The following is a 57,671-nucleotide window of genomic DNA, read 5'->3' on the forward strand; positions in this document are numbered from 1 at the left end:
ACATAGCATTGATTAACGTCACCGCCTTGAATTGCTTCTCGTTCATTTATTTTGAACTGTCGACCAAGTACTTCCGACAACTGGTGAGAAATAGCCTGCCACATAGCATCCTCCACGCCTTAAATTGGACTAGATAAAACTTGTCTATCAACATCTTAGTTCATTTCATATGGATATATCTGTGAAGTCGATACTATTTTAAGTAATCCACTACCGGATTTTGATTCAACCTATTGAAAATAAGCAATATACTTATTTTTATGTTGAAGTTGGAATATTATTTATCTTAGTTAAATCTTTATTTTTGTTTGTGATTGTCCGTTTACTTTTAAATATTTGCAGTTACTCTAAGCCGAAAATTTATTTGGTAATAAAAGGCACCATCATGAGCACTACAATAATTCCTACAGAAATGACGTTTTTTGCACGCTTTGAAAGTGACATCTTGTCAGGAAAAAAGACCATTACTATTCGTGATGAAGCTGAAAGTTATTATGTACCCGGTACCACTGTTGATGTGTCAACGTATGAAGATGGACGCTGGTTTTGTCGTTTAAACATCTTAACTGTTGAGCCGATAGCATTTAATGATTTGAATGATTTTCATGCACAACAAGAAAATATGACATTAGCTGAGCTTAAAGCCGTTATTCACGATATTTATCCTGGTATTGAGCAGCTGTACGTCGTGAATTACGCCTTAGTGAAGTAGTACTATAAAAAGTTAGGGTGATTCTTTGCAATATATTGTTACCGTTTGTATAGTGTCACCCTGTTTTTGCCTTAGCATGTTGCTCTGTATTGCGGCATCAAGGTAAAAATGTTTTTTCCATAAAAGCTTCTCTAAAAGCTTTATTAACTCAACATGTGCTACTTGGTGTGTGGCACCACTGTTTAAGGATATTTAAATGCCTGTTATTACTCTTCCTGACGGTAGTCAACGTCAATTCGACGACGCTGTATCAACGATGGATGTTGCACTTTCAATCGGTCCTGGTCTTGCGAAAGCAACCATTGCAGGGCGTGTTGATGGTGTTCGTGTTGATGCTTGTGATCTGATCGAAAATGATGCAAGCCTAGAAATCATCACAGCAAAAGATGATGTTGATGGTCTTGAAATCGTTCGCCACTCATGTGCACACTTGCTAGGTCATGCAATTAAGCAATTGTACCCTGAAGCAAAAATGGCGATCGGTCCTACGATTGACAATGGTTTTTACTACGATATCGATCTAGAGCAATCTTTAACTCAAGAAGACCTTGATGTTATTGAGAAGCGCATGCTTGAACTAGCAAAAACTAAGTATCAAGTTGTGAAGAAAAACGTAAGCTGGCAAGAAGCGCGTGATGCGTTTGATGCGCGTGGCGAAACGTACAAGATTGAAATCCTAGATGAAAACGTTGCTCGTGACGATCGTCCAGGCTTATACCATCATGAAGAATACATTGACATGTGTCGTGGTCCACACGTACCACACATGGGTTTCTGTCAAAACTTCAAACTATTAAGCGTTGCTGGTGCATACTGGCGCGGTAATAGTGATAACAAGATGCTACAACGTATCTACGGTACGGCATTCCACGATAAGAAAGCATTAAAAGCGCATCTAACACGTTTAGAAGAAGCTGCAAAGCGTGACCACCGTAAGATTGGTAAGCAACTTGATTTGTTCCACATGCAGCAAGAAGCACCAGGCATGGTATTCTGGCACCATAACGGTTGGACTATCTTCCGTGAGCTAGAAGTGTTTGTTCGTGAAAAACTGAACGAATACGATTACCAAGAAGTAAAAGGCCCATTAATGATGGACCGTGTACTTTGGGAACGTTCTGGTCACTGGGATAAGTACGCTGATGCAATGTTCACAACAAGTTCAGAGAACCGTGAATACGCAATTAAGCCAATGAACTGTCCTGGTCATGTACAGATCTTTAACCAAGGTCTAAAATCATACCGTGATTTACCATTACGTATGGCTGAGTTTGGTTCTTGTCACCGTAATGAGCCTTCTGGTTCACTTCACGGTATTATGCGTGTACGTGGTTTCACCCAAGATGATGCGCATATTTTTTGTACAGAAGCACAAGTACAACAAGAAGTTACATCTTGCATCGAAATGGTGTATGATACATACAAGACATTCGGTTTTGATAACATTGTTGTTAAATTATCTACTCGTCCTGAAAAGCGTGTGGGTTCTGATGCAATGTGGGACAAAGCTGAAGCCGATTTGATTACCGCGCTTGAGTCAATGGAAATTCCATTTGACATTCAAGAAGGTGAGGGTGCATTCTACGGTCCTAAGATCGAGTTCACTCTTCACGATTGCCTTGATCGCGCATGGCAGTGTGGTACTGTTCAACTTGACTTCGCATTACCTGAGCGTTTAGGCGCTACATATGTAGGTGAAGACAACGAACGCCATACGCCGGTTATGATTCACCGTGCAATTCTTGGTTCACTAGAGCGCTTCATCGGTATTCTTATCGAAGATTACGCAGGCTTCTTCCCAACATGGTTGGCGCCTCAACAAGCTGTAGTGATGAATATTACTGACTCTCAAGCAGAATATGTGCAAGAAATTGTAGAAAAATTGAAAAAAAGTGGAATTAGAGTCAATGCGGACTTGAGAAATGAGAAGATTGGCTTTAAAATCCGCGAACATACTTTGAAGCGAGTGCCTTTCATGCTCGTTTGTGGCGACAAAGAAGTCGAAGCAGGCGTAGTAGCAGTTCGTACTCGCAAGGGTAAAGATTTGGGTAAATTTAAGATTGATGAACTTGTTGCATTTATGCAGGAAGAAATTAGCAGTCGTAAGCTCAATATTGTGGAGGAATAAGGTATTAAAGGCGGAAAAAGAACCCAGGCACCAGTTAAGCAAAACGCGCATCGTCTAAATGAAGAAATTCGTGGCGTACGTGAAGTTCGCCTAACTGGCCTAGATGGCGAATCAGTTGGTGTTGTTTCTATTGAAGAAGCAATGAATGTTGCTCTTGATGCTGGTGTGGATCTAGTTGAAATTAGCCCTAATGCCGAGCCACCAGTCTGTCGTGTGATGGACTATGGCAAGTACCTGTTCGAGAAGAGCAAGGCTGCTAAAGAGCAAAAGAAGAATCAAAAACAAATCCAGATCAAGGAAGTTAAATTCCGACCTGGTACAGACGAAGGCGATTATCAGGTAAAACTACGCAACCTGAGTCGCTTTTTAGAAGAGGGCAACAAGGGCAAAGTCACACTACGTTTCCGTGGTCGTGAAATGGCCCACCAAGGCATTGGTATTGAGCTTCTTAATCGTATTAAGGCAGAACTTGAAGAGATTGCGATCTGTGAAAGTTTCCCTAATCGTGTAGAAGGTCGTCAAATGACCATGATGCTTGCCCCAAAAAAGAAGTAATAACGGCATTCAAGTAGCTAAAAAGCGCTGCTCTTAGTAGCGCTTTTTGTTCGCCCTATTACTATGATTATTAACTATCAACAATGCGGAGTTATCATCTCATGCCAAAGATGAAAACAAATCGTGGCGCTGCTAAGCGCTTCAAGAAAACAGCTGGTGGCTTTAAGTTTAAGCACGCTACTAAGCGTCACATTCTGACTAAACGTACTACTAAGAACAAACGTCAGCTTCGTCCAAATGCAATCCTTCCTAAGTGTGAAGTGGCTGCAGTTGCTCGTATGCTTCCGTTCGCTTAATCGTTTTTAGTTTTATATTTTTTTTAATTTTAGTTAGGAGTCTCCTATGCCTCGCGTAAAACGTGGTGTACAAGCGCGTGCACGTCACAAGAAAGTTCTTAAACAAGCTAAAGGTTATTACGGAGCACGTTCACGTGTTTACCGTGTAGCTTTCCAGGCTGTTACTAAAGCTGGTCAATATGCTTACCGTGACCGTCGTCAGAAGAAACGTACTTTCCGTCAACTTTGGATTGCTCGTATCAACGCTGCTGCACGTCAAAATGGTATGTCTTACAGCCGTCTAATCAACGGTCTTAAGAAAGCGTCTATCGAAATCGATCGTAAGATCCTTTCTGATATCGCTGTATTTGACAAAGCTACTTTCACTGTTCTTGTGGAAAAGGCAAAAGCTGCACTGTAATTTCAGTCTAGTTTTAAGTTGAAAAGGAGAGCCTCGGCTCTCCTTTTTTCGTATTTCGTATATAGCTTTTATGTTTTTACTAATGCCACTACGTCTTTGATCTAATAATGAGTATTATTTCGTTATTTTCTACAGTAAATTCCAACAAGGATAGTAGGGATTCTATGCTTTGTTTTTCTTTGTTTGCTAAAGTTGTTTTAACATCCAAACATCACAACCGCCGTGTAGGGTGCCTGTTAATGGCATTTCTAGATGAGTAAAGCCTAATCTTTCATATAAGCGTACGGCTGATTGCATGCTAGAGAGAGTATCTAAATAACATTCCGTGAAACCTTTTGTTTTTGCGTATTCTAAACATAGAGTTGAGAGTTTCTCCCCTAAACCTAGCTTGCGACCTTCAGGTAATAGAAACAGTTTTTTTAGTTCGCAGATCGTGTTGCTGTTATTAAAAGGAGCGATACCGCATCCACCGACAAGTTCGCCATCGACTAATGCGATTAAATATAAACTGCTAACACCATCATGGTAAAAACGACTCATATTCAAAACTTCGGCATCTGATGGGCCAAATCCTTCGCCTACCGCACCAAATTCAGCACCTACTTGCTTAATTATCTTGCAGAGTTCCATGTCAAAATCTGCCGTTATAGATATTACATTAATGTCCATCGCTTCTTGTCCTACCATTACTTATGTATTTTTTGAGTTTATTCCAATACCAATAACGAGCTGATCGTAAAAAGAAAGTATTAGATTTCTTATTTCGTTCGCAACCTCATTGTAGGGAATGACGAAAGAGGAGTACAAGTTCATTAAGCTACAACAGTCTGGATTGATCTGAATGATAGGGAGAGTATTTCACAAGTACATAAAAAGCAATATTTCGCATGCTCAGGAATAAAAGGCATAAAAAAACCAGTCATTCATCAATAATGAAAATGACTGGTTTTAAAAAAGAGGTGAGGTGTTAGTGCTTATGTACGTGCGTAGCGTTGATTACGTTTTTTGTTTGCTGTTGCTAAGGTCTTAAGTAAAAACGCTAGAAAACCAACAAATAATGCGTTGAAGCCCATAAAGAAGACAAGATTAATGAAATTGAAACCCTCTTCTGGCGCGATCGGCATTGCTGATGCTAGGCCATAATTACCAAGCAGTAATAGAGCAGTACAAAGAATCGCAGCGATAGTTGAAATTTTAGAAAGAGCAGCAAGATCTTTAGTATTCATAATATGGTTCCTAACATTGATATTGATCATAATTTACACTTAAAAATGTAATATTAAAACCAATTTGATAGAAAAAGATCGTATTTATCACAGCTTTGTTACATATAAAGCGCCTCAAGATTTAGAATCAAATGCGTTGAGACGCTAATATAAAGATATAAATCAGTGGATTAGTGTTATTAATTATGCGTGGCTATGAGTAAGGTACTGCTTCATTTGTCGTTGTGACTGTTTTACTCTCCAAACGAGACAAGCAAGAAAACCAACAAACATGAAATTAAATCCCACGTAGTAGATAACATGAATGAAATCGATATGCGTTTGATTCGTTAAGTGATCTTTCATTTCAATAGGCATGCTTAATGACATTCCATAATTGCCTAATATGACTAACGCAAGGCAAAGTAGGGAAGCAAAAATACTTATTTTAATTAAGGCTGATAAAAATTGGGCATTCATGATGATTATTCCAAAGTAAATATCGCTGAAATTTACTTTTTTCATTCTATTTTAGAAAGAGAGAAAAATGGAATATAGGTGTGCGAAATCTGTTTTATAGTCTACAGATGCTGACCATTAGTGTACTGAAAAAGTACAAATTCATATTTTAATGGCAAAAGACGTTTTTTTTTCATCCAAAGTTACTGTTTTATTACGATTCAATTTGGATTTAGACGCTGCTTTCTTTAGTATGTATCGTTATGCGATTTTATATCTCCCTTAAGGACGCCACCTGTGGGTGGATGAGGATACGATGCAACATCTAGACGAGATTATTGCCAACGCAACGGCAGCTATTGAGCAGGCTGATTCATCAGTCGCTCTGGACGAAGTTCGAGTTCAATTTCTAGGCAAGAAGGGTCATTTAACTCTTCAATTACAAGCCCTAGGTAAATTACCACCAGAAGAGCGTCGCACTGCTGGTCAAGAAATCAACAAAGCGAAACAAGTTGTACAAACATTACTTGTTGAGCGTAAAGATAGTCTACAACGTGCTGAGCTTGAAGCTAAGCTTGCTGCTGAGACTGTTGATGTTTCTTTACCAGGTCGCCGTATTGAAAATGGTGGTCTTCATCCAGTGACACGTACCATTGAACGTATTGAAAGTTTCTTTGGTGAGCTTGGTTTTACAACTGAAGCGGGTCCTGAAATTGAAGATGCTTTCCACAACTTCGATGCATTGAACATTGCAGAAGATCACCCTGCACGTACTGATCACGATACGTTCTTCTTTAACCCAGACTTAATGCTACGTACGCATACTTCTGGTGTTCAGATCCGTACCATGGAACACGGTCAACCGCCTTTCCGCTTTATTGCGCCTGGCCGTGTATACCGTAACGATTACGATCAAACGCACACACCAATGTTCCACCAAGTGGAAGGTATGTTAGTTGACGAAAACGTAAACTTTGCTCAGCTTAAAGGTATTCTTCACGATTTCCTTTGCAATTTCTTTGAAGAAGAAGTTGAAGTACGTTTCCGTCCTTCTTTCTTCCCATTCACTGAACCTTCTGCTGAAGTTGACGTGAAAGGCAAGAACGGTAAGTGGTTAGAAGTACTAGGCTGTGGCATGGTACACCCTAATGTTCTACGTTCAGTTAACATCGATCCTGAGAAGTACTCAGGCTTTGCATTTGGTATGGGCGTTGAGCGTCTGACTATGCTTCGTTACGGTGTTAACGATTTACGTGCGTTCTTTGAGAACGACTTACGTTTCCTAAAACAGTTCAAGTAAGCACTAGGGGCTAGAAATCTATGAAATTCTCTGAATCTTGGCTACGCGAGTGGGTTAATCCTGCAGTAAACAGCGAAGAGCTAGCTCACCAAATCACAATGGCTGGTTTGGAAGTTGACGGTATTGAAGCAGTTGCTGGTGAATTCACCGGCGTTAAAGTGGGTCAGGTTGTTGAGTGTGCTCCACACCCAGACGCTGACAAGCTGCGCGTAACTAAAGTTGATGTAGGCGCTGAAGAGTTGCTAGACATCGTTTGTGGCGCATCTAACTGTCGTCAAGGCATTAAAGTTGCTGTTGCAACTGTAGGTGCTGTTCTTCCTGGTGATTTTAAAATCAAGAAGGCAAAATTACGCGGTCAGCCTTCTCACGGTATGCTTTGTTCTTTCACAGAACTTGGTATTGATATTGAGTCTGACGGCATCATGGAATTAGCGGCAGATGCAGTATTAGGTACTGATTTCCGTGAATTCCTTGGTCTTGACGATGTGACTATCGATGTTGACTTAACAGCTAACCGTGCTGATTGTCTAAGCATTGCTGGTCTTGCTCGTGAAGTGGGTGTTCTTAACCGCGCTGAAGTGACAGAACCACAGTTTGATATTGTTGCGCCAACAGCGGCTGATACTATTTCAATTGAAGTTAAAGCTCCTGTTGCATGTCCACGTTACCTTGGTCGTATCGTTCGCAATGTGAACGTACAAGCTGAAACACCATTGTGGATGCAAGAGAAGCTACGTCGTTGTGGTACTCGCTCAATTGATCCAATCGTAGATATCACTAACTACGTATTGCTTGAAATGGGCCAACCAATGCACGCTTTCGATCTTGCTAAGATCGATGGTGGTATTGTGGTACGTATGGCAGAGCAGGGCGAAAAGCTGACTCTTCTTGACGGCAATGAAGCAGAATTAAACAGTAATACATTAGTGATTGCTGATAACACTCAAGCACTTGCAATTGCAGGTATCTTCGGTGGTCAATTCTCAGGCGTGAGTACTGAAACGAAAGACGTATTGCTTGAGTGTGCTTTCTTTGCACCTGATGCAATCCGTGGTCGTGCACGTAGCTACGGTCTACACACTGACTCTTCACACCGCTTTGAGCGTGGTGTTGATGCAACGCTACAAATGAAAGCAATGGAACGTGCGACAGCACTTATCATTGAAATCTGTGGTGGTGAAGTTGCGCCAATCGTTGAAGCTGAATCAGAAGCTGATTTACCTAAAGCGGCAACGATTGAACTACGTCGTAGCAAACTAGATCGTCTATTAGGTCATGCTATTGCTTCTGAAGAAGTCGTAGAAATCCTAACGCGTCTAGGTTGTGATGTTGAAACAACAGATGCTGGCTGGAAAGCAACCGCACCAGCATGGCGTTTCGACATGGCGATTGAAGAAGATCTAGTGGAAGAAGTGGGCCGTATTTTCGGTTACAACAATATCCCTAACCAATCGCCAGTCGCTGCACTAAGCATGAACTTACATAAAGAAGCGAATCTACCGCTGAAACGTGTACGTGATTTGTTAGTTGATCGTGGTTTCCAAGAAGCGATTACTTACAGCTTTGTAGAGCCTGAGCAACAAAAACTCATCGTGCCTAATATTGAGCCATTAGTTCTGCCTTTCCCTATTTCTGCGGATATGTCAGCAATGCGCTTAAGCCTATGGACTGGCCTACTAAATACAGTAGTGTTCAACCAGAAGCGTCAACAACCACGTGTACGTTTGTTTGAAGCTGGCTTACGTTTTGTACCAGAGCAAACTGCTGAAAATGGTATGCGTCAAGAAATGATGCTTGCGGGTGTTATTGCGGGTACACGTAGTGATGAGCATTGGGACATTGAAACTAACACTGTTGATTTCTTTGACCTTAAAGGTGATTTAGAAGCAGTACTTGAGCTTACAGCAAAAAATGCTTATAGCTTTAAAGCGGCTCAACACCCAGCACTTCATCCAGGTCAAACAGCAGCGATTGTTGTTGATGCAGGTCTTGAAACTGAGCGTGAAGTTGGTTTTATTGGTACTGTTCACCCTGAGCTTGAGCGTAAGTTTGGTCTTAATGGCCGTACGATTGCATTTGAAGTTGAGTGGGATGCAATTAATAAGCGTGACTTGCCTGAAGCTGTCGCTTTATCTAAGTTCCCTGCTAACCGTCGTGACATTGCGGTTGTAGTGAATGATAATATTGCTGCAAATGATATTGTTGCGGCATGTCATGATAATGGTGGCGAGCTATTAAAAGCCGTTAATCTATTTGATGTTTACACTGGTAAAGGTGTAGATGACGGTCAGAAGAGTCTTGCGATTGCGCTAACATTGCAATCAACTGAGCGTACATTAGAAGAAGCTGATATTGCAGCAGCAGTAGAAAGTATTGTTAATGCATTGGCTGAAAAATTTGATGCGTCACTTCGTGATTAAAAAAACGTCGTAATCAAATTTAAGTCTTTGTTTTAGAAAAGCAGCCTTTATAGGCTGCTTTTTTTTGATCTATATCTAAAAAATAATAACAGCTTGATAAATAGTTATATTTTCTATTTGTCAGGCATGAAGTAGAGTTTTTGACTGTATATTGCTGTTTTTTTAGTGTTTTAGTGCTGTTGTCGGTATTGACAAGATCAACTTGATGCATTGTTTTAGCGAAATTGTGCAACTAAAGTGGTGTGAATTGACATGAAGTTAACGTAAAAAAGTTGGCGAAAATCAGCGAGTTGGCTTAGACTGAGTCTAGTTGATAGTGAGAGGGATAATATAGTCCCGTAGTTTTTGCAGTTTAGAATTACATCTCTAATTAACATATACCTTATTCACAGTGGCATACTTTTTATATGTAGGTATGAACACTATCCATTCAACATAGTCTTGAGGGAGTTATCTATGGCGCTCACAAAAGCCGATTTGGCTGAGAACCTGTTTGAAAATGTTGGATTAAGCAAACGGGACGCCAAGGATACGGTGGAAGTCTTCTTTGAAGAAGTTAGGAAGGCTCTAGAAAATGGTGAGCAAGTTAAATTATCTGGTTTTGGTAATTTTGATTTGCGTGACAAAAATGAGAGACCTGGAAGAAACCCTAAAACGGGTGAAGATATTCCTATCTCAGCACGCCGTGTCGTTACATTCCGTCCTGGTCAGAAGCTAAAAGCTCGTGTCGAAAGTTTAGAAGTTAATAAATAAATCTTTCACAAATTTGCTGATCTGAACTGAAACCCAAGTAAATGTATTTTTACTTGGGTTTTTTATTATCTGCTTTTGCGATATCACTTGTAGCACGTCTATATTAAACATAGTAACGTTATTATTTCTTATCTCTAGGATGATATAAGAATGGGTAGATGGCGCTTATTTAAATGAACAACAAGGAGGTTGTAATATGACTTTAATCGAAGAAATAAAACGAGGGCAGTTTCTCAAAGCAACCTGCGATTTTTCGCAGCCTTTTGTTGCTGGTGAGTGGGTATTAGAGTCGGGTTTACATTGCCAGCTTTTATATCGTGGAGTGCTACAAATTACTCCGAGAGAATTAGCCAGTGATACGAAAGATATTGTATTGTCTTCTGGGATCCATGGAGATGAAACGTCGCCAGTAGAACTTGTTCAGCAAATAGCATCAGGTATCGTGTTAGGGCAGATTCAACCCGTGCATCGCTTATTGTTAATTATTGCCCATCCAGAAGCGATAAATCATCAACAACGATTTATGACAGAAAATATGAATCGACTGTTTCAAATTAGAAATGTTGAGAAAAATAACGAGTGTCGGATTGCTAATGCGCTTCAATTGGCGATTAACAGCTTTTATGGTACCTCTATCGCTATAAGACCTGAACGCTGGCATCTTGACTTACATTGCGCCATTCGGCCATCACAGCACGATACCTTTGCAATTAGCCCATATACAGATAAACAAACGCGCAGTAATAAATTGTTTAGCTTTATTCATCATGCCAAATTAGACGCTGTCCTACTTTCTAATACACCGTCACCAACATGTGCTTGGTATAGCGCTGAATATCATGGCGCTCAGGCACTGACTGTAGAATTAGGGCGAGTCGGTAAGCTTGGTCATAATGATTTCCGTTTATTAGCGCCATTTCGACACGCCATATTACAGCTCATCACTGATGTTGCTTTGCCGATTATTTGGACCAGTGAAGTTGAGGTGTATCAAGTGAGCCGCACGATTGTTAAACGACAAGCTGAATTTTATTTTACGTTTAATGATGACGTGGCTAATTTTACTTTTTTTGCCGAAGGTGATGAATTTGCCGTAGATGGCAGTCAAACGTATAGCGCCAGTACTGGTGGCGAGGCGGTTGTTTTCCCTAATCGGCATGTCATACTCGGCCAACGGGCTGCGTTAATGGTAAAAAAAGCCAACTTGATTTTTGATGAGCAAGTTCGAGTTTGTGCTAAAAATAACGCATCATATTGATAAGTAGCTTTAATATTGAAGTTTTAGCGGTGTTCCTTTTTATTATAGAAATAGCAAGGTATGGTATTTAGTCTTACTCTTTTGAGCGTAATAAGTATTGATGTTGTTAAATGAATTATTATACCGACAGCAGCAACGGTGGCGTACTTGCTTAATTGTCTCATCGTTATTATTGGTCGCTATTTGTGTGTTTGCTGTCGCTGTTGGTGAGATCTGGATTTTACCTTGGGCGCCTGATGGTGCACTTCAGCAACAATTGTTGATGCAATTACGTATACCACGAGTATTAGCCGCCTTGATTGTTGGTGCGGCACTGGCTAGCTCTGGTGCGGTATTGCAGGTGCTATTGGGTAATCCATTAGCAGAACCTGGTGTGTTGGGTATTTCAGGTGGTGCTAGTTTAGCGGTTGTATTGTTATTGTTCCTTGCTCCTATCACACCCACTCCCTTTCTTACCATGCTTGCCGCGATGACGGGCGCATTATTGTTTACCCTGATCTTAGTTGGATTTTCTCGACGACAAAAAGTCTCTATGGCACGATTATTATTAATTGGCGTTGCGTTAGGTATTTTTTCGGGAGCAGTGGTGACATGGGCATTTTATTTTAGTGATGATTTAAGTATGCGCCAACTTATGTATTGGTTAATGGGTAGTGTTGGTGGTGTGAGTTGGGGACAATTATCACTGCTATTTGTTATTGTGCCAGTATTAGTAGTGCTTTGTATGCAGGGTAAATCATTGGATGTGATGATGCTTGGTGATGTCGCGGCTCGCCAATTAGGCGTTGATGTTAGGCGCATTCGGTGGCTGTTGATCTTAATGGTATCGTTATTAGTTGGCTGTTCGGTAGCATTGGCTGGTGTTATTGGGTTTGTTGGTTTAGTTGTACCGCACTTATTACGGTTACAGTTTGGTACTGAAAATCGGTATTTACTGCCTCTTTCTGCTATTTGCGGTGGAATATTATTAGTATTAGCTGACACCTTATCGCGGGTTTTATTAGCAGATGCTGACTTGCCTATTGGTGTTGTGACAACGTCATTGGGTGCTCCCGTGTTTATTTGGATGTTAATGCGTTCGCAGTTGGATTAAATGATGGCAACAATGTTTGAAAAAAGTGACAGTTCAACGACTGAGTTAATATTAACAGCCCAAAATATTGCTTTTGTATCACGACTATTGCCGATGTCATTAATGCTTTATTCGGGGCAGATTACCCATGTTATTGGGCCTAATGGCAGTGGTAAAAGCACTGTGTTATCCATTTTGTCGGGTTTATTTGATTATGAAGGACGGATTAAATTACTGAGTGATGATTTAGCGGATTATGATTTACCATCACTAGCACATGTACGCAGTTATTTATCACAACAAGATAAACCCAGTTTTTCTATTCCGGTGTTTCAATATTTATCACTTGCCGTATCCGCTTTACATGATGTGGATATGGCACAATTACAACTAACATTAGATGAGATTTGTCAGCGTTTAGATATTCAAGATAAGTTATCACGTAATATTCAGCAGTTATCTGGAGGAGAATGGCAACGGGTACGACTTGCTGCTGCCTGTTTACAAGTGTGGCCTTCGATAAATCCTCAAGCAAAGCTATTATTGCTAGATGAACCGGCAGCTGCCTTAGATATAGGCCAAGAAGCGGCGATGTATCAATTAGTTCGATCAATTGCTATGCAAGGAATAGCCGTAGTGATGGTGAATCATGATTTAAATAGAACCTTACGCGAAGCGGATAACGTAGTGTTGTTAGATCACGGCCGCTGTATTGCATGTGGTGGTGTTGAACAAGTTATGACGGTAGATCGTTTACAGGCTGTTTTCAAAACAGGTATTCATAGAATAGATCATCAAGGTTTGCCATGCTTGGTGTTTGTTGATTAAAAAACGTTGATTAACGAAACGTTGATTGATGAAAAGTTGTTGAATTGTTTGATATTTATTCAGTAATAAGTAACAGCCATTATCGTTTGAATACTAACGATAATGGCTGGTTTTTATTATCCAATCCAGAGTAGGATCGCCAGTATTTGCGGCGATAAAATACGCAAACACATTACTAATGGATAAACGGTAGCATAAGACAGAGCGGCAGCGCCATTCGTTGGGTGCAGTCCATTTGCAAATGCCAGTGCTGGTGGATCGGTCATTGATCCCGCTAACATGCCACACATTGAAAGGTAATTAAGTTCGCCAAATATGCGAGCAATACAGCCAGTAATGATTAAAGGAATAAATGTAATTAATGCACCGTAAGCCATCCAGCTAAAGCCATCGCCATTAACTAAAGTATCAATGAAACCATTGCCTGATTTTAAACCAACCACCGCTAAAAATAATACAATTCCTATTTCACGTAGTGCTAAGTTAGCACTGGGAGGCATAAACCAATACAGTTTACCGATGCTACCAATACGAGCCAGTATTAACGCAACAATTAATGGTCCGCCGGCAAGACCTAGTTTAAGTGCTGCTGGGAATCCTGGTAAGTATAAAGGGATTGATCCTAATAAAATGCCTAACCCAATTCCAATAAAAATCGGCAGCATCTGAACGTGCTGTAGTTTTTGTTCAGCATTACCTACCATACCGCTTACCGCTGCAATGGCATCTTTACTACCAACAAGGTTAAGAATATCACCAAATTGGAGTGATGTATGGCTATTAGGTATCAGCTCAACACCTGCTCGATTGAGTCGAGAGATCACCACATCATATTTTTCTTTTAATTCTAATTCGCGAATTTTTTTGCCTAATACAATTTCATTGGTGACCACTAAACGTTCAACTTGTAAATCAGTACCTTTAGTTGAAAGGGAAATATCGACAATATCACCAATAACCAATCGCGCTTTTTCAAGTGCAGCTTTTGTTCCGACTAAATGTAAAACATCATTGAGCTCAATCGGGGTCGATTCTTTCGGTATTGACAGTTGATTGCCGCGTTTTAAACGTGAACAAATAATCGCACCTTCGGTGATTGCTGGAATTTGAACAAATGTAAGACCATTTAAATTAGGGTTACGAACGGCAATATTGAGTGTTTGTAAGCCTTCTTTTTTGTCACCGCTATTGGAGTTATAAACGATTGCCTCTTGATCAATATTCACTTTAAAGATCAATCGTAATAGCCACATTGAAATAAGAATACCGCAAATACCAAAAGGGTAAGCAACCGCATAGCCCATACCCGTTATATCTAATAAATCTGCGGATACGCCAAGCTCGGATAAAATTTGCTGTCCAGCACCTAATGCTGGGGTATTTGTAACAGCGCCTGAATAAATACCCAAAAGGATTGGAAGTGGAACATCAAAAATAATATAAAGCAGAACCGCGACAACACAGCCTAAGAATACAACCAGTGCAGCAAAACCATTTAGTTTTAAACCTGAACTTCGTAAAGAAGCAAAAAAGCCCGGCCCTACTTGAATACCAATGGTATATACAAATAAAATCAAACCAAACTCTTGGATAAAATGTAAGGTATGCGCATTTAATGTAATACCCATAGCTTCGGTATAGTGCCCAACGATAATGCCGCCAAATAGTACGCCACCAATACCTAAACCAACGCCTTTTATTTTCCAGCTTCCCATCCATAAACCAAGTACAGCTACCAGCGATAATATACTGATAGATAACGCAATATCACTCATTCTCAATACATCCTTGTTAGTGTAACTTCATTTTATATACTTAGATGTACATTTGTACGACAAATAAGGTTTGGATGTTATTGCTTTTTTATAAAAATGGGGCGGAGTATGAATAATTTACTGCAAATAGGATGACGATGACGATATTTAAAAGAGAAGTGTAGTCAGATGGTTGTTATTGGAGTAGGCCTTAATAAGGCGCGTTGTATTTTATCGGTTATTGTTGTTGTGAGTGTCTTTTAGATGAAAAAATACCTGCCAAATAGCAGGTATTAATTATTGAATACTCAAATAAGGATTATTTGTTTTTTAAGTAATCGATGGTATTTGCTAAATCTTGTAAGCTCTTATGTGCGCTGGTATTGACTAAGTATTTACCATTCACTAAAAAAGCAGGTACAGATTCTAGTGCTGCGTTACGCACGATATCTTCAGATTGCTGGAACATCTTAAAGACTTCTTTTTGTTGAGCTTCTGTTAGCTCATAAGGGCTTTTTAAGTTGTTATCATGGAAAATCTTATCAAGTGCTGTTTTGCGTTGATCAACAGACATATCTTTTGGTGAATCTTGTACAAACGCAAATAATTGTTCCATTAATGCATGGCTTGGGTTGTTGTCTGTTTGTACCATCGCAGCATAGAAGATAAAGGCGGCTTTTTGTGCGCTTTCATTAAAAATAACGTGAACTTGCTTGATATCGCTGTTCGTTAGTTTTTTAATTTCTGGCAGGATACTTTCCATCTTACGACAGTGACCACAAGAAAGAGAAAATATTTCTGTAACGCCTTTCATTTCTGGCATTGGGGTCGGGATCACTGAGTATTGATCACCTTCTTGTGGTGTTTTTGAGTCAGAACATCCTGATAGTGCAACCACAGTAAAGAGTAGAACAAAAAAAGCTTGATAAATACGTTTCATATTTTAGTTCTTTTATAAAAAATAATTACGACATTATGTCGATAATTTTCTGTAAATGCATCGACAAAATGATAAAAAGCCATAAAAAATGTGCTACTTAATTTATTTATGTACAAATGCTAAACGTTTATTAGTCTTGATTCATTATCTATAATAGAGAGCGAAGATCTCCGTGTGTTACACCTTATAATCAGCTATTATTAGCGGCTTTTTTGCCGCATGTGAGTGTTAATCGATGTACATTGGATTTGATTATGGAACCGCGAATTGTTCGGTTGCAGTGATGGAAGACAGTAAACCTAAACTTTTACCGTTAGAGAAAAATAATCAATATATTCCGTCGACCTTATGTGCACCGACGCGTGAAGCTGTGTCTGAATACTTATACCGCTTTATGGGGATAGCCCCGTCAGATAGTGTTGGTGAGCAGGTTTTACGTCGTGCTGTTGCCTTTAATCGTGAAGAGGATATCGAGGTTGTTGCAGGTGATCTGCAATTTGGTCAGGCGGCGCTTGATCTCTACCTTGATGATCCTGAAGAAGTGTATTACGTCAAATCACCGAAGTCTTTCTTGGGTGCGAATGGTTTACGTGATGGCCAAATTAGTTTTTTTGAAGATCTCGTTTGCGCAATGATGGTTAATATTAAGCGAACCGCGGAACAAAGCTTACAACAAGATATCACCAGTACCGTTATTGGACGTCCAGTTAACTTTCAGGGAATTGGTGGCGAGAGTGCAAACCAACAAGCTGAAGGCATCTTAGCGCAAGCCGCGAAACGAGCAGGGTTTAAAAATGTATGTTTTCAATTTGAACCCGTTGCTGCTGGGCTTGAGTATGAATCAACATTAACTGCGGATAAAACCGTGTTGGTGGTCGATATCGGTGGTGGTACGACTGACTGTTCGTTAATTCAAATGGGGCCTAACTTTCGGCATCTTACGGATCGTAGTTCAAGTTTATTGGCGCACAGTGGTCAGCGTGTGGGCGGTAATGATCTTGATATCCATTTAGCGTTTAAGCAATTAATGCCTCAATTTGGTTTAGGCAGTAAAACGGTGCGTGGTATTGATATGCCGTTTAATCAGTTTTGGAATCCGATTGCGATTAATAATGTTGCAGCACAGACTGAATTTTATGGTGATGCGAATTTACGAGCGTTAGAAAAACTTCGACATGATGCAGCAAACCCACAATTATTGTCACGGTTAATTCATGTTTATCATGAGACACTGGGCTATCAAATTATCCGTTATGCAGAAGAAGCGAAAATTGCGTTATCCAGTCAAGCGAAGCACACTGTGAATATGGCCTTAATGCAAGATTTATTTGAGGTGGATATTTCAGCTCAGCAATTGGAAGAAGCAATAGAAACACCAAAAGAAAAAATGCGTGATCTTGTGATTGAAGCGCTGGCACAGAGTCAAGTTAAGCCCGATGCTATTTATATGACAGGGGGAACAGCACGTTCGCCTATTTTACGTCAATGTATTGAACAACAATTACCGAATATTCCTATTGTAAGCGGCAGTTACTTTGGCTCAGTAACGGCAGGCTTAGCCCGTTGGGGTGAACGTTGTTATGGTTAATAGAACAATGAATAGATAAAAATCAATCATTCATTCAATGCCTGCTCTCATGCAGGCATTTTTAATATGGAAAGCCTACGCAGGTTTGGGGGCATAGGCAGAGCACCAACCATTCATATTAACTGACTTTCCTGGGAATATGGCGCAAGGTTGCCAATCACTATCATTGGATGTATTTCGAATTAAGAGGCAGTTTTTACATTGCTGACCTTTAACTTTTGAATTATTAACATATTTTAACGTGCTGGCTTGTGGGTTGTTTTCTTCTAGGTGAGGAAGTTCATCTGCATGAACAGATCGTATAATTAATTTATTACCTAGCGTTAAGCCAATAATACCGCCAGCCGTTAATTGTAGAAAGCGTCGTCGTGATGATTTTTTGATCATGATCCTTTCCTTATTCGTTATATTGAATAATTTTATTGGCATTGCCGATATAAGTAAAAATAAGCGTCCTGATCGTAATTTATAACATTACAGATATTAGCTTGTATAAATAATAGTATAGAGGAATTAAACAAACCAGAAGAGGTGTTATTTGCAGGCCTGCTTGTGATAGTGATTATTATTATCATTTGGTTGTAATTATATTTATCTGCTAAATAAATGCGAATAATATAAAACAGCATATTTGAACGATGTTTTAATGCTATAACTTATTGTTTATAATGTTATTTAAATAAATATCCTTTAGTGGTATTTAATATTTCATTTTCGGTGTCTTTATTTATTGTTTTATTTCAGTCTTAATGTAAGAAAATGCATAATAATTATTAACTGCTTTTTATTTATATTCATTACTAATAAAACGTTATAGCGATATTACTCTTGTTATTTCACATTGGGGCGAAATAACGGATAAGAAATATACGTTGTTAGATTAGTTTTACTTGAAACCTTGCAAGGAAACAGCATATGTCTGACGAGAACGTATTCAAACAGCCAAAACCGTTCTATTTGATATTTTCAATTGAATTCTGGGAACGTTTTGGTTTCTATGGCATGCAAGCTATTTTAACTGTGTATATGGTTAAAATTCTTGGTATGTCAGAGACCGCTTCTTTTACATTATTTGGTGCATTCTCAGCCTTAGTTTATGGCTCTGTTGCTATCGGTGGATGGGTAGGAGACAAGGTTCTAGGAACCAAAAGAACCATCAAATTAGGTGCGATGGTACTTGTTGTTGGTTATGCGTTACTAGGTTTATCAGCAACTAGTGGCTATGGCGGTTCAGATCTTATTTATATAGCCATGGGCTTTATTACCATGGGTAATGGCTTATTTAAAGCTAACCCTTCAAGTTTATTAGCGAAAGTGTACGGTGAAAATGATCCTCGCTTAGATGGTGCATTCACAATGTACTACATGGCAATCAACTTAGGTTCGTTTTTTTCGATGCTATTATCGCCATGGATTGCAGAAAAATTTGGTTATGACATTGCTTTTGGTGTAAGTGCGGCAGGTTTGGTTATTACACTTATCAATTTCTATATTAGTGGCCATATTGTAAAAAGTGTTGGCTCTAAGCCTGATATGAAACCGGTTAATAAAATATACTATTTAGGTGTTTTAGTCGGTGCCATTATATTGAGTTTTGTCAGTGCGATTTTGTTGCAACATCTATTTTATGCACATGCTATTTTGATTGTGGTTGGTAGTACAATTGTTGGGTTATATTTTAAAGAACTCTTCTCAACCTCGGGCATTGAGCGCGCAAAAATGTTTGTTGCTTTTGTGTTGATGTTGCAAGGTATTGTATTTTTCGTTCTTTACTTCCAAATGCCAACATCGCTTAACTTCTTTGCGATCCATAATATTTCACATGACTTATTTGGTATACATGTTGCGCCAGAACAGTTTCAAGCTCTTAACCCATTATGGATTATGATTGCGAGTCCTGTGTTAGCGATGGTTTACAATAAATATGGCGATCGTTTTTCAATGCCATTTAAGTTCGCACTAGGTATGGTGCTATGTAGCTTGTCATTCTTAGTGTTAGTACTTGGTGCTCATTTTGCTAACAGTGACGGTATTGTAGATTCAAATTGGTTGATTCTTTCTTATGGCTTCCAATCTATTGGTGAGTTATTCGTATCGGGTCTTGGTTTAGCGATGGTTGCTCAGCTTGTACCACAACGAATGATGGGTTTTGCAATGGGGATGTGGTTCTTAACATCAGCAACAGCAGCCGTTATTGCAGGCTGGGTTGCAACGTTAACAGCGGCACCTGCAAATGTAATTGAACCTCACCAAACGCTAATGTTATATAGCCATGTCTTCGGTATTATTGGTTACTCTACTGCTGGTATTGCTATTTTCACGATGATTATTGCACCTAAGTTAACCCGTGTTATGCGTGGTGAAGATACACCTGCAAAGGTTACGACTGCATAATTATTGCGAAGGTGACAGGTTTAAATAAAACGGATGCCGACTGATCAAGTCATTGGCATCCGTTTTTATTTGGGTGTAATAATGCAGAGCAGGGAGAGCAGGGAGAGCAGGGAGAGCAGGGAGAGCAGGGAGAGCAGGGAGAGCAGGGAGAGCAGGGTGTATCGTTGAATCATCTATCGTTATCGTATAATTACAGGGTTATTTGTACTCTTTATTTTGGTCGAAGCCAGAGAAGTGCCATAAATTTAAATTAAACTGAAAAGAGATCATTCGGCTGTATTTATTTAGACAAATTAACTATGCCACTTCAGCCATTATATCTAGATACTGAATTATATTGGTGTTGCTGCTGAAGAGCCAGAGAATGCGATACAGAAGGATAAGTAAGAAAGGTTGATAAGAGGGTAAGATATAATATGAATCGCTCATGGCAAGCGAGAAGCCGTTTAATAAGTACTAATATTAACAACAAACAAAAAAGCCTCAGTATCACTTCACTTCTGCAGTGATGAACTGAGGCTTTTTTATTGGGTGCTAATTACTGAACTGAGATTGGACTGTTATTTTCACGTTGCAATTTTAAACTTGCAAAGTATTGCTGGGTTTCATCAATAACAACATGGCGTAGCATCACTAAACCAATCAGGTTTGGAATAGCCATTAGACCATTAACAATATCAGCAATAACCCAAATCATATCCAACTGCATGAAGGCGCCACTGGCAATAAGCACTAAGAATACTAACTTGTAAGGCATAATAGCTTTTACACCAAATAAGTATGTAATACAGCGTTCGCCGTAGTAGTTCCAACCCAAAATAGTCGTAAAGGCGAAGAACATTAAGCCAATAGAGACCATTAATGGACCGTAATACTCAGAATGCAATCCCGTTGCAAAAGCATGGGTTGTCATTGTTGCGCCAGCAAAATCACCTGTCCATGACCCCGTAACCACAAGGGTTAAGCCGGTCATTGTACAAATAATGATGGTATCAAAGAAGGTTCCCGTCATTGATACTAAGCCTTGACGCACACATGAGTTAGTTTGTGCCGCCGCTGCTGCAATCGGGGCGCTACCTAGGCCTGATTCATTTGAGAATACACCGCGTGCAATACCCGATTGAATTGCTAACATCATACCTGCGCCTACAAAACCACCTGTGGCAGCGTGACCTGTAAAAGCGGATTGAATAACTGTTTCAATCGCTGCAGGTAAGGCATGGAAATTAGTGCCTAAAACAATTAAGCAAGCAATGATATAAAAACCAGCCATCAGTGGTACAACGGTACTTGCTACTTTTGAAATTGACTGAATACCGCCTAAAGTTACTGTCGCAACTAATAGGGTTAAGATAACAACCGTTATTTCTTTGGGTGCACTAAATGAAATATGCGCAGCTTCTACAATCGCATTTGCTTGTGGGAATGTGCCGATACCAAAACACGCAACACCAACAGCAAAAACGGCAAACAGTTTAGCCAGCCATTTGCTACCAACGCCTTTTTCAAGGTAGTACATTGGACCACCAAGAATTTGACCATTAGCATCAATTTCACGGTATTTAACAGCTAATAAACATTCTGCATATTTTGTTGCCATGCCAAATAAAGCCGCAAGCCACATCCAAAAAAGTGCGCCTGGGCCACCTAATTTGATTGCGGTTGCAACGCCCACAATATTACCTGTACCTATTGTGGCAGATAAAGCAGTACACAATGCAGCAAAGCTTGATACATCACCTTCACCGGTGCTATCTGGATCTTTTTTACCACCAAACACATATTGCAATGCGAGTGGTAGATAACGGATCTGGATAAAACCAAGTCGAATCGTAAGATATAAACCGGTACCTACTAATAAAATTAATAAGGGCGGTCCCCAAACAAAGCTATCTAATGTGCGTAGAAAATTAAAAATTGTGTCATGTAGTGGATTCATTATTCCTCCTTCAACGTACAAAGGAAGAGATATAGAACAACAGGTAAGTGTTAGTTACAGAATGGCTTCTTGTTGCTGCTCTTATCTCCTCTGTCCTTTTGCCTGAGAGTTTCACCGTAATTTGCTACGGTTTGCTCCTTCGGCGCTCGATTTAACGAGTCTCTCCAGAGGCTCCTCCAATAACAGTCCATACCTATTGCATTACTGCAACCTGGTGCCTGAAAGATTTACGAATCAAAACATAATGGGATCATGTCGTTTTTCGCTTACTTCTTCGGCGGGCCGACGTGTGATGCCGTATGGCATTCGTCAATGGCCGCTCTCCTGCTACCTTCATCGGAACTCATTTCGGCTGCAATGTTAGGGGATAAAAATGTGATTGTCAGCAAAAAAATCAAAAAAAAACCACTGGCTAAATAAAATAAGCGTTAGCGGATAACAAAAGGAATATTCCGTATAAAAATAAGCCAATTAAAAAGAAGGGCGTTATTTCAGCATTATTCCTCGTGGTTATTATTTGCGCGCAAATGTTAAGGGTTTAAAGTGGCATCAAGAACGGAGATTAATTCATTATTAGCGTCTGAGGTGATTTCCCAACCAAAAACGCCACCAAGCTCATGTTGTTTTACATAATCGGCTTTTGCCTTGAGTGAACGTTTATCTTCAAAACTAATATATTCTTTGTTTTTTTGATTATAAAGAACAGCCGCTTCTGCATGTTCATCATAGTAATAACGGTAGCCGAGGTTAGGGTTTTTAAGAAAATATTTACTGATGTCATTGTAGTTAAAATATCCAGGATCTTTAATATCTGATCCTTTACGTAACCCTCCTAGACTACTCAGATTTTCGAGTTTAGTCGAAGATATAAAATCAACACCTTGCCATCCTCTACCATAAAAAGGGCTGCCAATAATGATTTTCTTTTTAGTCACTTGTTTTTTGATCAGAACGTTAACTAGATTCTCGACAGAAATGTTATTCGGCGTATTGGGTGTGCTGTATAAATTACTGTGGTGTCCAACAACTTGACTCCAGTTACCTAAAAAATCAAAACTCATCAAATAAAGTTGATCTAAATGTCTAGAGACATTAGCCCAATCAATACCCGGTAAGGTTTTAGTGTCTGCACTGATAGCCGCTGAAAGTTGATAGTGGCGGTTATTTTTACGTCCTAAGTTGTCCAATTTTTGGCGCAGTTCTTCAATTAAAAGACTATAGGCTTCTCGTTCTTGGGTGATTTGATTACGCCCTTTACCCGATAGGCCATGCCCGCCAGGATATTCCCAATCGATTTGAATTCCATCAAAAAAATCATATTTCGTGATTAAAGCTACTGCTGTATTAATAAATGTTTGTCGATAAGTTGGATCAACAGCAATAGTATGGAAAGGTTCTGATAGTGTCCATCCACCAAAGCTCGGTAAAATACTTAAATGTGGATATTTATTCGATAATGCTTTTAATTGACCAAAATTGCCTTTATAGCTAACGCTAGTTGCTGTTTCACCTGCGAGCTTTATTTGTAAGGCTGCATATTCATCTAAAATAATAGCGGTTCCAATTGGTTTATCTGCACACTGGGTCTTAATTATTTTTTTGATGTTCTCTGGAGATGAATCAACCGGACCACAAGCGGCTAAAAATGCATAGATAAGATGGGTTAACTTCTCAGCAGGGATCATGCTTGCCGAATAGGGATTGTTGGGTGTATAGACTTTCCAATCAGGGAAATAAGCCGCAACAACATAGGTGCGGTTATGCTCAGTAGCATAGCTAGGGTTTATTTGAGAGAAAAACCCGCAAGCTAAAAGAAAACAGACAGAGAATACACGCATTGTGGTAGAGAAAAGAATCATTTACGTATTAATCAAATTATAAATAGACTGTATATTATTGACTATATTAACAAAAAAACATACGTGCATTTTTGTTGTTATTTGATATTAATCACAAAATTAATATCATGTATTTAATATGAACATAAGCTAATATTTTCTGCTGGGATTTTTAGGTTTGATAATGATAGTTATATTTCCTATTGGCATACAATATAAGAATATTGATAGAATCTAATATTTAGAACAACAAATAAGGCCATTGTAAATTACTTTATTAATAGCATGTAATTATCTTCTTATTTAAAGGTATAAATGAGTTGTTTATATTTAAGACGCAACGTTGGAGAACGAAGTGCGTTGGCAGTGATGTTTGGGGGTAATGTGATTTGGGTTAATTGCTGCTATAAAGCGAAATATACCAGCGTTAAAAATAATCTTGTTAAATATCATAATGTGTCAGAAGTATCACCTTATGAGTTGTTATTAACGATGACTGGATATGAATTGATTTTTATTGAAATTGAAAATTCACAATCTAACGGCTTTAAATTATTGAGAATTATCAAACAGCGTTATCCCATTGTGAAAATTGTCGTTGTTTACCATGAGTTAGATTCAGAGTTAGCGGTTGTTGCACTGCGTGCTGGTGCAGAAGATATTTTGGTTGCTAGTGCGAATAGACAAAAAATAGATAGTTGTCTCAGCCGTTTGCATACGCATAAAGAAGAAATTGTTATCGGTGATGATATATCACAGCGTGAACGTTCTATATTACCGGCACTATCTATTATTGATAATGATATTAGTGCGCCATTACGCGAAGAAGAATTAGCAAAAGCCTGTGATTTTTCAGCGACCTATTTTTCTCGTTTATTTCATACCACTATGGGTGTCACACTAAAACAATATATTATTCAAAAGCGGCTAGATTTAGCTTGTGGATTACTTAGTGCTGATCATGAAAAAATAGCGTCAGTTGCAACGTCGGCAGGATTTAAAGATGTTTCTTATTTCTCGCGAGTTTTTAAAAAACATATTGGATGTTCACCAGGAAAATTCCGTTCAAATAATTATAAAGAATCATAGTAACTTGATGGTCATTTACAGGTTATAGCGGAGTTGTTTATAATTATTGTATCTTTCTTTTGATGATCTGATTAATGACAACATTTCATGAATTACTGGGTACTGATGATAACTGCTCTAAAGCAGAAATAAAGAAAAAGTATCGTCAATTATCAATGAAGTTACACCCAGATAAAGAGGGCTCTCAAGCATTAATGCGAATATTGAGTTTGGCTTATCAACAAGTAAGTAAAGGAAATGGTAATAAAAAATGCTCTGAGGTAACAATTCAAAGGGATCTTAATAATAAAGCACAACAGCAACAAACAGTTGATTTAAAAAAACAAGTTACATTATTAATAAAAGAAAAAACGCAGTTGCAAGCATTGATTGAGCGGTATCAACAAGAGGTTGGACATGCATATAATGCTGGTGAAAATCGTGCAAGACAAACGTTGGTATTATTGCAAACAACTAATAATGGCCTCAATGAGCAGTTGGTACTATTACAACGTCAAATAGACAGCAGTGAAAGCAATGGCTGTTTATCTGAAAATACATTTAAAAAAAAATGCATTGCAATGGTTTCTGCTGCTTTGGTTATTATCATGTTAGCTGGTGGCGGGATTTGGTATTATCAGGCCCAACATTCTCCATCTTTAGTCTTACTACCGGTGCCTGTTACCGTTCAAGTCAAGAGTGTTAGTACCACGCAGCCCGCAACTGTAGCCAATGTCGATGTGGTTAATAATGCGGATAAAATAATGATGACGGATACGGTAGGATTATGGCAACAGCGTTACTATGAAGGAACGCGGCAACCCTATATTGCAGTTCGTAGTATTGATGGTTCTTATATAGTTAAAGATTGTGAGGGGACTTTTAGCTATTATTTTAACCGTACTCATCATTCGACTCGAGTGCCTGCTAATTTAATATTTAGTGCTAATGACCGTCAATTTTCAGTGTATAGAATACCGTATGGTAATGGATCAAGTCATCAACAGTGGCTCAATAGTCAGAGTTTAAGTATTAATAAGAATATATTTAGTAATAATGGTTATAAATCAAGTTCATTGGCGTTGGCGTCAGTATGTAATAATACCGTACCTTTTTAATCGCTATCATTATTATTTGCCATTTGAGGCTATAAGCAACACATTCAATCAAGGAGTATTAAATGGACTTATCGTCATACCAAGGCATTATTTTTGATATGGATGGCACTTTGGTTGATTCGATGCCAGCTCACGTTAAGGCATGGCAACAAACATGTGCTGATTTTGAATTACCGTTTGAACCAGATTGGTTTTACTCCATGGGAGGATCACCAACGATCAATACAGCGGTAGCATTATTACAAAAATACAATATTGATGCAGATCCACAGTTATTAGTGACCTCTAAACTGTGTCATTTTGATGAAATAAAGAATAAAGGTGACGTTATTGCTGCCACATTATCAATATTACAACAGCAAAAAGCATTCAATAAAAAAATTGCGATTGGCACCGGGTGCTACCGTCATCACGCAATAGAGATACTGACGACGTTAGCTATTTTGCCATTGGTCGATGTTGTCGTAACGGCTAATGATGTCCAACGACATAAACCTTTCCCCGATACCTTTTTGGAAGCAGCACGGTTACTCGGTGTGCCTGCATCACAGTGTGTAGTGTTTGAAGATACAGAATTAGGTTGTCAAGCCGCACATGCTGCAGGGATGGATTGTTATCGCGTTCAGGATGGTATTATCCATGAGTTTAGATCGTTTAAACGATAGCGTTTAGTCTCGCAAATAAATAGGTTATGCTGGCGGCGTTTTTTTACTTTACAGTGATGTCATAATGACTAAACATTCATCGCGCAAGCAATCTCAGCATCCATTATCTGAAACCCATTTTTGGATTCAGCGTTTAAGTAAAACCGCTATTCGAGCTGCCCATATTTTAGGTATTGCTATCTCTAGTGGTGGCTTTATTTTTCATCTAGATAAAACGTTATGGCTTAACTGGTGGCTATTAGCAATGTGCAGTGGTGTACTAATGATGGTACAAGAAATTTATCGTTCAAAATTATGGTTAATTCAGCTTAAAGGGGTACTAACGTTTCTTAAGTTAGGATTACTGGCTTCAATTATTTTACTTCCACAGCAACAACCTAATATTTATATTACCGTTTTATTACTTTCAGTGTTTATTGCTCATGGGCCTGCAGGGCTAAGGCATTATTCTATTTGGCATCGACGAGTGATTGATGAACCCAAAGGGATGAGAAAAAAGAGTTTGAATGGCTAATACAATAACCGTTAGATGACTTGGTCGTTAACGGTTTTTTATTACTATAGAGTCAGCAAAAATGAATTACAGTTAGTACACTAAAGAGGGTGGGTGACGAAAGGTATCGGGATGATTAAATATGGGGCGTTATATTTATTATTTGCGGTTGTATTAGTTGTTGTCGTAATGACTACAGATAGAATGCGTAATAATCATTTACTGAAAGAAACAAAAGATTCAATTTATTTAGACAATGACAAAGAGCGTGCAACATTTGTGGCTGAAATTGTACGTAAATATATAGTAAAACCCGATCAGGTTTTACCTACGACTGAAAAGGGATTACTTCCATACCATTATGGATATGCGGATTTAAATAATGATGGCAGTGATGAAGTGTTTATTATTATGCAAACAGATGATTTCTGTACTTCTAAAGGTTGTCAGGGCTATCTTTTTAGTCACACCCAGAAAAAATTAGCGTATTGGAAAAGTATTTATCGGCCGATTTTAATGGCAGATGAATCACATAACGGTTGGCGTGATATTTTGATGGCTGCTGATAATAAAATGTATCGTATTGAGTATGTTGCAGGCACTTATCAAACGGATTTAACGAAAGCCTCTGAGTTTAATAACCGTCAACAAGCATTAATCGCTGTCGGGCTCGCATTGGATAGTAAATATTATCGCAATGGTGGGAGTAACTTAGCGCTGAATTACTCTCAGCCGATTTTTGATTGTCAGCAATGTTTTTTATTTAGTTTTAATCGATATGATGAATCAGAAAATGATTTTTATTTAACGGTGAATACCAAAGATAAAACTGTCGCGACTTACCCGTGATTGATGTGTCAAATTGTTTCAATGTGTAATTTTTTAATTCAATATTTTCAGCTGGTTACGGTTTTTATTCGTTATTTTAAGAATTATGTTTTTTTACGATGAATGTGATTGCTTATAGCGATAATTAATTATATACATCTTATAGATAGAATAATAATTACTTATTGGATGTTACTTGTGACCAAGAAAAAATTAATCGTATTGGCTATATCATCAGCTCTGTTGATGGGGTGTAATGGTGGTAGTGATTCAAGTGATCCTATTCCTCCACCGCCAGTGGTTGAGCCGGGGAAACCTGATATAACACCGCCTGTTGATCCTGATGTTAACCCTGACAAGCCGTCTGCGACAGGTGTGTTCTCGCTTAATGGTGATATGAATTTTGGTGCGAGTGTTATCTGTAATGATTCGCCTGCGACAGAGTTTGTCATCACGCATGATGATACTATCGACTGTTCATTTGAGAATATCAAATTAGCGACGTTTACTGATGTTCAATTGCAAACAACTAAGTCTGGCTCTAAAGAAAAAATCAAATTATTAACACTTGCTGAATCAGATCGCTTTGTTGCTTTTGCTGATGATATCCAACGTCAAAATGCAGTTGCTAATACACAAGCATTATTGAATAAAATGGCGGTTGTTAGTGGTAAAGTGATTGATTTTAAGTTATCAGCTATTGATCAATTACGGTTTGGTAATTTCTATAATTCTGATGACATATTGCTGCCAACTGCTGAATTTAGTGCTCTAATTAGCGATAAGCTAGATGAAAGTACAGAAACTGATAGTAAACCATCAACCCATGAACCCGAATCTCAGCCTGCTGTAACGCCAGGAACGAGTAATGATTTAAACAGTGGCTTTGTAAGTGCTAATGCTGAGAAAAATTTAGGTTACCAGCCAACTAAAGTAATTTTAACAGAAGGTTTTTTACGGGATTTAGATGGTCAGCCTATTGTCGGTGTTGACTATTACAGCCCATCTGGGCGTGGACAAACTGATGATGGCGGTAAATTTAGCTTTAGCTGGGGCGAAAGTGTTGCTTTTGGTATTGATACCTTTGAATTAGGTGAACTTAAAGCCAATAAAACCCAATTTACGGTGACAGATTTAGCCGAAGGGCATGCTGGTCGTAATATTGCTCGCTTATTACAACGTTATTCTGACGCTACTGATCATATTCAGATTTCTGAGCGTGTTCATAATGTATTTGCTCAATACCCTAATGTGATTAATGAAGCGTTAAATATCGAGCTTTCTGAGTCAGTAGAATTAGATAATGGTACTGGTCAGTTAAAACCTGTTGTTGGTGAATTTGATAAGCAATTTGAATCAGGTTTAGCACAACAGATTGATAGCGCAATTTGCGGTGAAACGTGTAAATCAAACCTGTTGTTTTCGCCATTGTCTTTTCCGCGTACTGCAACAGTACCAGAGCAAAATATTCAAGCTGATATTAATAAGCTTTGGGGTGCAGGGGCTGACGCAGTTACAGCTGGCTGGAAACCCGTTAATAAATTCCACGTATTTACTGATTCAACCTGGTTTTATGGTAGTTCTGGTGGTGCTCGAGGTCAAAGTTCGATCAATATATCTAATCGTGCTTTTCCAATCTTAATGGCGCGTAATGATAATAACTATTGGATCAAGTTTGGTGATAAAAAAGCATGGGATGAAAAGAGCCTAGCGTATATCACCGAAGCGCCATCAAAAGTTGTTCCAGAAAATGTTGGAGCAGAGACTGCAACGTTTAACTTACCTTTTATCAGTATCGGTGAGTTAGGAACCGGTAAAGTTATGATGGTGGGTCATAACCGCTATAACAGTATTTTGGTATGTCCTGATAACTATAGTTGGGACGGTAGTGTTGATAATAATGGAGTATGTAGCCAGCGCGATGCTGATTCAATGGATAGCCCAGATATGGGTAACTTCTTTACTAATACTTTCCGTTATTTATTAGGTGAGAGTTATAGTAATTCTGCTGCGCCTATTACTGTTGGAACCAATATATCACATGTTTATTTCCGTCAAGCAGGGCAACAGCTTGGTCGTTCAGCAGAATTTAAAGCAGATAAACGTTTTAATTTAAATATTGAACAAGTTGCTGATTTTAGTTCGGTTGATCCTGAAACAATGCCGTTAGTGATTCTTAATGGATATGAATTTAATGCTATTACAAGTGATTATACTATTCCGACCATTGCTGATATCAGTAAGCCGAAACTGACAGAGCTGGATGTCTCTGGTTTACTCAGCTATGTTGAGCGTGGTGGCAATATACTTATTATGGAAAGTATTGCTTCTCAACCTAAAGACGATTTTGCGCGTTTATTAGATGGTGCGGGCTTAGCACTTAATGGACTCTCAGTGATTAATAGTGGCCCTAATGGTTATCCTGATCGTGTACGTGAACAGCGTGAACATGGTTTTTGGATCATTGAACGTTATGAGTCAACAAAAGACGGAGCTAGCGGCGAGATAAAACCACCGTATACAATTAAAGATGGCATCGTTACTTGGGATTTCATTACCAATAATAAACCCGATGATAAGCCAACATTAGAAGTTGCAAAGAAAACCATTATTAATGATAAAGACGAAAACGAAACAGTTGTTGCATTTATTGATTCAATGAAAATTGTCGATAAAAAATGGGTTAAAAAAACATCGTCAGAAATTGATGCTGAAAAACAAAAATTGTTGACAGTATTTAGTGATGGGAAGTTTGGTTATCAGGAGTGCCAGCTTAGCGATTACCACTATGAGGTTAACTGCTTAGAATACCGACCAGAGACAGGTATTGCGACTGATGGTGGCATGTATACACCGCGTTACCAAGAATTAGATCTCAATGAAGCGACTGCGAAAGCGATGGTGAAAGCAGCCGATCTTGGTACTAATATCGAACGTTTATATCAGCATGAATTGTATTTTCGCACTAAAGGAAAACAAGGTGAGCGTCTAAACAGTGTTGATCTCAATCGTATTTACCAAAATATGACGGTATGGCTGTGGAATGATCTTGATTACCGTTATGAGTCTGGTGTTAATAATGATGAATTAGGCTTTAAACGTTTTACTGAATTCCTAAATTGTTATGGTGATACAGCCGATAGTCAAACTGCGTGTAGTGCAGAGTTAGGTCAAAGTCTTGTTGATAACAACATGGTTTATGGTGCGAAGAGTGATGTTAATGCTGACTATCAAGGTTGGATGAACCCAAGCTATCCGCTTAACTATATGGAAAAACCATTAACACGCTTAATGCTGGGCCGTTCATATTTTGATTTAGATATTAAAGCCGATATTCGTCAATATCCGGGTGAAGCCAAAGGTTCATCGTCAGCCAATGTGGATGTTGATTTATCGAGTAATACCGTTGCATGGTACGCGGGTAATCGTCAATCAACAGGTCAATGGGCTGTGGCACATCAGCCATTTACTATTTCAGTACAAGGAAATAGTAACCCAGTGACAATTACTGTGGCTTTAGCTGACGATCTAACTGGACGTGAAAAGCATGAGTTGGGTCTACAACGCCCACCGCGTGTTTCTAAGTCATTCACATTGCCTGCTGGTGGATCTGAAACGTTTACCGCGCCGTACGGTGGTTTGATTTATGTATCAGGCAATGAAACAGGGAATGTAACGGTTAATCTAAATGGAACCGTTGCTGCACCATGGTATAAAGATAATGCTTGGGTAAACCCTCAAGATTCAGTGGCTCCAATCGGTGAAATTGAATCGAATAGCTTTATTTATACTGCTGCGTCAAAAAATCTACAAGCGAGTAATTATGGTGGTAGCCCACAGCAATTTGCGCAAGAGTTGGATATTTTTGCCGAAGATTTAAATGATTTTTATGCGCGAGATGAAGTTGGGACAGGGCATCATCGTAAAGTAACAGATACGACATTGCCTAATAATAAGCATCATGTGGTTAATGATGTCGCTATTTCTATTGGTGCAGCACACTCTGGTTATCCAGTAATGAACATCAGCTTCGAAAGCAACAGCAGTGATATTAAAATGTCACCATTAAATAGCTGGTTGTTATGGCATGAAGTCGGTCATAACGCAGCTGAAGCACCATTTAGTGTTGAAGGTTCAACCGAGGTTACTAACAATATTCTTGCACTTTATATGCAGGATAAACATCTTGGTAAAATGGCGCGCGTAGAGCAAGATATTCGCATGGCACCTGCTTTTGTTAACTTAGAAGCACCCAATGCTTGGGCTGCTGGTGGTAATGGTGAACGATTAGTGATGTTTGCTCAATTAAAAGAGTGGGCTGAAACTGAGTTCGATATTACGAAGGCCATTACTGGTAAATTGCCAAGTTATTATGTCACTGATGTTAATGGCATGAAGGGTTGGAATTTATTTAAACTAATGCATCGCCTAAAACGTGGTGGCTTAGAAGAAAATATGCAATTACCGACACCTAATGCTTGTCAATCAATGCAAGGTTTGAGTAAAGGTGATCAACTCATGGTATGTGCATCTTATGCAGCACAAACTGATTTAAGTGGCTTCTTTAGTGCTTGGTCGCCAGGTTCAAAAGCTTATATGATCCCTGGTGCGACAGAACCTTCTTATGAAGGGGGCATTACATCTGCGGGTCGTGCGGCAGTCAAAGCATTAAATCTTGATGCACCAAAGCATGATCCATTACAAATTAATTCAGTGACAGTGAATTAAATAACGTCAAGATATACATCGAAAAAAATAAAACCGCGTATCTGAATGATGCGCGGTTTTTTTACTAATAACTAAATGTCACGTTTGCTACACCACAAAAGCTCGCTGATATAGCATCCACGCGGTAAGCTGTTGAATATCTTTTTCAATTAATGCACATAACATATCTTCAGGGATCGGTGTCGTTTCAGTATTGAATGGTGGCATTTCGCCATGCTTACAACGATCAGGGAATGTTTGTTTTACCCATTGCAATTGATTGACCCAACGTGCTGTAGATTGTGGTTTATCTGATTGAATCCCTAATTTTGTTGCTAGTAGTAAGCTATCATTTAGACGACGAATTAAAACCAACAAACTTAACCAATCTTTTGAGGTACGAGGGCTTAAATTAGGCTCTTTGAGTAAATTCATCACTTCACCGTTTAACGCATAATAGCGTTGTTGGCTTTGGTATAAGTTGATTTTTTGTTCCCATTGAGGCTTATCTAATACCGCAACATATAAGATTTGAGATTTTATCATGCTGGCAGTGTGGCGATCTAACCATGTCATGGTCCAACTTGGCGCAATAAAATAGTTCACTGAAAATGCAATAGTTACCCCAAAAAGAGTATCGATAATACGATAAAAAGACACATAAGTATTATCGGGAGATAACAAGCTAATCGCGAACACAATCATTGATGTTAGCCAGAATACATGAATGTCATAACGTTCTTTATGATACGACGTAAAGGCAAAAAAGACGGAAATACTGGTCAGTAATATAAGGTGTTGCGCCGATACGAAATACAAACAGATAAAGCAGTAAATCCCACCTAAAGCAGTACCAGAGAAACGGTTCCAAATACGATGGTTAGTTACTGCCATTGAAGAGGTTAATAACACAATAAAGGCTGTTAATGAGATCCAATAGCCCTGGGGAAGGTGATAAAACTCGGTTAAAAATTGTGTAACAGCGAGCGTTATAGCAATCTTACCGGCATGACGCCATTCTTTAGAATTAGCTTTAATCGCATGACAAAAATCACTAATAAATGCAGCGCTATCGCTGGTGAATAAATAAATATTTTTACTGTAATCGGGTGTTGAAAACGTGTCGAAATTATAGCAACGTTTGAATTTTTCTATTATATCAATAATATATGGTGTATTTTTATATTCGTTAGTCGCAAATGTCTCAGTAATTTGTTGATTGTTCTTTAATTGTTCAACTGTTATTTCTATCCATTTAAATAATCGTACTCGTGTCGTTTGGTGAAGATCAAAACTGAGTACTCGTTCTAAACAAATAATATATTCAGACATTTCTAATAAACGTTGTAATTCTATTTTTATTTGTAAAGCACGTTTAGGAGATGAAACAGAGTTGCTGAAATAGGCTAAATTATGTGCACTTTGGTAAAAGAACTGCCGTCTCGTCGCTAGCTGAGCGTCATTATCAGAAAAACGTAATTCATTAAGCCAATCAGCAAGAGCATTATGTACCGTTACAGTATGTTGTTGCAAAATACGGCCTTTAAAAAAGGGCCATAAAATAAGCGATGACAGCGTTACACATAATCCAGCAAAGATATTGGCCATCATAATAATGGTTAAACTATCACCTACCGAAGCAAAATGAATCGCCATAATATAGATAAAGCCAAAATTATAACCAAATGAGCGAATATGAGGGCGTTGATTGGACATTAAGCCATAGAGAATTGCGATTGAGCATAACGTAATAGCACTTAGCCAAGTATTATCAAAGACTAAGAACGCTAAATAGGTCGCAATAACTGTAATTAGTGCCGAGATCGACAGTATTTGTAATCGTTTTAAATAGGGTAGATTGCGCGCTTGAGTGCCAAGTAACCATGCAGTGATTAAGCCTGATATTCCTGCACTGGTAAAACCTAAGCTATAGAATAAGCCTAGGCTCACCAGCATTGGAATAGTAATACGAATAGAGTCAGGAATGTCGGCAGCATTGGAAAACCAGCGGCTAAACATAGTCGTTAACGTTGTTATTTTCATGAGGGCGGCTTGTTAATAGTGGACACGCAGATACGACAAGTATAGAGAGTAATAAAACTACAATTAGTCGTGGAAATATAATAAATAATACAGCGTGAGTAATAAATTAGTGGTGATGTTACAAAACAGTATTGATGAAAAGGAGAGGCAGTGCGTCATACGAAGCACTGCTTTTTTCATGTGATTATGCTGATTTTAGTAGTAATTGACCAAGGTAATTCATCGCAAATGCAGCATCTTGCGCAGCGGTATTTACTTTAGTGATGAGTTGCTGTGCACGTACATCATCATCTTTTAAGCTTATTTTTATTTTATTAACCAGCTGTTCTGCCAGTTCTGTTTTTTGCTTACAGTCATTAAATAATGCAGAAATAATTGAAATGTCAATCTCACCACCTTTATCGAATAAATCGGCAGCGATGTTATATACAGTATGAAATTGATTGGCTGTATCTTTCTTACCAGCTTCAACCTCTTTTGCCCACTCCGTAGACCATGTCTTAAAAATAACGGCAATTTGTGGGTTAGGTTGCACTTTTAGTGGTTGCATTATGTAGTCCTTAAAGTGGTTATATCTAGCATAGTAATGCAGCTGATAACGGGTTTAAAGTGCAAACTTTAGAAACTGACACCATCAAGTGAAATTAATTAGGTTTGACTGTTTTTACCGCAGGAAATGGCGATTAACTGTACAATATTGAGCGCAATATCACATAATTAAGTTATATGTACCGTTTTACATCAAGATCTTTGCGAAATAACTTGCATGCGACACTGTAACGTTTTACGTTGAATACAGCCCTTGGCAGTAGTGATAGCCAATAGGTGCTAAGGAGAAAATCATGATTAATGTGAACTTCGAATTGGCAACAAAAACCTATGCAAAAGTGCTCATGTATCCTTATGGTGGTGAAATTGAACAGCATGAATATATGGCATTACGTGTCTTCCGTTGGGATTTGGCACGTGCTGGTAAGCCAATAGATAAGGCCTTTGATTTAAGACTGCAAGCAAGTGGTTATCGTAAAATAGCGACTCAGCCTGCAAAAGCGTATCGTCCACTTCCAGCGTGTGTTTTAGCACAAATGAGTGAAAGCTGGAAAACCCAACATGGTTATTTATAATGTTTAAATATGCTTAAGGCTAAAGAATATATTTCTTTAGCCTTTTTTTTACTTCTATTTTTTAGTATAAATATGATTAATATTAAAAATAAAGATAAAAAAACCAGCCATTGCTGACTGGTTTAATATATCGATATTATTTAATTATTCTATTTATTAAACGTGTTGCCATTGGCTTCACGTGCTTCTGCAATGGTATCTGGATGCCATGCACCTTCAATATCTTTTAGTTCTTTAAACTTAGAGCGATCAAATTCAGGGGTTTTACCTGCTTTAAGTTGTTCTTCATAATCTTTGATGACTTTAATTGCCAATCCAGAAAGGAAGATAAGAGCGACAATATTAACCAACGCCATTAAGCCCATAGAAACGTCAGCTAAACTCCAAACAACAGGGAGAGAAGCAACAGCCCCAAACATTACCATGCCTAAAACACAAAGACGGAACAGTAGTAAGCCTTTCTTCGTATTACCATTTAAGAACATGATATTTGTTTCTGCATACGAGTAGTTTGCAATAATTGACGAGAAACAAAACAGTAAAATAGCTGAAGCAATGAAATAGGTCGTCCAATCACCTAGTTGGTTGCTTAATGCTTGTTGTAGTAAACCAATACCTGTAGCTGCGTCTGGTGAGTTCATTACCCCTGATAGCATGATCATTGCCGCAGAGGCAGTACAAATAACAATAGTATCAACAAATACACCGAGCATTTGCACAAAGCCTTGTGAAGCGGGGTGGTTAGGGTTTGGTGTTGCACTTGCTGCTACGTTAGCTGCTGAGCCCATGCCTGCTTCATTTGAAAATAGACCACGTGCAATACCACTTTGCATTGCTTGTGAAGCAGTGAAAGCGACACCACCGGCGACAGCTTCATGCCAACCAAAAGCACTCTTCACGATAAGTGCAAGTACTGCAGGTAGCTCTGTAATATTCATTGCCACAATCACTAGCGCGATAGCTAAATAGCCAACAGCCATAATAGGCACAATTTTTGTTGAAGCATTGGCTACACGGCGTAAACCACCCATAATAAAGAAGGCAGTAAAGATAACAATCACAATACCTTGTGTGGTTTCATCCCAACCAAAAGAGTGGTGCAGTGCGTCAGTGATGGTGTTTGCTTGAACGGCATTGAAAACAAAGCCAAAAGCAACAATAAGACAAATTGAAAAAAGAGTGCCCATCCAGCGCTTGCCAAGACCTTGCTCCATGTAATAAGCAGGACCACCACGATATTGACCATCAACATCTTTTACTTTGTAAACTTGAGCAAGGGTTGATTCAATAAAAGCAGTTGCCATGCCAAAGATAGCAATTAGCCACATCCAAAAGATAGCGCCAGGACCACCGATGGTTAATGCAACCGCAACACCTGCCATGTTACCTGTACCCACACGAGCGGCCATTGATGTACAAAAAACTTGGTATGAGCTAATACCATTCTCTATTTCACGACCACTTTTTAATACTGTGATTGAGTGGCGAAATTGACGAATTTGGATAAAACCAAGACGAACACTAAAGTAAACGCCAACACCAACCAGTAAATAAACGAGAAGCTGGCCCCATAAAACGCCGTTTACTGCACCAATAATCGCCATTAAGGTGTCATTAATTGATCCTAGTATATTTCCATTCGTAGAAGTCATATTTTTTCCTGTTAATAAAACTATGCAGCCTCGAAAGGTTACTTAGTGAAGAGGAACATTCATCACTTGTGAGTGCTCTTGCTATCGGTTGCTATAATAGGTTTTTTTATTGACAATAATTTGCAACATATACATCAAGTAATTGTTACAATTATTGAACATGTAACCGATTTCATTGCCATTAAAGGCGATGCAAGGTAGCACAAAAAATCAAAATTCCAAGGAGACTTATATCACAAAAAAAGAATTATTACTATGTAACACGTTACATTATTAACAGGGGGTGGTTATTTTATTGTTTATAATCAAGTGGTTGTAAAAATATGTGAATGGGATAGAAGAAGCTATATTGTACGCTGTACATTATCACAGACTGAGATTTTTCGGCTTAAAAAAATGAGTTCTATATTATTCATTGTCGTGTTATTTGTTTTTTTGAAGTCAAATAAGACGCTCTAAAGTGTCATAATATGGTGTTGTAAAGGCTATCTAATAGTAAAAGATAGAGGTAAAGAAAGTAGAGAGCAAAATAAAACCATGCTCTCTGATTTTAGAAATAAAATGGAATATGAGAATAACTACTTTCCAGCAGCTTCAATGTATATTTTCTTATGACAATTACCATAAAAAGGACGTCCCTTAGGACCCGACTCAAGTAATTCTTGGACACTATTGTTAACATTAAATGACTTTCCGATATTTAATCGGACTTCATTTAAATATTTTCCCTGGCTACAGGCTAAGCTAATCCGATCTACTGCATCGGTACCAAAGTGTGAAATAAGATTCTTTTTAAAGCTGGATGTTGAGACATTATTACCAATATTAGCTTTTATAAATTGACTGATTGCAGAAGCATCTACTTTTTCGACTAATTTGGTTGCGGTTAAAAAATAGTTGTTAGCGTCAAGGTTTTGACAGGCGCCATGCTTTTTCCACTGATATTCACCAAAGGTTTTTTGATAATAAAAATTGGGCATCCAAGGTGCAATTTCTTTAATTGTCGAAGCAGAAAGATCTAATTGTGCATAACGATCACAATAGCCATATTTAGTGCCACAACTGGTTTTATTTGGCCATAATCCATGCAGTGTTAAATTGGTGATATTTAATTTTCCATCGTTAATTGCCGTACACTCTGGTTTATTGCCTTTATACTTAAAGTGTTCACAAAATCCGGGTTGCCACGTTAAGGCTAATACGTATGAGTCAAAATCATTACGGGTATTACAGCTTTTAGATGATGTATTTAATGATGACAAAGAGGGCTTAACGGTTAGCTCTTGATTAAACTGCGCGGTACCACAAGATTTACTGACCCAACGCATAGCGGGGGAGGCATTTGGAATAAGTAGTTGTACCCAATCAAAGTCTTTTTTATTAATGGCTTTTATTGCATATTGGTGCTTATTTACCAGTTGGGTGTTGTCAGGGTTGGTTTGTTTTCGAAAAGATTGATAGGCTTCGCAATGACCGTTTGAGGTAAAGCTACCAGAAGATCGAATTGATGCGTTTGCAACAAAACTAGAAAAAGAAAGCATACTACCGATAATTACGGTAACTAAAATAGAATTAGGACGCACAGTCTACCTATGACTAAATGATAAATTAATGCTAACTATAGTTGAATATTACATTTTTATTAAGAGGTATAAGAGAGATCAGAGAATGTTTGAATGTGATATTGAGCCAAAAATCGGGTCAAAAAAGAACATTAACTCACGTTAAAATGAATAAATTGACGATTTTTTTAAATTAGTGTTCACAATAAAGCTAACTCAGAGTAATATCCACCGAAGTGGCGTCCCCTGCTACACGAAAATGAAAAGATCAATTATAATAAATAGAGTCTTTAATGTGTATAAACACTTAAAGAGTGTCGGTAAATAGATACCGATCTCATTTATTCATCTGAGGTTATTAATTTCATTTAGCTAAATATAGAACAATGTTAATTTTTCTGATTAAAATTGATCATTTTATCAATGCATGCTTTGCCAATACTGTGTTAAAGCAAATTTGTATTATTATCCGAGGTTATTAATGGACAGTTTCGCTGCTGCAGAAAAAGCGCTCAGTGCGATGTTAAAAAGTGTAGAAGCTACAGGTGAGGTAAAGGAAGCCCGTGTTGACTACCGTCAAATTTTAATTGATTTTGCTGATGAAGTACCAGGTCGACAAAAAGCAGTAATCAAACGTATTCCTCTACAAAAAATCAATAACCTAATTGCTGTTTTACATGAATTCAAACAAGAATCACGTCACTCTCGCATGATTGAACTTTTAGCTATGATGGATAAAGACGGTGTTTCACCACACGAACTTGTTATTGAAGAGTTATCTGACGAAGCAGAATAATGATATCTATCAATAGTTAAGCCTAATATTTTAATGCTCAATCATGGCAATATAATTGTGCCTATATTAGTGATGTTTTAATGCTATATTTATTATGTAACTTTGGTTACAGCCTTCTTATTTTAATATAGTAAGTTGCATTTTTATATTAACTTCTATTTAGTATACAGAGCTAATTATATTCGCTCTGTATACTCCTGCCTTAGTTCGAATTATTGAAAATTAACGGGATTTATTATCCAGCCCATTTTCTCATATCAGATAATTAAACGTCGTTTTATTTTTTTTGCCTATTTTGTAACCCTTTAATTTATAAAGCGACTTGTTTATGTTATTAATGAACATTGTTTCGATTAATTAGTCCCTAAGGATTTTACGTGGGTAATATAAACTGTGATGAACCTTTTATTAAAGCACGGCACATTACTAAGTCGTATCATGGTAAAAAAGCATTAGAGGACATCAGCTTTAATTTAGCTAGTGGGCAAATTCTTGGCTTACTCGGCCATAATGGGGCGGGTAAATCAACGTTGATTAAAACCTTATTGGGGATGCACAGTTGCGCGGGTGAATTGAGTATCTTTGGTTTGTCACCTGAAAAGCACCGTGAAAAAATAGTTGAATATCTTGCTTATATTTCTGATGTTGCCATGTTGCCAGATTGGATGACAGTAAAGCAATTAATAGCGTATACCGAGGGCGTACACGACCATTTTGAACCCCAAAAAATGCAGCAATATTTAGATCAAACTAATATTAATGTTAACAGTAAAATAAGAACATTATCAAAAGGTATGAAAGTGCAATTACACCTTGCACTTGTAATGGCAACAAAGGTGAATGTGCTTATATTAGATGAGCCAACTCTAGGGTTAGATCTCATGTATCGCTCGACATTTTATCGCACTCTGATGGCGTGGTTCAATGAGGGTGATCGCGCATTAATTATTGCAAGCCATGAAGTCAATGAAATTGCGCACTTGCTAACAGATGTGTTGGTACTTAAAAATGGTCAAACAGTTTTGCAAGCCTCTTTACCAACATTAGCCGATGAGTTTGTTATTTTGTCTGTTAATGAAGATAATATTGTAGCAGCGAAGCAATTAAATCCGTTAACCGTCAATTGTCAATTAGGGCAATATCGATTGTTGTTTGAAGGGGCTGATGTATCGAGATTAACCCAACTAGGCGATGTTAGCCAACCCAGTCTTGCAGATATATTTTTAGCTAAACAGCAGGAGACGGTGTAATGAAGCAAAGCTATGTGTTGCTTAAAACGGAAGTATTAGAGCATAAAATTATTACACGGTTACCCTTATTTTTGGCATTATTTGCTACGTTAGTGGTCGTAATAGTATTGAGTAATATTAATGATTTTTCTTTTAATATACAGATGAATGGTATTGATGGTTGGCAACCACCGATCACAACGTCATCCTTTGCTGGTGTCGTCGGCGCAGTATCTTTTTTTGTGGCTGGTATTGTGTCATTACTGAGTTTTTTTACTTACTCGGCAAGAGCACTGGCAAAAGAGCGTAAAGAGGGTAGTTTAGCTTTTTGGCATTCTATGCCGGTGAGTGACACTAAAGCGATCGCGATTAAATTATTAGTGGCATTAGTCATTATTCCATTGTTTTCATCATTACTTTTATTATTTATTGATGTCACAGTATGGATTGTTGCGATGTGGGTAATGCCTGCGGATATGTTGATTGAAAATTCACTCTCTCTTATTGCAATAGGGGTACATTGGGGACAATTTATTTCAATGATGGCAGCGATGAGCTTAGCGTTATTGCCAATTGCTTGCGTTATCTTTTGTGCTTCTCAGTTAACTGACCATCCATTATTAGTGTTGTTTGTTGCCGTAACGTTGGTTAAGTTTGTCAGCTATATGCTGTTTGATTCAATGGCTATCGGTTCTTGGCTAAACCGTGTCAGTAATTTGGCGTTTAATATTTTAACCAGTAATCATCCGTGGCAAACATTAGTAAGCTTAGGTCCGATAACATTATTTGGATTATTGATTATTGCGGTAGGATTATTTAAGGTCAGTATTTATTTACGAAGCGGTGATTAAACGTAACTGTATAATAGTAATATTAATAAATTTATTAAAAAGAGAATGTAGTGATACATTCTCTTTTTTTGCCTCTAATTAAACCATGATTATTTTATTTCATATATACATGATGTATATCGGTTCAATTATAAATAATATATTTAATAATTAAGCAGCAGACACTGACTCAATGTATTGTACTTCATTCTTATATTTACGAACATTGCGAGATAGCGTGCCTTTTGGTAACTCATAACGCTTCTCAGCTTCGTAGCTTGATAGACCATCAAACACTACGGCTGCAACAGCAACACGCTGGTTTTCTGATTTGAAGATACGTTGTGCGATTAAATCATATTGTGTATTAGTCATAGTCTTGCCTATTTGAATTTTTGAGAGTGGGATTATGGTCGTTCCAATACGTCCACTCATGCTTGAAAAACGGTTGACCTGTTATTTATATAACAAGTAAACAAATGCTGTTAGCAAGACAATAGCAATGTGAACCTTAACAGAAGATTAATAGAATTATTTTTGTGCTTCAATTGAGAGTTTAAAATGAAAAAATGAGAATTATTGCAATTTTTTTTAATCAGTAAGTCAGTAATTGCGCATTATTTTTAAATAAGAAATATTAGATTGAATATATGAGTTAAATAAAGGGAGGCTACTGCCTCCCTTTATTGCATTATATTGAAATTAATTAGCCAATCAGACGCAATCCATTGGGTAATGCATCACCGAATACGCGTTTAGTTTCTGCTTCTGTCAATATTTTGACCTCTGAAACCATCTCGATCCAGCTTTCTGGTGCTTTACTTTGTTTTAATTTATTAATGACTTGTTGGCGTAACTCATCGTTGATATCTAATGTGCGATCACCTGTCATGCGCGTCATCATGACTGCCGCAAAGCCAATGTATGATTCTTTACGCCAGTCATATGTCATCAGTTCAGGTAAACAGTAAGAAACATGCTCTGCAGACAATAAGTTATGCGTACTGCCATAAAAAGGCGAACGGGTTGCGATGCGACCAATTGCCCACCAATGTGCTTGCGCATATTGAGTTTTTTGAAGACGATCAAATAACCATTCAATTAATTGGAGCTTCTTATCAAACGGTAAGTGCTCTAAAGAGGCTGCTAAGCGCACCATATCTTCATAGCTACGTTCTTGGAGTTCTTTATTCAGCTTCGCGTTACGCGTTGCGCCAGGCGTAATGTACTTAGCAAGATCTTTATAGATAAGCAGTTGCTGCTCTTGGGTTAAGCCTCCTGCAACACGACGCCAGAATGTCCACCAATCACACCATGTTTGGGTATTGGTATCGAATTGAATACCATGTTGATATAACTGCCAGATTTGTTCCATGCGGAATTCATCAGCGGGGTAGCCAAAGCCAGGGCGCATAGTAAAGCCAGTAAGCTTTAACCAGTTACGTTCATGGAGGTCTGAACGACGACGACGTTTTTTACTGTCTAGTAACGCATTCGCAAGTTCACGTAAACACGGCGTTTCCCATGCATCACGTTTACCTAATATTTTATCAAGATCGTTTCGCAGTGTTTTAACCGCTTTATTATCTGTTGTTTTACTGCCACCAAAGACTTTCTTTACCGCATCAATCGCTTCTGGCATCCGCGCGGGAAGTTCACTTTCAGCTAACGTGCTATCACCTTTATTACGGTTTAAGCGAGCTAGATCTTTACGAATAGCAAATTCAACTTTCCAACGCTTGCTATCATCGGTAAGACTTACCGCTTCAATTTGCAGCGTGCCGACTTCTGTTAGCTGGCAAGCCAATGTCACTTCTTCACGATCTTTCTGATTTGCAGCGAGTTGATTACGATCACGATCACTGTCTAAGGTCGCAATAAAAGGCGGTAGGCTCACATAACCATCACCGATGATTTCAATCAGTTCACCGACATCATGCTGTTTCTCATTGGTTGATGAGACTAAGTTAAACCGTACTGGCTCGCCCAGCGTTAGTGCAAATTTACGGTGAGTTAGGGTGACTTCGATACCTTCTTCAATCCCTTTTGGCAATAAGCAGATCCCTTGTTTGGTGCCTTTATTTTCACCAATGGTTAAAAAGAATGAACGGGCTGAACCACCACCAATTTTTAGTTGTGCACCATGACGTGCTTTAGCATAAGCGACAGCGCCAAAAGCGACAGCTAAATCAGGATGAAGGTTTTTCAGTTCAGTAACAGGAGCACCGCGCCAACGAGAGATAATATCTAGCGTACGGGCTGAAAGTAGCGGGCTGTTAAAAACACCACCATTGAGCAGTACGGCAACTGGAATTGCAGGTTGATCATCACTAATAACGATTGAATCTGGATGATGAAGGTTAAAATCATTAAACGCTTCACGACATACATTATCATGCAGATCAATAAACTGTGCGACATGCTTACTAATAGCAGGATCTGCCGCATAAGGTAGCCCAAATTCGACCATAGCTGCTTGGCGTTGATTTGGTTGGTCAGTGAATGCTGTTATTGGAAAAAAGCCATCAAGGGCGATGCTATGCACTTCTTCACGATTTAGCTCAATACTTTTAGCACCACCAATCAAACGCGAGCCACTGCCTAGCATCGTCACTTTAGCGTTGTCTGGCGCATTGCCTGATAATAACTTTTCTTTTACTTTACGTGTTTGTTGAATCAGCTTTGATAACGCGGCAGGGCTGAGTTTTTTAGATTCGCCATGTAAGCGTTGTTCGGCAACGTGTGCTAATGCTAAATCGAGATTATCGCCACCTAACATTAAGTGATCGCCAACACCGATACGATCAAGAGTTAATTTACCTTGATCACTGCCAACTTTGATAAGACTTAAATCGGTTGTACCACCACCGACATCACACACCATTAATAATGGAATGTCTTTTAATAACTCATCGGCTTGTTGGCGATTTTGTGCATACCAGTCGTAACAAACCGCTTGAGGCTCTTCAAGTAACAGTACTTTATTTAAACCCGCTAGTTCAGCTGCTTCTAATGTTAGTGCGCGTGCAGCTTCATCAAAAGAGGCTGGAACAGTGATCACAACTTCTTGCTGTGCTAGTTTGTCGTTTCTATGATGATAGTCCCATGCTTGACGCACATGATTAAGGTAGCTTGCACTAGCAATAATGGGAGAGACTTTCTTTACATCAGACGTTGAAGCCGTTGATGACCACGGTAAAATGGCTTCGTTACGATCAACATGCTGATGAGATAACCAACTTTTAGCACTGACAACTTGGCGGCCTTCAACTTTCGCACCTAATTCACGTGCAAATTCACCAATAATCACACTTGGAATTTCACCCGCGACAGGTTCAGCATTCCAAGGCAATACCAGTTGTGTTGAATCCATTTCGCCTTCCGCTGGATGATAACGAAATGACGGTAATAGTGGTTTACGCGCAACTTCACCCGGTGCAATTAATTGATCAATTTCAAAAAGATGCATCGGACTTGTTTCTAATGTATCCGTAATTTCACTATAAGCGACAACGGTGTGTGTCGTACCAAGGTCAATACCAACAAGGTAGCGCGGAGAAGATGAAGACATGCTGACTCCATAAAATAATTAAGATGAGAAAATAGCCAGATAGGAAACGCTTGATGTGCCAGTTTTTGCGGGTAGGAAATAGGTGAGTGTGTACCCCTGACAGGTTTCATTGGCTGGTTGTTAGATAAATAAACGGCGCACTATAAAGTGCGCCGTTGTGCGAGCAATTACGCTTCGCGAACGTCAAATTCGACTTGCCATTTCTGACCGTTATCGGTCGCAATGGCTTCAAGGCATAACATGCCAAGTTCTGTCACATGTGACGCCAGCTTAACAGGGATCACTTCACCAGCAGTACGACCCTCAGACACAGGTAGTGTCATTTGAATCGTTGGTAATTCTTCCATTTCTTCTGGTTGCCACCAATCAAGGTGCGTACCTGCAACATCGTCACGACGTACTGTTGAACCAAAGAACTTAAATTGTACTGGTTGGCCGATAATCAAACCAAATTCTTGGCTTGGTACATCGGCTTGGCTGCCTTCTTCCATACCAAAAGGAGCAACACATAATGCTTCTAGTGGTGGCTCTATGCCAGGAATAGCGGGCATTGCACTTTCAATACCGACGTAGTAACTACTTGCGATACCACCACGAATACGTACACCTTTACCGCGACGTACAAAACCGTAGTATGAAGCGCCACTTGCTACCGCAAGATCAAGATCAAGCCCAGTAAGTAGTTTAGCTTCAGTAGAACCTGCTGTTGTTAGCCAGCCATTAATCGTTGTTAACAGACGATCTGACAGCAATGATGATTTAAGTACGCCACCATTGAACAAAATAGCGGTTGGGCGAATAAAGCCTTCATGCTGTTGTTCATATTGTGCAAACAATTCTTCAACTGCTTGGCTTTGACGACTTAAGAAGCCAGCAACATGACGCGATACCGCCGCATCTTGTGCGTATGGCAGACCCATTTGGGTTAACGCGCCACGTGCTGTTTGTACAGGTAATTCACCAATAGTTGTTTGAGGGAAGAAACCTTCAACCAACGTTTGCTGTACTTCTTCTTGTGTTAATTCTGTTTGTAACGTGCCACTTAGTAGTTTAGAACCACGGCTTGGAACAACAATCGGCATTGATTGTAATTCAGCGTCGTTAAGTAGTGCTTCTTTAGCATCACGACAAGCATGCGTAATGGCGAGTACTTGCCACGGCTGTAATTGCTTACCTTCTTGCGCTAGCTTCATCTTTAAGCGATAAGCTAGAGCAAGATCCATGTTATCACCACCCAGTAGGATGTGATCACCAACAGCAACACGATTAAGGGTTAAGTTACCGTCTTCTTCTGTAACTGCAACTAATGATAAATCCGTTGTACCACCACCGATATCAACCACAAGAATGATATCGCCAACAGCAACTTGGTCACGCCAGTTGTCATCATTGTTCTTGATCCAGCTATAAACAGCTGCTTGTGGTTCTTCAAGCAAGGTTAAGTGCTTAAAGCCAACATTGCGTGCTGCTTCTGCGGTTAGTTCACGCGCAGCAGGATCAAAAGAGGCCGGTACGGTAATCGTTACATCTTGATCACAAATAGGCGTTTCAGGATGTTGGAAATTCCACGCATCAGCCATGTGTTCAAGGTACTTCTGTGTCGCCTCTAATGGCGAGACTTTTACAACTTCTTCTGGGCTATTAAGTGGCAAAAATGCTTCACGACGGTTTACACCACCGTGACAAAGCCAACTCTTGGCACTGGAAATAAGACGGATAGGAGTCTTACTTCCTAAGTTTCGCGCCATAGCACCAACAATGGCATTAGGTTTTGCATTCCAAGGAAGTGCAGTATCACCTTCTGCTAGCTCTGATTCATGAGCTTGGTACATAAATGACGGTAATTGATTTTTATCTTCCACATTACCAGGAGTGGTCAATTGTGGAATTGTCATGACCGTGACATCAGCGTTTTCAGTTTCAAGATCGACATAAGAAAGCACACAGTGTGTTGTGCCTAAGTCAATACCTACGCTGTAGCGATGTTGTTGTGTGTCTTGCATTATAGTTCTACCTCAGCGGCTGCGATGATATGTACATCATGGCCTTCTGCCAATTTAGGCAATTTAACATTTGTCACTTTCCAACCGCGATGGATCAGAGTGCCATTAAAAGGTGCTTCACCTACTACGTTACCTGTTAGGCGTACTTCAGAGGCATTAAACCCTTGGGGTAGGGTAATACGTGATTCTTCTTCTTCAGCGCGAACAGGTGCGAAAGTAAAGTACTCATTAAGTACCTTTTGACCGCCTTCATGAATAACACGAGCGGCAGCACCGATATCAGCATCTGCAAAGCCTTTAAGATCTTCTTGCATAAAATCAATAAAGCGTGCGTCTTGTTGTAAAAGTGACAGTAGTTGTAAAGCTGAATCTGGTGTTGATGTTTTTAGTTTAGGTTCAACTTCGACTTCAACGATTCTTTCAACAATTTTTTCTACTTCAACAATTTTTTCAACAGGCTTCTCAACAATCTTTTCTACGATTATTTCGACGGGTTTTTCAATCTCAACGATTTTCTCTACTTCAATCTCTTTTTCAACAATTTTTTCGATCTCAACAGGTTTACCTTTTTTCGTTAGATACATTAACAAAAAGATCACTGCTAATGCGCCTAAGATTGCGTGCCCCATGTCGATACTCGTTGGCATCGCCGACAAATCTACGTGCATCGCTGATAATTCAGTGAGCATATTGGAAAAATCAAAAGCCATATTTGTTTACTCTTAGCGGTTAAAGGTCGATTCGTGAAACGTTCTGTTAGAATCAGCTTCAAATAATTGCATGAATATTAGCATAGACCTTTTACAAAGGTGTTATCTATACAAGGTTTTATCTTCTAAAATCTCGAATAAAAGGTCTCTTCGCTTAAATTACAGTCAAAATATTAAGTTAAATACAATGAAATTCTGCGTAATTTTTAACTGAAAATATTGTTGTTTTTATATATGGAGGCTGATGAAAACAATTTCAAGCTAACTGTTTGTATTAAAAGATCAACCTAGATTAAATTGTGATAGATAACAGAAGAGCTGAAACTTTACTTGAAATTTGTTGTTCAGTGATGGTTCAATACGGCAATTGGCAGTGAGTTGCCTAAACTACTAGAGAGACTAGTGGTTTATTTCTTTATAAAATAGGTCAAGATATGTCGTCTGATTATACTGGCAGCAGTGCCGCTTATGCTCGACAAGAAGCGGGCTACCGTGAAAAAGCATTAAAAATTTATCCTTGGGTATGTGGGCGTTGTTCGCGTGAGTTTGTTTATTCAAATCTGCGTGAGCTAACGGTTCACCACGTCGATCACGACCATACTAATAACCCTCAAGATGGTAGCAACTGGGAGTTATTATGCTTATTTTGTCATGATCATGAACACGAGAAATACACCGATGCAGATAATGGTCAGGGCAGTGTGATTCGTGCCGGTGAAGATGATCACCAAGCCGCGACATTTAATCCGTTTGCTGATCTTAAAGCGATGATGGCGAAGAAGAAATAACGTGATTGTTGTGAGACATTATTATTGCTGTTGTTGATAATAGTGGTAATAAAAAGCCAGCATATCCATATGAATCGTTTTTAGAATCGATCTCTGGATGCTGGCTTTTTTAGGGCTTAGTTTCTCTGTTTTTTACGATTACGTGCCTAAAATTTGTAGCGGTAGGCTAAGTAAACTGTCACCTAAGCTAGCAAAATAAGCAATAATACCGATGAAGGCGGCAACTAGGCTGACATACCATACGGTAGAGAAAATTTGACCGTAGCGATCTAAAGGCAATAGATGGCTTTGATGACGTTGTCGCCATTCAAAGATGATTTCTAAACTACCCATAATCAGTAGAAAACCAAATAAGGTCAGTCCTAAACGGTAGCTTAAAATTACGCCAGCAACTGCCGCCAATGCACAAGCAATAATGCCAATTTTACTGTTCATCGAAAAACTAATGCTTTTTAGAACATGACCACCATCAAGCGGTAGAATCGGCAATAAATTAAACAGATTTAACAGTGCATTAAAGACCGCTAAGCCTGCAAAGAACATTTCCCCTGTGATCCAATAAGCAATCATGCACGCTAATGACATGATTAAACCAAAAGCTGGCCCCATGATTGAAATCACCACATCTTGCCAGCGAGTGTTAATTTTTTCATCGCTTAATGCTAATCCGCCAAAGAAGGGGATTAAGTAAATACCTTTGGTTTTCATGCCAAAATATTTCATGGCGCGAATATGGCCGTATTCATGGAACACTAAACAAGCCAGTAAAGCCAATGCAAATTGAATCGAAAATAACCATGAATAAGCGGCTAGACTTGCTGACGCGAGCACGACTTTAATTAATTTAGCACTTTTGAGTGCTTTCATGCCCAATGATGCTAGGCCAATCAAGCTGAATCTTTTTTCTGGTGTTATCGGTTGTTGTGGTTGTTGGCGTTCAATGTCTTTGTCATTTCGCTCACCTTGCGCCACCATTTGCTGATCAGCACTGACTTGATAATGGATCAGAAACGGCTGCCAACTCAGGGTGCCATTGAGTTGGCATTGAATGGTTTGTTCATTATTTGAAAGTTCAAATTGGTGCGTAAATTGATTTGTATCGGTTGGTGCTGCGGCAATTTGCGAGACTAGCGTGTTATCCCAAAATAATTGTTGCCATCCAGCCATTGAGCCTTCAAGTCGCAACGGCTTACCTAAAAAATCGATAGCCAATAGTTCCAATGCATTATCCATAGAGTAAAGAAAGATAGTGGGATTATACGGAAAAATAATTATTGGACGAGCTTATGTTACGGGTTGTTACATATTCTCGTTATTGCCCTTGGCTTGAAAACACAACTTTTATGGTTACGACGAGAATATAGATATCGGTTTTTAACCAGCTTGAGAATGAGTTAAGTGATAGCGCATAGCTATGATCAAAGCCGACTTTTGAGCGTACGTCATCAATACACGTATCATATCCTTGATTTATTTGGGCTAAGCCTGTAATACCGGGCAATACCCCATAAGTGCGTTCGCTAAAATAGGGAATTTCATTTTCTAATTGTTGATAAAAGGAAGGTCTTTCTGGACGAGGTCCGACTAAAGACATATCACCACGCAGTACATTGAACAGTTGTGGTAATTCATCAATACGTGTACGGCGTAAAAAGCGACCAACTGTCGTGATGCGTTGATCTTCTTTGCTGGCAAGAATAGCGCCAGTATGGGCTTCTGCGTCATTTTGCATACTTCTGAATTTTATCATTTCAAAAATATGAATTTTATCAGGTGTTGATTTACCAACCCGTAATTGACGATAAAAAACATCACCTTTGGAATCGAGCTTAATGGCACAAGCTATTAACGGAAAGAAAGGTAATACAATAATTAACATAATCAATGTAAGGCTAAGATCAAAACTACGTTTAGCAATCATTACAGAACGATAAATTCGTGTACCTTTTGTTTTACAAGGTGAGCCAAGTAGTGCCACTTTAATGTTATTGATACACACGATTTAATAATCCCATTAATTTACGGAAAAGATAGTTTATTCCACCAATAAAATTAGCAGTATGTCCGGTAATAAGATAAGCCACTATTTGGAAAATCTTATGTGAACATATACGAGGAAGTATGACACCGAGAATGCCTACAACATAGCCAACTGTTTGACAAATAAAAGTAAAGAGAAAGAACGGAGAGTTTATTAATAACCATGATCCAATATAAGCCATTAGCATAAAATAGGGCATGGTAATACGTAATCCTTTACCAGAAAGGAAGGTAAAAGCGGTACCTTTATATTTAGGATTAAATAAACTAAATAAGCGAATGAGTTGTTGAAAATTGCCGGCGGAAATACGTAAACGGCGAGAGAAATCATCTCTTCTATCAACATAATCAAGTTCAACAGCGCAAATAGTTGGGTCATAAATAGCGTGATAGCCTTGCTCAACAATACTCATTGGCAAAATGAAATCATCGTTAATAGTATCTTTATCTAACGGTACGAATAGTGCGCTTCTAAACAGATAAAATGCGCCATGTGCACCTAAACTGTTACCAAATGTAGCTTCTTGCTGCTTAATCTTTGTTTGGTAGTCCCAATATTGCCTTTCACCGAAAGAGCTTGGGGTTAGTAATCGATAAGTTGCGTTTACTACGCCTATTTTGCTATTTTCAAAGTGTTTCGCTGCAATTAATAACGCATCATAGGAAATTAATGCAGAGACATCACTGAGTGCAATAATATCACTATCGTATTGAGGGATAAACTGATTGAGGATGGCGACTTTGCCTTGATTTTTGTGCTGCGATAAAATTTCTATATGCGTATCTGAACATAAGGCTTCTTGAATAGTATTATTCGCAATTTCCACAGTGTTGTCACTGCAACCATCACAGGCAATAATGACTTTTAGTTTATCGGTAGGATAATCAAGGTAGGAGATATTACGTATTTTTTCAGCAATCCATCGTGCTTCGTTATAAGCAGGAATAATAATGGTTATTGTTGGTAAAATACAATCTTGGCTATTTTTGGCAAAATTTCTAGGTGTTGGGGATACTGTACGTTGGGGATGACGTTTAGCGTACCAATTTAACAACATTGGATAAAGTACATGATGATAAATGACAGCAAAGAGGCTAAACGATGTCATTATAGAGAGAAAGATGATCATAGGTTTTCTCCTGAAAAGTAAAGTTGTTCATAAGCTTTTGTCATCGTTTGAGCATGGTTATGTGTCAGAATAAATTCCCGCGCATCATAACTAATAGTATGGTGTGGCATTGATTGAATAGCAGCAGATAAAGTGACTGCAGTATTATTATCAACCAAAAGACTATCAGTACTTAATGTTTCACTTACTCCCCCGACATCATTGGCAATACAGGGTATACCGCAAGCTTGTGCTTCAAGTGTTGATAGCGGAAAACCTTCGTTATCAGAGGGAAGGCAAAATAGATCAAGTGCTTGATAAAAAGTAGGCATATCATCAATGTGGCCTAAAAAGTGTACTCGACTATCTAGTTTATATCGGTGCACTAATTGCTGTAATTCTTCGAATTTTGAGCCTGATCCTGCGAGTAATAAATGAAATGAAGCAGGTAATAATTGCAAGGCTTCTATTAGGTGTTGTTGTCCTTTAACCGTTTCAAAGCGTGCAGCATTGCCGATAACGGTTGCATGGGCAGGGAATGAAAGTTGAAGTTTATCGCGAGCGTGATATTTATTACCAATCGTGAACCTTGACGGATTGATACCATTTTTTATCGTATAAATGGGGTAGGTTTTAAATATACTACGTACTTTTTTACGAACAAAATCAGCATCAGCAACCACTAGTGGTGTTGATAATTGTAGCGCGATAAATTGTATTAATTGATGCTTGTAACTATTCAAGTGCCAAGCGTCATGTTCGGTATGAATATGCTTTATTCGGTTGCTGTTAAATTGAATCGCGCAGCTGGTATAAAGTAAAGGACCAATGTGATGAGAATGCACAATATCAGCTTGATAGTCTTTAAAGACTGAGCGTAGTTTTTTTATCGTTGAATATGATATTCCTTGCGGTTTATTTAGGCTGATAATTTGATGCTTAAATGGAACTAAATGAGCCCAATTATTTACGATGTGCTGTAGTGTGCCTTCCATGCTGCAAACAAAAACGCGATAGCCAGGATCGCTAAACGACAACATATTCAATACCATTGTTTCCAATCCGCCAGGGGATAAATGTTGTACAACATGAATAATGGTTTTCATCACACACTCCTTATTACGTATGGATAATGCATGGATTGTGCCATTAAAAAAACATTTATATTCAATGGGTTATTTTATTGGTAATGAAATTGTCAGAATGAGAATGAATATAATAGGGGTTTATTATACTTTGAACTAAACGAAGACAGTATTTGAAGATGGCATTGCTATTGAGGTTTGTTTATTTTTCCTGGTTGTTTTGGTATACGGCTTAGTATGGGAATAGTACTCAACATAGCAATTTGATCTTTGCGTCGAATACTGGTGTCACAAATTTCAGCTAGAAATGCTAATCCTGTTCCTAAACCTATCCCCCCAATAAATCCGGCAATGAAAAAAAAGTAAGAGGGTAAGTTTGATGGGCTTGTTGGTGTATAAGGACGATCGATAACTTTTATACGTTTTTCTTGTTCAAAAATACCTAATGAACGGGTTAATTTTGCCATCTCGAAACGGTTGACAAGATCATTATATAATTGACGTTTCGAGGCTAAATCGCGTTGTAATTGCGCGAGTTGCTTTTCGTTTTGACTAAAACTGGCGACTTTAGTTTCTATTTCAGTAATGATGACTTTTAATACGCGAGTTTCTTCTTCTAGAGCATCAACTTTCGCTGTCGCCTTTTGAAGTTCCTCTAGTTGAGATAATAAAATCGGTGGTGATTTGGATGCATCGTTAACGCTATTACTACTGGCAATATCCCATAGTTGCTCAGTACTTAATCCTGCTGGTTTTTGTGAAAGCAATCGAGCACGTTCTTTTTGTAATCGCTTTAAATTTCGTAACCGCCCTTGTATCTGACTGTGTTTAGAGGTGTATTTCGCTTGTAACAAGGTCAGTTCAGCTCGAATAGTAATGATTTTTTCTTCTAATTTACCGATGACAGGGTTGGTTTTTGATAGCTGTAAATCTATTGAACCCAATCGTTTTTTCGCGCCAGCAAGCTCTGCTTGACGCTCATATAAACGCTGTTTGAGTTTTGCTAAACGATCTAAGATAGATATCTGCATTTCTGGGTGAGTTGTATTTTCTTTGTTTTTGAAATCAACTAATTGATCTTCTGCTATATCAAGTTCCTGACGTCTAAACTCAATGTTTTCAGAGAGGAATTGACTGGAATCGGTCATTGAAGAACGTTCAGGAGCCAGTAATTGATCGATAAAATAGTAACTGACGGTTTCTAGTGTTGTTTTCATATTATCAGGGCTGTTTGAACGATAATCTATTCGAATGAGATCTTTACCTACCATTCTAACTGTAAGGTTTTTGGATAATTTAGCAATCGCATTATCAATCGCTTGTGGTGACATTGATGTGTGGGTATGACCAATCTCTTTTGCGACAAGGCCTAAAATGTGGCGACTATGAAGCAGTGTTTGTAGTGCACTAAGACGTTCTTTTAACATTGTAGAAACAGCGAGATCTTCTAAAAAAGGGTTCATTTTTGCGGTTTCTTGAATCAACATACTGGTATGTGACTCATAATGTTTTGGTGATATTTTAGCAATAATAAGCCCAATAAACGGCATGATAATGATCGGAATAACAATCATATAGCGTCGTCGCCATGCAGAGGTCAATATAATAAAAAATCGCTGGCTTAATGAAATCATAGCGCATCTAGCCATTGTTCAAGTTGTTGTGCTTTTACATCCCATGTTTGTTGCTTACTTAATGCAATTTGTTGTAAACGTTTACTTGTTTCAATAGTGTCTATTGTTTGAGTATTATGCCAAGACGTTTTTATGGATTGCAGGATCATACTAAACTCTGTTGCGTTTCGAGCAATATCAACCACTGATTTATAAGGAAGAACTGCGGGAAAGGAGGTACTGATTATTGGTGTGCCAGTGGCTAAATATTCTAATAATTTTAATGGATTACATGATTTTATTTGAGCATTATTAATAAAAGGTAACAGGCTTACTTGCCAGTGCTGACTATATTGTGGCAACGAAGAGTGTGGTTTTTCACCTAACAGATAAAGGTTATTATGATTTAGCAATGGGGAATTGCTAAATGTGTTTTTCCCGATGAAAACAAAATTCCAATCAGGATTATTAGCAATAATGTTATTTAATAAATCATAATCGAGCCAATGCGATAAGCTGCCATAAAATCCAGCAATAGGACGAGCATTATTAGGCAGATCATAAGCACGAGAAACTGGGTGGTTAAATAGTTTAAAATCAACACCGTGAGGTAAATATTGTGTCTTTTTTTTAGGGAATTTATTATATAACACCATACTTGCAGTGAGTATCAGATTAGCTTTAGCAACCAAGGTAATTTCATGCTGAGTCACGGTTGTATGGTCGACTCCTGTTAATGCATTAAAATCATCGCCACAATAATATATAACGCCATATTCACCGAGCGCTCCACAAAGATCTGCCACTGTCGGCAATGATGCCCATAAAATCGGTTGATATAATTGTGTTTGCTTTAAGATAGGAATTAATTGGTAACAAATGAGCTTTTTAGCTATCCAGCGGGCAAATTTACTTTTAGGTGCTGGAATTGTTTTTAGAGTGATAGTTTGAAAAGGTGCAGTGGGCGAAGAAGATACTGCCTGTGTTTTCGGTTGCGTGAGTTTGTCATAAACCCGTTTGATATCGTGCAAGGTAAATTGTGGCTTACGCAAGCCAATAGAATTAACCCAAATAATTTTTCGGTTGGGCGCAAGGTGTTTGATCAAGTGCTGAGTGCTTGACGGTAATTGCCCCCAATCTTCAGCAAAAACAATGAGATCATGTTTCATGACGTATCCTTATTGTGTGAAGATAAGGTACGAAAGGCTATTTTTTTTATCGCTTTTGCGGGATTACCTGCAATTAAGGTATAGGGTGGAAAACTTTTGGTGACTACACTGCCTGTCGCAATAATTGATCCTGTGCCGATAGTAACATTACCCATAATACTGACTCGTGTGCATACCCAAACATCATTTTCTAAAATGATATTGCCGATTTGTTGTGGTAAATCAGCCAATCCTTGTGCGCGTAAATGAGGATCAATGGGGTGTCTAGGATAGCCACATAGAAAGCCTTGACTCGCAATACGAACATTATCGCCAATAATGATTTTGTTACCTACTGCAATCGTTGTTTGCCAGCCAATATCGACGTTGTTACCTATATTGAGTGTGGGATTGATAGAGTCTGTACGACCTGAAAAGGTGGTTTTTCCTGAAATTCGGCAATTATCACCAATAGTCATAATGAGCGGACCACTAAAAAAAGGTAAGCCATTATCGAGCTTGGTGTATTTGCCATAACAATGTAAACGGCCTTTAAACGCGGGCAGATAATAAAAGAAATGAATAATATAGTGCCATAATGTAGTGAATATTTGATGGAGAGAATAAAGCGTGGAATAACACCACTGTGGTAAAGGTAGTTCAAAACAACGTATAAATGAGATAAGACGATATAAGGCCATAGGGAAAGAGTGTTGGCTGTTTTTAAGCCATTTTTTACATTGAGTAAAAGAGAATAAATACATCATCGTTATCCCTTCCTTTATATACCTTCTTTATACTTACATAGACTGTGCCAATAATTTTTATAATATTATCAAGTTGTTATTTTAAAGGTTTAGTGATTTCTCAAATTGAGAATAATAATTAACTACTTATTTTGCATAATGCTTGTTTCGAAATATTACTAATTGCAATGGCCAATGCCGCTAAAATATAAATTGGCCAAGTAAAACCTTGGGTGAGAAAAGTTCCTGATACTATGGTGCCAATCAGGCCAGCATAGACACCTTGCGCACTGGCATAAATAATGGGGTTTATTTTATTTTTATGGGTTTTCAGGTTTGCCAAAGTAAGTTTAATATTCTTAATAAGAATAACAATTAAGCTGATAAAAATGATTAATCCTATAAAGCCTGTTTCAGCTAATACAGAAAACCAAGTACTGTGAACGGCATGATTGAGTCCATCCCAATGGGTACTAAAAAAGAAGTAATTAGGATAAAAATTGCTTAAACCTACCCCCGTAAAAGGGTGCTCAAGCGCCATGTAAAAAGCGGCTTGCCATGCATATAAACGTCCCATTGATGATGCATCAATACCAACTTCAGCACTGCCTCCTGATGTTCTATCGGCTATTCCCGCAAGGGTAAAAAGCATGATACCAATAATCGTACTGCAACTAAGTAATAATAATTTAGATTTAACACGTTGCATGCCATAAATACCAAAGACTGCAATCATGCCCAGTAGTCCTCCACGGCTTTGAGTGATAATAACCGCAATGAATAGGATAATTGTCGTAATCAGTCCAAATAAACGGTATTGCCAAGATAATTGTGGTGTCAGTAATAGTGCAATTGAAAAAGAAATTGGAAACATAAGCACTAATGCTAAATCATTTGGATCACC

At 38.5% G+C, this 57,671-nt stretch carries 48 protein-coding genes and 1 riboswitch (1 of these 49 cut by a window edge); of the genes, 24 read left to right on the forward strand and 24 right to left on the reverse strand.

Annotated elements, in window-relative coordinates:
• Positions 1–385: 385 nt before the first annotated feature.
• From yqfB to rplT, 5 genes are all read left to right on the forward strand, one after another.
• Complete coding sequence (yqfB, locus tag BTO21_RS03880; RefSeq protein ID WP_045029431.1) at positions 386–712, forward strand: N(4)-acetylcytidine aminohydrolase; 327 nt, start codon at positions 386–388, stop codon at positions 710–712.
• A 196-nt stretch (positions 713–908) separates the two neighbouring features.
• Entirely contained in the window at positions 909–2,840 is a 1,932-nt protein-coding gene (thrS, locus tag BTO21_RS03890) for a threonine--tRNA ligase (RefSeq protein ID WP_065192833.1), read from the forward strand.
• 3 nt (positions 2,841–2,843) lie between these two features.
• Complete coding sequence (infC, locus tag BTO21_RS03895; protein WP_082056847.1) at positions 2,844–3,395, forward strand: translation initiation factor IF-3; 552 nt, start codon at positions 2,844–2,846, stop codon at positions 3,393–3,395.
• Between the two features lie 101 nt (positions 3,396–3,496).
• Entirely contained in the window at positions 3,497–3,691 is a 195-nt protein-coding gene (rpmI, locus tag BTO21_RS03900; protein WP_005367387.1) for a 50S ribosomal protein L35, read from the forward strand.
• Between the two features lie 46 nt (positions 3,692–3,737).
• Positions 3,738–4,091 (forward strand): 50S ribosomal protein L20, encoded by a 354-nt coding sequence (gene rplT, locus BTO21_RS03905; RefSeq protein ID WP_036795101.1) that lies wholly within the window; start codon positions 3,738–3,740, stop codon positions 4,089–4,091.
• A gap of 186 nt (positions 4,092–4,277) precedes the next feature.
• On the opposite strand, the gene BTO21_RS03910 is transcribed toward rplT, so the two are convergent.
• The 3 genes from BTO21_RS03910 to BTO21_RS03920 all read right to left on the reverse strand — a co-directional run bounded on the left by BTO21_RS03910 (position 4,278) and on the right by BTO21_RS03920 (position 5,776).
• Positions 4,278–4,760, reverse strand: a complete 483-nt coding sequence (locus BTO21_RS03910) for a GNAT family N-acetyltransferase (RefSeq protein ID WP_045029429.1) — start codon at positions 4,758–4,760, stop codon at positions 4,278–4,280.
• Between the two features lie 305 nt (positions 4,761–5,065).
• Positions 5,066–5,317, reverse strand: coding sequence for a phenylalanyl-tRNA synthetase subunit alpha (locus BTO21_RS03915; RefSeq protein WP_045029409.1), 252 nt, complete (start codon positions 5,315–5,317; stop codon positions 5,066–5,068).
• Positions 5,318–5,500: 183 nt separating this feature from the next.
• The gene (locus BTO21_RS03920; RefSeq protein ID WP_052672644.1) at positions 5,501–5,776 is read right to left on the reverse strand and encodes a hypothetical protein; all 276 of its coding nucleotides are present in this window, start codon (positions 5,774–5,776) and stop codon (positions 5,501–5,503) included.
• Positions 5,777–6,071: 295 nt separating this feature from the next.
• Here BTO21_RS03920 and pheS point away from each other — a divergent pair, with 295 nt between their 5' ends.
• From pheS to btuD, 6 genes are all read left to right on the forward strand, one after another.
• The gene (gene pheS / locus BTO21_RS03925) at positions 6,072–7,055 is read left to right on the forward strand and encodes a phenylalanine--tRNA ligase subunit alpha (RefSeq protein ID WP_045029407.1); all 984 of its coding nucleotides are present in this window, start codon (positions 6,072–6,074) and stop codon (positions 7,053–7,055) included.
• Positions 7,056–7,075: 20 nt separating this feature from the next.
• Positions 7,076–9,475 (forward strand): phenylalanine--tRNA ligase subunit beta, encoded by a 2,400-nt coding sequence (pheT, locus tag BTO21_RS03930; protein WP_045029406.1) that lies wholly within the window; start codon positions 7,076–7,078, stop codon positions 9,473–9,475.
• Between the two features lie 456 nt (positions 9,476–9,931).
• Positions 9,932–10,228, forward strand: coding sequence for an integration host factor subunit alpha (ihfA, locus tag BTO21_RS03935; RefSeq protein WP_036795089.1), 297 nt, complete (start codon positions 9,932–9,934; stop codon positions 10,226–10,228).
• Between the two features lie 196 nt (positions 10,229–10,424).
• A complete protein-coding gene (locus BTO21_RS03940) occupies positions 10,425–11,486 on the forward strand; it encodes a succinylglutamate desuccinylase (RefSeq protein WP_045029404.1) in 1,062 nt (353 codons plus the stop codon).
• 100 nt (positions 11,487–11,586) lie between these two features.
• Positions 11,587–12,579 (forward strand): vitamin B12 ABC transporter permease BtuC, encoded by a 993-nt coding sequence (btuC, locus tag BTO21_RS03945; RefSeq protein ID WP_045029403.1) that lies wholly within the window; start codon positions 11,587–11,589, stop codon positions 12,577–12,579.
• Positions 12,580–12,591: 12 nt separating this feature from the next.
• Positions 12,592–13,386 carry a vitamin B12 ABC transporter ATP-binding protein BtuD gene (gene btuD, locus BTO21_RS03950; protein WP_082056848.1) on the forward strand — a complete coding sequence of 265 codons (795 nt, stop codon included), beginning with the start codon at positions 12,592–12,594 and terminating at the stop codon, positions 13,384–13,386.
• A 116-nt stretch (positions 13,387–13,502) separates the two neighbouring features.
• Here btuD and BTO21_RS03955 read toward each other — a convergent pair whose 3' ends face one another.
• Both BTO21_RS03955 and BTO21_RS03960 read right to left on the reverse strand, forming a co-directional pair.
• Positions 13,503–15,161, reverse strand: coding sequence for a putative transporter (locus tag BTO21_RS03955; RefSeq protein WP_045029401.1), 1,659 nt, complete (start codon positions 15,159–15,161; stop codon positions 13,503–13,505).
• Positions 15,162–15,459: 298 nt separating this feature from the next.
• Positions 15,460–16,080 (reverse strand): thiol:disulfide interchange protein DsbA/DsbL, encoded by a 621-nt coding sequence (locus tag BTO21_RS03960; RefSeq protein WP_045029400.1) that lies wholly within the window; start codon positions 16,078–16,080, stop codon positions 15,460–15,462.
• Positions 16,081–16,315: 235 nt separating this feature from the next.
• On the opposite strand from BTO21_RS03960, the gene yegD reads away from it, so the two are divergent.
• A complete protein-coding gene (gene yegD / locus BTO21_RS03965; RefSeq protein ID WP_045029398.1) occupies positions 16,316–17,668 on the forward strand; it encodes a molecular chaperone in 1,353 nt (450 codons plus the stop codon).
• A 75-nt stretch (positions 17,669–17,743) separates the two neighbouring features.
• Here the strand turns inward: yegD and BTO21_RS03970 are convergent, their stop codons facing one another.
• Entirely contained in the window at positions 17,744–18,055 is a 312-nt protein-coding gene (locus tag BTO21_RS03970) for a high-potential iron-sulfur protein (protein WP_045029397.1), read from the reverse strand.
• Positions 18,056–18,583: 528 nt separating this feature from the next.
• On the opposite strand from BTO21_RS03970, the gene dtpA reads away from it, so the two are divergent.
• Positions 18,584–20,062 (forward strand): dipeptide/tripeptide permease DtpA, encoded by a 1,479-nt coding sequence (gene dtpA / locus BTO21_RS03975; protein WP_105026691.1) that lies wholly within the window; start codon positions 18,584–18,586, stop codon positions 20,060–20,062.
• 538 nt (positions 20,063–20,600) lie between these two features.
• On the opposite strand, the gene BTO21_RS03985 is transcribed toward dtpA, so the two are convergent.
• Both BTO21_RS03985 and BTO21_RS03990 read right to left on the reverse strand, forming a co-directional pair.
• Positions 20,601–22,001, reverse strand: a complete 1,401-nt coding sequence (locus tag BTO21_RS03985) for an alanine/glycine:cation symporter family protein (protein WP_045029395.1) — start codon at positions 21,999–22,001, stop codon at positions 20,601–20,603.
• A gap of 80 nt (positions 22,002–22,081) precedes the next feature.
• Positions 22,082–22,179, reverse strand: a riboswitch (glycine riboswitch).
• Between the two features lie 352 nt (positions 22,180–22,531).
• Complete coding sequence (locus BTO21_RS03990; RefSeq protein ID WP_082056846.1) at positions 22,532–23,860, reverse strand: glycoside hydrolase family 18 protein; 1,329 nt, start codon at positions 23,858–23,860, stop codon at positions 22,532–22,534.
• Between the two features lie 294 nt (positions 23,861–24,154).
• Between BTO21_RS03990 and BTO21_RS03995 the strand changes: the two genes are divergently transcribed.
• The 6 genes from BTO21_RS03995 to BTO21_RS04020 all read left to right on the forward strand — a co-directional run bounded on the left by BTO21_RS03995 (position 24,155) and on the right by BTO21_RS04020 (position 32,739).
• Entirely contained in the window at positions 24,155–24,928 is a 774-nt protein-coding gene (locus BTO21_RS03995) for a helix-turn-helix domain-containing protein (RefSeq protein WP_232572944.1), read from the forward strand.
• A 74-nt stretch (positions 24,929–25,002) separates the two neighbouring features.
• On the forward strand, positions 25,003–26,025 hold the full coding sequence (locus tag BTO21_RS04000; protein ID WP_065192840.1) for a J domain-containing protein: 1,023 nt from the start codon (positions 25,003–25,005) through the stop codon (positions 26,023–26,025).
• Between the two features lie 62 nt (positions 26,026–26,087).
• Entirely contained in the window at positions 26,088–26,690 is a 603-nt protein-coding gene (locus BTO21_RS04005; RefSeq protein ID WP_045029392.1) for an HAD family hydrolase, read from the forward strand.
• A 64-nt stretch (positions 26,691–26,754) separates the two neighbouring features.
• Positions 26,755–27,204, forward strand: coding sequence for a hypothetical protein (locus BTO21_RS04010; protein WP_045029390.1), 450 nt, complete (start codon positions 26,755–26,757; stop codon positions 27,202–27,204).
• Positions 27,205–27,297: 93 nt separating this feature from the next.
• Entirely contained in the window at positions 27,298–28,032 is a 735-nt protein-coding gene (locus BTO21_RS04015; RefSeq protein WP_045029389.1) for a hypothetical protein, read from the forward strand.
• A gap of 177 nt (positions 28,033–28,209) precedes the next feature.
• Entirely contained in the window at positions 28,210–32,739 is a 4,530-nt protein-coding gene (locus BTO21_RS04020) for an SslE/AcfD family lipoprotein zinc metalloprotease (RefSeq protein ID WP_338091005.1), read from the forward strand.
• An 87-nt stretch (positions 32,740–32,826) separates the two neighbouring features.
• Here the strand turns inward: BTO21_RS04020 and BTO21_RS04025 are convergent, their stop codons facing one another.
• Both BTO21_RS04025 and BTO21_RS04030 read right to left on the reverse strand, forming a co-directional pair.
• A complete protein-coding gene (locus BTO21_RS04025) occupies positions 32,827–34,761 on the reverse strand; it encodes an FUSC family protein (RefSeq protein WP_045029386.1) in 1,935 nt (644 codons plus the stop codon).
• Between the two features lie 184 nt (positions 34,762–34,945).
• The gene (locus tag BTO21_RS04030; RefSeq protein ID WP_045029384.1) at positions 34,946–35,311 is read right to left on the reverse strand and encodes a hypothetical protein; all 366 of its coding nucleotides are present in this window, start codon (positions 35,309–35,311) and stop codon (positions 34,946–34,948) included.
• A 292-nt stretch (positions 35,312–35,603) separates the two neighbouring features.
• Here BTO21_RS04030 and BTO21_RS04035 point away from each other — a divergent pair, with 292 nt between their 5' ends.
• Positions 35,604–35,885, forward strand: a complete 282-nt coding sequence (locus BTO21_RS04035) for a hypothetical protein (protein ID WP_045029383.1) — start codon at positions 35,604–35,606, stop codon at positions 35,883–35,885.
• Positions 35,886–36,034: 149 nt separating this feature from the next.
• Here BTO21_RS04035 and BTO21_RS04040 read toward each other — a convergent pair whose 3' ends face one another.
• The gene (locus BTO21_RS04040; protein ID WP_045029381.1) at positions 36,035–37,537 is read right to left on the reverse strand and encodes an alanine/glycine:cation symporter family protein; all 1,503 of its coding nucleotides are present in this window, start codon (positions 37,535–37,537) and stop codon (positions 36,035–36,037) included.
• 578 nt (positions 37,538–38,115) lie between these two features.
• Positions 38,116–39,120: a ribonuclease T2 family protein gene (locus BTO21_RS04045; protein WP_239997964.1), complete on the reverse strand. Its 1,005-nt coding sequence runs from the start codon at positions 39,118–39,120 to the stop codon at positions 38,116–38,118.
• Between the two features lie 460 nt (positions 39,121–39,580).
• Here BTO21_RS04045 and BTO21_RS04050 point away from each other — a divergent pair, with 460 nt between their 5' ends.
• The 3 genes from BTO21_RS04050 (at position 39,581) to BTO21_RS04060 (ending at position 41,975) form a co-directional block, all read left to right on the forward strand.
• On the forward strand, positions 39,581–39,895 hold the full coding sequence (locus BTO21_RS04050; protein ID WP_045029379.1) for a hypothetical protein: 315 nt from the start codon (positions 39,581–39,583) through the stop codon (positions 39,893–39,895).
• 377 nt (positions 39,896–40,272) lie between these two features.
• Complete coding sequence (locus BTO21_RS04055; RefSeq protein WP_082056845.1) at positions 40,273–41,145, forward strand: ABC transporter ATP-binding protein; 873 nt, start codon at positions 40,273–40,275, stop codon at positions 41,143–41,145.
• The gene (locus tag BTO21_RS04060; RefSeq protein ID WP_065195308.1) at positions 41,145–41,975 is read left to right on the forward strand and encodes an ABC transporter; all 831 of its coding nucleotides are present in this window, start codon (positions 41,145–41,147) and stop codon (positions 41,973–41,975) included. The genes BTO21_RS04055 and BTO21_RS04060 overlap by 1 nt, the downstream gene beginning before the upstream one ends.
• A gap of 150 nt (positions 41,976–42,125) precedes the next feature.
• Here BTO21_RS04060 and BTO21_RS04065 read toward each other — a convergent pair whose 3' ends face one another.
• The 4 genes from BTO21_RS04065 to BTO21_RS04080 form a co-directional block, all read right to left on the reverse strand.
• A complete protein-coding gene (locus tag BTO21_RS04065) occupies positions 42,126–42,329 on the reverse strand; it encodes a hypothetical protein (protein WP_036795050.1) in 204 nt (67 codons plus the stop codon).
• Positions 42,330–42,660: 331 nt separating this feature from the next.
• On the reverse strand, positions 42,661–45,525 hold the full coding sequence (locus tag BTO21_RS04070) for an Hsp70 family protein (RefSeq protein WP_105026692.1): 2,865 nt from the start codon (positions 45,523–45,525) through the stop codon (positions 42,661–42,663).
• Between the two features lie 167 nt (positions 45,526–45,692).
• Entirely contained in the window at positions 45,693–47,528 is a 1,836-nt protein-coding gene (locus BTO21_RS04075; RefSeq protein WP_045029377.1) for an Hsp70 family protein, read from the reverse strand.
• Complete coding sequence (locus BTO21_RS04080) at positions 47,528–48,196, reverse strand: DUF2760 domain-containing protein (protein ID WP_045029418.1); 669 nt, start codon at positions 48,194–48,196, stop codon at positions 47,528–47,530. Before BTO21_RS04080 ends, BTO21_RS04075 begins: the two co-directional genes overlap by 1 nt.
• A gap of 476 nt (positions 48,197–48,672) precedes the next feature.
• On the opposite strand from BTO21_RS04080, the gene BTO21_RS04085 reads away from it, so the two are divergent.
• Positions 48,673–49,026 (forward strand): YajD family HNH nuclease, encoded by a 354-nt coding sequence (locus BTO21_RS04085; protein ID WP_045029375.1) that lies wholly within the window; start codon positions 48,673–48,675, stop codon positions 49,024–49,026.
• Positions 49,027–49,164: 138 nt separating this feature from the next.
• Here the strand turns inward: BTO21_RS04085 and BTO21_RS04090 are convergent, their stop codons facing one another.
• The 8 genes from BTO21_RS04090 to BTO21_RS04125 all read right to left on the reverse strand — a co-directional run.
• A complete protein-coding gene (locus tag BTO21_RS04090) occupies positions 49,165–50,247 on the reverse strand; it encodes a site-2 protease family protein (RefSeq protein WP_045029373.1) in 1,083 nt (360 codons plus the stop codon).
• A 91-nt stretch (positions 50,248–50,338) separates the two neighbouring features.
• Complete coding sequence (locus BTO21_RS04095; protein WP_045029417.1) at positions 50,339–50,947, reverse strand: sugar transferase; 609 nt, start codon at positions 50,945–50,947, stop codon at positions 50,339–50,341.
• Between the two features lie 64 nt (positions 50,948–51,011).
• Positions 51,012–52,196, reverse strand: a complete 1,185-nt coding sequence (locus tag BTO21_RS04100; protein WP_045029371.1) for a glycosyltransferase family 2 protein — start codon at positions 52,194–52,196, stop codon at positions 51,012–51,014.
• Positions 52,193–53,281, reverse strand: coding sequence for a glycosyltransferase (locus BTO21_RS04105; protein WP_045029369.1), 1,089 nt, complete (start codon positions 53,279–53,281; stop codon positions 52,193–52,195). The genes BTO21_RS04100 and BTO21_RS04105 overlap by 4 nt, the downstream gene beginning before the upstream one ends.
• 167 nt (positions 53,282–53,448) lie before the next feature.
• Entirely contained in the window at positions 53,449–54,894 is a 1,446-nt protein-coding gene (locus tag BTO21_RS04110; protein WP_065192852.1) for a GumC family protein, read from the reverse strand.
• Positions 54,891–56,042 carry a glycosyltransferase family protein gene (locus BTO21_RS04115; RefSeq protein ID WP_105026693.1) on the reverse strand — a complete coding sequence of 384 codons (1,152 nt, stop codon included), beginning with the start codon at positions 56,040–56,042 and terminating at the stop codon, positions 54,891–54,893. Before BTO21_RS04115 ends, BTO21_RS04110 begins: the two co-directional genes overlap by 4 nt.
• Positions 56,039–56,785 (reverse strand): acyltransferase, encoded by a 747-nt coding sequence (locus tag BTO21_RS04120; protein ID WP_045029415.1) that lies wholly within the window; start codon positions 56,783–56,785, stop codon positions 56,039–56,041. The genes BTO21_RS04115 and BTO21_RS04120 overlap by 4 nt, the downstream gene beginning before the upstream one ends.
• Positions 56,786–56,906: 121 nt before the next feature.
• Positions 56,907–57,671, reverse strand: partial view of an O-antigen ligase family protein gene (locus BTO21_RS04125; protein ID WP_045029367.1) — the 3' portion only. The gene runs 621 nt beyond the window's last position; the window shows 765 of its 1,386 coding nt (coding positions 622–1,386); its start codon lies off the right edge, out of view; its stop codon occupies positions 56,907–56,909.

It is taken from the genome of Photobacterium phosphoreum (assembly GCF_002954725.1).
In the GTDB taxonomy this organism is placed as follows: domain Bacteria; phylum Pseudomonadota; class Gammaproteobacteria; order Enterobacterales; family Vibrionaceae; genus Photobacterium; species Photobacterium phosphoreum.

Bases quoted from the DNA above. Each gene is read 5' to 3' on its own strand.
- yqfB (WP_045029431.1), top strand. From the start codon at position 386: ATGAGCACTACAATAATTCCTACAGAAATGACGTTTTTTGCACGCTTT.
- thrS (WP_065192833.1), top strand. From the start codon at position 909: ATGCCTGTTATTACTCTTCCTGACGGTAGTCAACGTCAATTCGACGAC.
- rpmI (WP_005367387.1), top strand. From the start codon at position 3,497: ATGCCAAAGATGAAAACAAATCGTGGCGCTGCTAAGCGCTTCAAGAAA.
- rplT (WP_036795101.1), top strand. From the start codon at position 3,738: ATGCCTCGCGTAAAACGTGGTGTACAAGCGCGTGCACGTCACAAGAAA.
- BTO21_RS03910 (WP_045029429.1), bottom strand. From the start codon at position 4,760: ATGGACATTAATGTAATATCTATAACGGCAGATTTTGACATGGAACTC.
- BTO21_RS03915 (WP_045029409.1), bottom strand. From the start codon at position 5,317: ATGAATACTAAAGATCTTGCTGCTCTTTCTAAAATTTCAACTATCGCT.
- BTO21_RS03920 (WP_052672644.1), bottom strand. From the start codon at position 5,776: ATGAATGCCCAATTTTTATCAGCCTTAATTAAAATAAGTATTTTTGCT.
- pheS (WP_045029407.1), top strand. From the start codon at position 6,072: ATGCAACATCTAGACGAGATTATTGCCAACGCAACGGCAGCTATTGAG.
- pheT (WP_045029406.1), top strand. From the start codon at position 7,076: ATGAAATTCTCTGAATCTTGGCTACGCGAGTGGGTTAATCCTGCAGTA.
- ihfA (WP_036795089.1), top strand. From the start codon at position 9,932: ATGGCGCTCACAAAAGCCGATTTGGCTGAGAACCTGTTTGAAAATGTT.
- BTO21_RS03940 (WP_045029404.1), top strand. From the start codon at position 10,425: ATGACTTTAATCGAAGAAATAAAACGAGGGCAGTTTCTCAAAGCAACC.
- btuC (WP_045029403.1), top strand. From the start codon at position 11,587: ATGTTGTTAAATGAATTATTATACCGACAGCAGCAACGGTGGCGTACT.
- btuD (WP_082056848.1), top strand. From the start codon at position 12,592: ATGTTTGAAAAAAGTGACAGTTCAACGACTGAGTTAATATTAACAGCC.
- BTO21_RS03955 (WP_045029401.1), bottom strand. From the start codon at position 15,161: ATGAGTGATATTGCGTTATCTATCAGTATATTATCGCTGGTAGCTGTA.
- BTO21_RS03960 (WP_045029400.1), bottom strand. From the start codon at position 16,080: ATGAAACGTATTTATCAAGCTTTTTTTGTTCTACTCTTTACTGTGGTT.
- yegD (WP_045029398.1), top strand. From the start codon at position 16,316: ATGTACATTGGATTTGATTATGGAACCGCGAATTGTTCGGTTGCAGTG.
- BTO21_RS03970 (WP_045029397.1), bottom strand. From the start codon at position 18,055: ATGATCAAAAAATCATCACGACGACGCTTTCTACAATTAACGGCTGGC.
- dtpA (WP_105026691.1), top strand. From the start codon at position 18,584: ATGTCTGACGAGAACGTATTCAAACAGCCAAAACCGTTCTATTTGATA.
- BTO21_RS03985 (WP_045029395.1), bottom strand. From the start codon at position 22,001: ATGAATCCACTACATGACACAATTTTTAATTTTCTACGCACATTAGAT.
- BTO21_RS03990 (WP_082056846.1), bottom strand. From the start codon at position 23,860: ATGATTCTTTTCTCTACCACAATGCGTGTATTCTCTGTCTGTTTTCTT.
- BTO21_RS03995 (WP_232572944.1), top strand. From the start codon at position 24,155: ATGAGTTGTTTATATTTAAGACGCAACGTTGGAGAACGAAGTGCGTTG.
- BTO21_RS04000 (WP_065192840.1), top strand. From the start codon at position 25,003: ATGACAACATTTCATGAATTACTGGGTACTGATGATAACTGCTCTAAA.
- BTO21_RS04005 (WP_045029392.1), top strand. From the start codon at position 26,088: ATGGACTTATCGTCATACCAAGGCATTATTTTTGATATGGATGGCACT.
- BTO21_RS04010 (WP_045029390.1), top strand. From the start codon at position 26,755: ATGACTAAACATTCATCGCGCAAGCAATCTCAGCATCCATTATCTGAA.
- BTO21_RS04025 (WP_045029386.1), bottom strand. From the start codon at position 34,761: ATGAAAATAACAACGTTAACGACTATGTTTAGCCGCTGGTTTTCCAAT.
- BTO21_RS04030 (WP_045029384.1), bottom strand. From the start codon at position 35,311: ATGCAACCACTAAAAGTGCAACCTAACCCACAAATTGCCGTTATTTTT.
- BTO21_RS04035 (WP_045029383.1), top strand. From the start codon at position 35,604: ATGATTAATGTGAACTTCGAATTGGCAACAAAAACCTATGCAAAAGTG.
- BTO21_RS04040 (WP_045029381.1), bottom strand. From the start codon at position 37,537: ATGACTTCTACGAATGGAAATATACTAGGATCAATTAATGACACCTTA.
- BTO21_RS04050 (WP_045029379.1), top strand. From the start codon at position 39,581: ATGGACAGTTTCGCTGCTGCAGAAAAAGCGCTCAGTGCGATGTTAAAA.
- BTO21_RS04060 (WP_065195308.1), top strand. From the start codon at position 41,145: ATGAAGCAAAGCTATGTGTTGCTTAAAACGGAAGTATTAGAGCATAAA.
- BTO21_RS04065 (WP_036795050.1), bottom strand. From the start codon at position 42,329: ATGACTAATACACAATATGATTTAATCGCACAACGTATCTTCAAATCA.
- BTO21_RS04070 (WP_105026692.1), bottom strand. From the start codon at position 45,525: ATGTCTTCATCTTCTCCGCGCTACCTTGTTGGTATTGACCTTGGTACG.
- BTO21_RS04075 (WP_045029377.1), bottom strand. From the start codon at position 47,528: ATGCAAGACACACAACAACATCGCTACAGCGTAGGTATTGACTTAGGC.
- BTO21_RS04080 (WP_045029418.1), bottom strand. From the start codon at position 48,196: ATGCACGTAGATTTGTCGGCGATGCCAACGAGTATCGACATGGGGCAC.
- BTO21_RS04085 (WP_045029375.1), top strand. From the start codon at position 48,673: ATGTCGTCTGATTATACTGGCAGCAGTGCCGCTTATGCTCGACAAGAA.
- BTO21_RS04095 (WP_045029417.1), bottom strand. From the start codon at position 50,947: ATGATTGCTAAACGTAGTTTTGATCTTAGCCTTACATTGATTATGTTA.
- BTO21_RS04100 (WP_045029371.1), bottom strand. From the start codon at position 52,196: ATGATCATCTTTCTCTCTATAATGACATCGTTTAGCCTCTTTGCTGTC.
- BTO21_RS04105 (WP_045029369.1), bottom strand. From the start codon at position 53,281: ATGAAAACCATTATTCATGTTGTACAACATTTATCCCCTGGCGGATTG.
- BTO21_RS04110 (WP_065192852.1), bottom strand. From the start codon at position 54,894: ATGATTTCATTAAGCCAGCGATTTTTTATTATATTGACCTCTGCATGG.
- BTO21_RS04115 (WP_105026693.1), bottom strand. From the start codon at position 56,042: ATGAAACATGATCTCATTGTTTTTGCTGAAGATTGGGGGCAATTACCG.
- BTO21_RS04120 (WP_045029415.1), bottom strand. From the start codon at position 56,785: ATGTATTTATTCTCTTTTACTCAATGTAAAAAATGGCTTAAAAACAGC.